Source organism: Limnohabitans sp., from assembly GCF_040401495.1.
In the GTDB taxonomy this organism is placed as follows: domain Bacteria; phylum Pseudomonadota; class Gammaproteobacteria; order Burkholderiales; family Burkholderiaceae_C; genus Limnohabitans.
Window position 1 is genome coordinate 1 of record NZ_JBBAOI010000005.1, and the last position, 55,639, is coordinate 55,639.

Annotated in this window: 57 protein-coding genes and 1 riboswitch (1 of these 58 cut by a window edge); of the genes, 32 read left to right on the forward strand and 25 right to left on the reverse strand. The window is 55.8% G+C overall.

Features of this window, described 5'->3' with window-relative positions; all coding sequences use genetic code 11:
- Positions 1–167 (reverse strand): SET domain-containing protein-lysine N-methyltransferase (locus AC9UEO_RS05050; RefSeq protein ID WP_509530942.1); only part of this gene is annotated, 167 nt, incomplete at its 3' end.
- Positions 168–297: 130 nt separating this feature from the next.
- Between AC9UEO_RS05050 and AC9UEO_RS05055 the strand changes: the two genes are divergently transcribed.
- Positions 298–3,252, forward strand: coding sequence for a DNA topoisomerase III (locus AC9UEO_RS05055; RefSeq protein WP_509530658.1), 2,955 nt, complete (start codon positions 298–300; stop codon positions 3,250–3,252).
- Positions 3,253–3,538: 286 nt separating this feature from the next.
- On the opposite strand, the gene AC9UEO_RS05060 is transcribed toward AC9UEO_RS05055, so the two are convergent.
- A complete protein-coding gene (locus tag AC9UEO_RS05060) occupies positions 3,539–4,105 on the reverse strand; it encodes a PDDEXK nuclease domain-containing protein (RefSeq protein WP_509530660.1) in 567 nt (188 codons plus the stop codon).
- Between the two features lie 109 nt (positions 4,106–4,214).
- Between AC9UEO_RS05060 and yajC the strand changes: the two genes are divergently transcribed.
- The 3 genes from yajC to secF are packed head-to-tail and all read left to right on the forward strand — an operon-like array spanning position 4,215 to position 7,436.
- The gene (gene yajC, locus AC9UEO_RS05065) at positions 4,215–4,547 is read left to right on the forward strand and encodes a preprotein translocase subunit YajC (protein ID WP_509530662.1); all 333 of its coding nucleotides are present in this window, start codon (positions 4,215–4,217) and stop codon (positions 4,545–4,547) included.
- A gap of 21 nt (positions 4,548–4,568) precedes the next feature.
- A complete protein-coding gene (gene secD / locus AC9UEO_RS05070) occupies positions 4,569–6,464 on the forward strand; it encodes a protein translocase subunit SecD (RefSeq protein ID WP_509530664.1) in 1,896 nt (631 codons plus the stop codon).
- A gap of 12 nt (positions 6,465–6,476) precedes the next feature.
- The gene (gene secF / locus AC9UEO_RS05075; protein ID WP_509530666.1) at positions 6,477–7,436 is read left to right on the forward strand and encodes a protein translocase subunit SecF; all 960 of its coding nucleotides are present in this window, start codon (positions 6,477–6,479) and stop codon (positions 7,434–7,436) included.
- A gap of 4 nt (positions 7,437–7,440) precedes the next feature.
- On the opposite strand, the gene AC9UEO_RS05080 is transcribed toward secF, so the two are convergent.
- Both AC9UEO_RS05080 and dprA read right to left on the reverse strand, forming a co-directional pair.
- On the reverse strand, positions 7,441–7,935 hold the full coding sequence (locus AC9UEO_RS05080; protein WP_509530668.1) for a Smg family protein: 495 nt from the start codon (positions 7,933–7,935) through the stop codon (positions 7,441–7,443).
- A 78-nt stretch (positions 7,936–8,013) separates the two neighbouring features.
- Positions 8,014–9,216 carry a DNA-processing protein DprA gene (dprA, locus tag AC9UEO_RS05085; RefSeq protein ID WP_509530670.1) on the reverse strand — a complete coding sequence of 401 codons (1,203 nt, stop codon included), beginning with the start codon at positions 9,214–9,216 and terminating at the stop codon, positions 8,014–8,016.
- Positions 9,217–9,341: 125 nt separating this feature from the next.
- Here dprA and def point away from each other — a divergent pair, with 125 nt between their 5' ends.
- From def to AC9UEO_RS05110, 5 genes are read left to right on the forward strand one after another with little or no spacing between them, the layout of a single operon-like run.
- The gene (gene def, locus AC9UEO_RS05090; RefSeq protein WP_509530672.1) at positions 9,342–9,851 is read left to right on the forward strand and encodes a peptide deformylase; all 510 of its coding nucleotides are present in this window, start codon (positions 9,342–9,344) and stop codon (positions 9,849–9,851) included.
- Positions 9,852–9,854: 3 nt separating this feature from the next.
- Positions 9,855–10,805, forward strand: coding sequence for a methionyl-tRNA formyltransferase (fmt, locus tag AC9UEO_RS05095; RefSeq protein ID WP_509530674.1), 951 nt, complete (start codon positions 9,855–9,857; stop codon positions 10,803–10,805).
- Between the two features lie 10 nt (positions 10,806–10,815).
- Positions 10,816–11,547, forward strand: coding sequence for an AzlC family ABC transporter permease (locus AC9UEO_RS05100; RefSeq protein ID WP_509530944.1), 732 nt, complete (start codon positions 10,816–10,818; stop codon positions 11,545–11,547).
- Complete coding sequence (locus AC9UEO_RS05105; protein ID WP_509530676.1) at positions 11,544–11,885, forward strand: AzlD domain-containing protein; 342 nt, start codon at positions 11,544–11,546, stop codon at positions 11,883–11,885. Before AC9UEO_RS05100 ends, AC9UEO_RS05105 begins: the two co-directional genes overlap by 4 nt.
- A gap of 43 nt (positions 11,886–11,928) precedes the next feature.
- Positions 11,929–13,140 carry a phosphoglycerate kinase gene (locus AC9UEO_RS05110; RefSeq protein ID WP_509530678.1) on the forward strand — a complete coding sequence of 404 codons (1,212 nt, stop codon included), beginning with the start codon at positions 11,929–11,931 and terminating at the stop codon, positions 13,138–13,140.
- Here the strand turns inward: AC9UEO_RS05110 and AC9UEO_RS05115 are convergent.
- Genes AC9UEO_RS05115 through AC9UEO_RS05125 form a run of 3 tightly spaced genes read right to left on the reverse strand, consistent with a single transcriptional unit; the run spans position 13,137 to position 15,368 of the window.
- Positions 13,137–13,577, reverse strand: a complete 441-nt coding sequence (locus AC9UEO_RS05115; protein WP_509530680.1) for a hypothetical protein — start codon at positions 13,575–13,577, stop codon at positions 13,137–13,139. The two genes, AC9UEO_RS05110 and AC9UEO_RS05115, sit on opposite strands and share 4 nt — an antisense overlap.
- A complete protein-coding gene (locus AC9UEO_RS05120; protein WP_509530682.1) occupies positions 13,577–14,662 on the reverse strand; it encodes a fatty acid desaturase in 1,086 nt (361 codons plus the stop codon). The genes AC9UEO_RS05115 and AC9UEO_RS05120 overlap by 1 nt, the downstream gene beginning before the upstream one ends.
- A 43-nt stretch (positions 14,663–14,705) precedes the next feature.
- Entirely contained in the window at positions 14,706–15,368 is a 663-nt protein-coding gene (locus AC9UEO_RS05125; protein ID WP_509530684.1) for a Crp/Fnr family transcriptional regulator, read from the reverse strand.
- Positions 15,369–15,527: 159 nt separating this feature from the next.
- On the opposite strand from AC9UEO_RS05125, the gene pyk reads away from it, so the two are divergent.
- The 7 genes from pyk (at position 15,528) to vapC (AC9UEO_RS05160) (ending at position 20,370) form a co-directional block, all read left to right on the forward strand.
- The gene (gene pyk, locus AC9UEO_RS05130) at positions 15,528–16,961 is read left to right on the forward strand and encodes a pyruvate kinase (RefSeq protein ID WP_509530686.1); all 1,434 of its coding nucleotides are present in this window, start codon (positions 15,528–15,530) and stop codon (positions 16,959–16,961) included.
- 64 nt (positions 16,962–17,025) lie between these two features.
- Entirely contained in the window at positions 17,026–18,090 is a 1,065-nt protein-coding gene (gene fba, locus AC9UEO_RS05135) for a class II fructose-bisphosphate aldolase (protein WP_509530688.1), read from the forward strand.
- A gap of 70 nt (positions 18,091–18,160) precedes the next feature.
- The gene (locus AC9UEO_RS05140) at positions 18,161–18,391 is read left to right on the forward strand and encodes a type II toxin-antitoxin system VapB family antitoxin (protein ID WP_509530690.1); all 231 of its coding nucleotides are present in this window, start codon (positions 18,161–18,163) and stop codon (positions 18,389–18,391) included.
- Complete coding sequence (gene vapC, locus AC9UEO_RS05145) at positions 18,388–18,795, forward strand: type II toxin-antitoxin system VapC family toxin (protein ID WP_509530692.1); 408 nt, start codon at positions 18,388–18,390, stop codon at positions 18,793–18,795. Before AC9UEO_RS05140 ends, vapC (AC9UEO_RS05145) begins: the two co-directional genes overlap by 4 nt.
- A 28-nt stretch (positions 18,796–18,823) precedes the next feature.
- Complete coding sequence (locus AC9UEO_RS05150) at positions 18,824–19,720, forward strand: phosphoribosylaminoimidazolesuccinocarboxamide synthase (RefSeq protein WP_509530693.1); 897 nt, start codon at positions 18,824–18,826, stop codon at positions 19,718–19,720.
- Between the two features lie 45 nt (positions 19,721–19,765).
- Positions 19,766–19,966, forward strand: a complete 201-nt coding sequence (locus tag AC9UEO_RS05155; protein WP_509530695.1) for a type II toxin-antitoxin system VapB family antitoxin — start codon at positions 19,766–19,768, stop codon at positions 19,964–19,966.
- Positions 19,963–20,370, forward strand: coding sequence for a type II toxin-antitoxin system VapC family toxin (gene vapC, locus AC9UEO_RS05160; protein WP_509530697.1), 408 nt, complete (start codon positions 19,963–19,965; stop codon positions 20,368–20,370). Before AC9UEO_RS05155 ends, vapC (AC9UEO_RS05160) begins: the two co-directional genes overlap by 4 nt.
- Before the next feature lie 6 nt (positions 20,371–20,376).
- On the opposite strand, the gene AC9UEO_RS05165 is transcribed toward vapC (AC9UEO_RS05160), so the two are convergent.
- Positions 20,377–21,333 (reverse strand): tetratricopeptide repeat protein, encoded by a 957-nt coding sequence (locus tag AC9UEO_RS05165; RefSeq protein WP_509530699.1) that lies wholly within the window; start codon positions 21,331–21,333, stop codon positions 20,377–20,379.
- Positions 21,334–21,411: 78 nt separating this feature from the next.
- On the opposite strand from AC9UEO_RS05165, the gene purE reads away from it, so the two are divergent.
- Genes purE through AC9UEO_RS05180 form a run of 3 tightly spaced genes read left to right on the forward strand, consistent with a single transcriptional unit; the run spans position 21,412 to position 24,082 of the window.
- On the forward strand, positions 21,412–21,906 hold the full coding sequence (purE, locus tag AC9UEO_RS05170) for a 5-(carboxyamino)imidazole ribonucleotide mutase (RefSeq protein ID WP_509530701.1): 495 nt from the start codon (positions 21,412–21,414) through the stop codon (positions 21,904–21,906).
- Positions 21,903–23,105: a 5-(carboxyamino)imidazole ribonucleotide synthase gene (locus tag AC9UEO_RS05175; protein WP_509530703.1), complete on the forward strand. Its 1,203-nt coding sequence runs from the start codon at positions 21,903–21,905 to the stop codon at positions 23,103–23,105. The genes purE and AC9UEO_RS05175 overlap by 4 nt, the downstream gene beginning before the upstream one ends.
- Positions 23,099–24,082, forward strand: a complete 984-nt coding sequence (locus tag AC9UEO_RS05180) for an L-threonylcarbamoyladenylate synthase (RefSeq protein WP_509530705.1) — start codon at positions 23,099–23,101, stop codon at positions 24,080–24,082. Before AC9UEO_RS05175 ends, AC9UEO_RS05180 begins: the two co-directional genes overlap by 7 nt.
- 10 nt (positions 24,083–24,092) lie before the next feature.
- On the opposite strand, the gene AC9UEO_RS05185 is transcribed toward AC9UEO_RS05180, so the two are convergent.
- Genes AC9UEO_RS05185 through AC9UEO_RS05205 form a run of 5 tightly spaced genes read right to left on the reverse strand, consistent with a single transcriptional unit; the run spans position 24,093 to position 30,289 of the window.
- Entirely contained in the window at positions 24,093–25,049 is a 957-nt protein-coding gene (locus AC9UEO_RS05185; RefSeq protein ID WP_509530707.1) for a DMT family transporter, read from the reverse strand.
- Positions 25,046–26,455, reverse strand: coding sequence for a D-alanyl-D-alanine carboxypeptidase/D-alanyl-D-alanine endopeptidase (gene dacB / locus AC9UEO_RS05190; RefSeq protein WP_509530709.1), 1,410 nt, complete (start codon positions 26,453–26,455; stop codon positions 25,046–25,048). Before dacB ends, AC9UEO_RS05185 begins: the two co-directional genes overlap by 4 nt.
- A complete protein-coding gene (locus tag AC9UEO_RS05195) occupies positions 26,452–27,363 on the reverse strand; it encodes a glycosyltransferase (RefSeq protein WP_509530711.1) in 912 nt (303 codons plus the stop codon). The genes dacB and AC9UEO_RS05195 overlap by 4 nt, the downstream gene beginning before the upstream one ends.
- Before the next feature lie 2 nt (positions 27,364–27,365).
- Positions 27,366–28,454 carry a GtrA family protein gene (locus AC9UEO_RS05200; protein WP_509530713.1) on the reverse strand — a complete coding sequence of 363 codons (1,089 nt, stop codon included), beginning with the start codon at positions 28,452–28,454 and terminating at the stop codon, positions 27,366–27,368.
- Positions 28,451–30,289, reverse strand: coding sequence for a hypothetical protein (locus tag AC9UEO_RS05205; RefSeq protein ID WP_509530715.1), 1,839 nt, complete (start codon positions 30,287–30,289; stop codon positions 28,451–28,453). Before AC9UEO_RS05205 ends, AC9UEO_RS05200 begins: the two co-directional genes overlap by 4 nt.
- A 49-nt stretch (positions 30,290–30,338) precedes the next feature.
- On the opposite strand from AC9UEO_RS05205, the gene AC9UEO_RS05210 reads away from it, so the two are divergent.
- From AC9UEO_RS05210 to AC9UEO_RS05225, 4 genes are read left to right on the forward strand one after another with little or no spacing between them, the layout of a single operon-like run.
- The gene (locus AC9UEO_RS05210; protein WP_509530717.1) at positions 30,339–31,307 is read left to right on the forward strand and encodes a DMT family transporter; all 969 of its coding nucleotides are present in this window, start codon (positions 30,339–30,341) and stop codon (positions 31,305–31,307) included.
- A gap of 4 nt (positions 31,308–31,311) precedes the next feature.
- On the forward strand, positions 31,312–32,019 hold the full coding sequence (tsaB, locus tag AC9UEO_RS05215) for a tRNA (adenosine(37)-N6)-threonylcarbamoyltransferase complex dimerization subunit type 1 TsaB (RefSeq protein ID WP_509530719.1): 708 nt from the start codon (positions 31,312–31,314) through the stop codon (positions 32,017–32,019).
- Positions 32,020–32,045: 26 nt separating this feature from the next.
- Entirely contained in the window at positions 32,046–32,519 is a 474-nt protein-coding gene (gene rimI, locus AC9UEO_RS05220) for a ribosomal protein S18-alanine N-acetyltransferase (RefSeq protein ID WP_509530721.1), read from the forward strand.
- Positions 32,520–32,529: 10 nt separating this feature from the next.
- A complete protein-coding gene (locus AC9UEO_RS05225) occupies positions 32,530–33,321 on the forward strand; it encodes a uracil-DNA glycosylase (protein ID WP_509530723.1) in 792 nt (263 codons plus the stop codon).
- On the opposite strand, the gene AC9UEO_RS05230 is transcribed toward AC9UEO_RS05225, so the two are convergent.
- Complete coding sequence (locus AC9UEO_RS05230) at positions 33,286–34,179, reverse strand: DMT family transporter (RefSeq protein WP_509530725.1); 894 nt, start codon at positions 34,177–34,179, stop codon at positions 33,286–33,288. The two genes, AC9UEO_RS05225 and AC9UEO_RS05230, sit on opposite strands and share 36 nt — an antisense overlap.
- Positions 34,180–34,218: 39 nt before the next feature.
- Here AC9UEO_RS05230 and pyrF point away from each other — a divergent pair, with 39 nt between their 5' ends.
- Together pyrF and AC9UEO_RS05240 are read left to right on the forward strand one after the other, a co-directional pair.
- Positions 34,219–35,055 carry an orotidine-5'-phosphate decarboxylase gene (gene pyrF, locus AC9UEO_RS05235; protein WP_509530727.1) on the forward strand — a complete coding sequence of 279 codons (837 nt, stop codon included), beginning with the start codon at positions 34,219–34,221 and terminating at the stop codon, positions 35,053–35,055.
- A gap of 137 nt (positions 35,056–35,192) precedes the next feature.
- Entirely contained in the window at positions 35,193–35,528 is a 336-nt protein-coding gene (locus tag AC9UEO_RS05240) for a hypothetical protein (protein ID WP_509530728.1), read from the forward strand.
- On the opposite strand, the gene uvrA is transcribed toward AC9UEO_RS05240, so the two are convergent.
- Entirely contained in the window at positions 35,481–38,489 is a 3,009-nt protein-coding gene (gene uvrA, locus AC9UEO_RS05245; protein ID WP_509530730.1) for an excinuclease ABC subunit UvrA, read from the reverse strand. The genes AC9UEO_RS05240 and uvrA overlap by 48 nt on opposite strands.
- A gap of 62 nt (positions 38,490–38,551) precedes the next feature.
- On the opposite strand from uvrA, the gene AC9UEO_RS05250 reads away from it, so the two are divergent.
- Positions 38,552–39,460 carry a DMT family transporter gene (locus AC9UEO_RS05250; RefSeq protein ID WP_509530732.1) on the forward strand — a complete coding sequence of 303 codons (909 nt, stop codon included), beginning with the start codon at positions 38,552–38,554 and terminating at the stop codon, positions 39,458–39,460.
- Here the strand turns inward: AC9UEO_RS05250 and waaF are convergent.
- The 7 genes from waaF to radA all read right to left on the reverse strand — a co-directional run bounded on the left by waaF (position 39,457) and on the right by radA (position 44,605).
- Positions 39,457–40,479, reverse strand: a complete 1,023-nt coding sequence (gene waaF, locus AC9UEO_RS05255; protein ID WP_509530734.1) for a lipopolysaccharide heptosyltransferase II — start codon at positions 40,477–40,479, stop codon at positions 39,457–39,459. The two genes, AC9UEO_RS05250 and waaF, sit on opposite strands and share 4 nt — an antisense overlap.
- A gap of 24 nt (positions 40,480–40,503) precedes the next feature.
- A complete protein-coding gene (locus AC9UEO_RS05260) occupies positions 40,504–40,704 on the reverse strand; it encodes a zinc-finger domain-containing protein (protein WP_509530736.1) in 201 nt (66 codons plus the stop codon).
- Position 40,705: 1 nt separating this feature from the next.
- Complete coding sequence (locus AC9UEO_RS05265) at positions 40,706–41,644, reverse strand: branched-chain amino acid transaminase (RefSeq protein WP_509530738.1); 939 nt, start codon at positions 41,642–41,644, stop codon at positions 40,706–40,708.
- A gap of 43 nt (positions 41,645–41,687) precedes the next feature.
- Complete coding sequence (locus AC9UEO_RS05270; RefSeq protein WP_509530740.1) at positions 41,688–42,104, reverse strand: glycerate kinase; 417 nt, start codon at positions 42,102–42,104, stop codon at positions 41,688–41,690.
- Positions 42,105–42,196: 92 nt separating this feature from the next.
- Positions 42,197–42,670, reverse strand: coding sequence for a cytochrome b/b6 domain-containing protein (locus tag AC9UEO_RS05275; RefSeq protein ID WP_509530742.1), 474 nt, complete (start codon positions 42,668–42,670; stop codon positions 42,197–42,199).
- Complete coding sequence (locus AC9UEO_RS05280; RefSeq protein WP_509530744.1) at positions 42,667–43,140, reverse strand: diheme cytochrome c; 474 nt, start codon at positions 43,138–43,140, stop codon at positions 42,667–42,669. The genes AC9UEO_RS05275 and AC9UEO_RS05280 overlap by 4 nt, the downstream gene beginning before the upstream one ends.
- A 91-nt stretch (positions 43,141–43,231) precedes the next feature.
- Positions 43,232–44,605 carry a DNA repair protein RadA gene (gene radA / locus AC9UEO_RS05285; RefSeq protein ID WP_509530746.1) on the reverse strand — a complete coding sequence of 458 codons (1,374 nt, stop codon included), beginning with the start codon at positions 44,603–44,605 and terminating at the stop codon, positions 43,232–43,234.
- Positions 44,606–44,743: 138 nt separating this feature from the next.
- Between radA and AC9UEO_RS05290 the strand changes: the two genes are divergently transcribed.
- On the forward strand, positions 44,744–45,940 hold the full coding sequence (locus AC9UEO_RS05290) for an MFS transporter (protein WP_509530946.1): 1,197 nt from the start codon (positions 44,744–44,746) through the stop codon (positions 45,938–45,940).
- A gap of 63 nt (positions 45,941–46,003) precedes the next feature.
- A complete protein-coding gene (gene ssb / locus AC9UEO_RS05295) occupies positions 46,004–46,477 on the forward strand; it encodes a single-stranded DNA-binding protein (protein WP_509530748.1) in 474 nt (157 codons plus the stop codon).
- Here ssb and AC9UEO_RS05300 read toward each other — a convergent pair.
- Complete coding sequence (locus AC9UEO_RS05300) at positions 46,474–48,000, reverse strand: YifB family Mg chelatase-like AAA ATPase (RefSeq protein ID WP_509530750.1); 1,527 nt, start codon at positions 47,998–48,000, stop codon at positions 46,474–46,476. The two genes, ssb and AC9UEO_RS05300, sit on opposite strands and share 4 nt — an antisense overlap.
- Positions 48,001–48,192: 192 nt before the next feature.
- Here AC9UEO_RS05300 and AC9UEO_RS05305 point away from each other — a divergent pair, with 192 nt between their 5' ends.
- The gene (locus AC9UEO_RS05305; protein WP_509530752.1) at positions 48,193–48,531 is read left to right on the forward strand and encodes a P-II family nitrogen regulator; all 339 of its coding nucleotides are present in this window, start codon (positions 48,193–48,195) and stop codon (positions 48,529–48,531) included.
- Between the two features lie 23 nt (positions 48,532–48,554).
- Entirely contained in the window at positions 48,555–50,057 is a 1,503-nt protein-coding gene (gene amt, locus AC9UEO_RS05310; RefSeq protein WP_509530754.1) for an ammonium transporter, read from the forward strand.
- A 58-nt stretch (positions 50,058–50,115) separates the two neighbouring features.
- Here the strand turns inward: amt and metH are convergent, their stop codons facing one another.
- Together metH and AC9UEO_RS05320 are read right to left on the reverse strand one after the other, a co-directional pair.
- Complete coding sequence (metH, locus tag AC9UEO_RS05315; RefSeq protein WP_509530948.1) at positions 50,116–52,905, reverse strand: methionine synthase; 2,790 nt, start codon at positions 52,903–52,905, stop codon at positions 50,116–50,118.
- Positions 52,906–52,956: 51 nt separating this feature from the next.
- Positions 52,957–53,028: riboswitch (S-adenosyl-L-homocysteine riboswitch) on the reverse strand.
- Positions 53,029–53,385: 357 nt separating this feature from the next.
- Positions 53,386–54,456, reverse strand: coding sequence for a homocysteine S-methyltransferase family protein (locus AC9UEO_RS05320; RefSeq protein ID WP_509530756.1), 1,071 nt, complete (start codon positions 54,454–54,456; stop codon positions 53,386–53,388).
- Between the two features lie 60 nt (positions 54,457–54,516).
- Here AC9UEO_RS05320 and AC9UEO_RS05325 point away from each other — a divergent pair, with 60 nt between their 5' ends.
- Entirely contained in the window at positions 54,517–54,654 is a 138-nt protein-coding gene (locus tag AC9UEO_RS05325; protein WP_509530758.1) for a hypothetical protein, read from the forward strand.
- 128 nt (positions 54,655–54,782) lie between these two features.
- A protein-coding gene (locus AC9UEO_RS05330; protein WP_509530760.1) for a phosphoenolpyruvate carboxykinase (GTP) crosses the window boundary here: on the forward strand, positions 54,783–55,639 show its beginning. Its footprint extends 1,018 nt past the window's final position; 857 of the gene's 1,875 nt are visible here — the first part of the coding sequence; its start codon is at positions 54,783–54,785; the stop codon falls past the right edge of the window.

Here is a 55,639-nt window from a genome sequence, read left to right on the forward strand (position 1 = left end):
TGGCGCCGATCGGCCTCTTTCCAGGTGATGACCTCGCCCACATATTCGATCACCTTCTCGCCTTGGGCGATGGGCTGCACAGCGAACACGCCCTTGCCATGCACGCCCGAGCGACGGGTTTGAATGCGACGACCCGATGGGGGCAAAAGGGAGGGGTTTTTGGACAAGGTCAAAACTCTGTTAATTTATATACATGCACATGCGTGCGCGCGCGTGCGCGTGCGAGAGGCGCATTGTAGGGTCATGCCATGACCCGCAAAGCCCCAGGCACAAGGCAACACAAGGAAGTAATTTTTCATGAGCAAAACACTGGTCATCGCCGAGAAGCCCTCTGTGGCACAAGACATCGTTCGCGCCTTGACGCCCAGCGCGGGCAAGTTTGAAAAGCACGACGATCATTTCGAGAACGACACCTTTGTGGTCACCAGCGCGGTGGGCCATTTGGTGGAAATCCAAGCGCCCGAAGAGTTTGACGTCAAGCGCGGCAAGTGGAGCTTTGCGCATCTGCCGGTCATCCCGCCTTACTTCGACTTGAAGCCGGTCGACAAAACCAAGTCGCGACTGGCCGCGGTGGTCAAGCAAGCCAAGCGCAAAGATGTTTCCGCCATCATCAACGCCTGTGACGCGGGGCGCGAGGGCGAACTCATCTTCCGTTTGATCGAGCAATACGCTGGCGGCAAAAAGCCCTTGGACAAGCCGGTTCAGCGCCTGTGGCTGCAGTCCATGACGCCGCAAGCCATTCGTGACGGCTTTGGCAGCTTGCGCACCAGCCAACAAATGCAAGGCTTGGCCGACGCGGCCCGCAGCCGCTCCGAGGCCGATTGGCTGGTGGGCATCAATGGCACCCGCGCCTTCACGGCTTTCAATTCGCGCGATGGTGGGTTTTTCTTGACCACCGTGGGTCGGGTGCAAACGCCCACCCTGTCGGTGGTGGTCGAGCGCGAAGAACTGATCAGAAAGTTCATCAGCCGCGACTACTGGGAAATCCACGCCAGCTTTGCCGCCGCCGCTGGGGCTTATGCGGGCAAATGGTTCAACCCCACCCACAAAGCCAACGCCGACGACAAAGAGATCAAAGAAGACCGCGTATGGGCGTTAAGCGAAGCGCAAGCCATTGCCGATGCGGTGCGCCACCAAACCGCCACCGTCACCGAAGAAAGCAAGCCCAGCAGCAAAGGCAGCCCAGGCCTGTTTGACCTGACCACCTTGCAGCGCGAGGCCAATGGCCGCTTTGGCTTCTCGGCCAAAACCACACTGTCGCTCGCGCAAAGCCTGTACGAGCGCCACAAGGCACTGACCTACCCGCGTACCGATTCGCGCCACCTGCCCGAGGACTACCTGCCCACCGTCAAAGACACCATGCAAATGCTGGCGAGCAGCGGCATGGGCCACTTGGCACCGTTTGCCAAAACCGCCATCGCGCAGGGCTACATCAAGCCCAGCAAAAAGGTGTTTGACAACGCCCGTGTCAGCGACCACTTTGCCATCATCCCCACTTTAGAAGCGCCCAGCGGTTTGTCGGATGCCGAGCAAAAGCTCTACGACTTTGTGGTGCGACGCTTCATCGCCGTGTTCTACCCCGCCGCGCAGTTCATGGACACCACCCGCATCAGCCAAGTCGCCGCTGCCGGTAAAACCCACCACTTCAAAACCACTGGCCGCGTGTTGGTCGAGCCGGGCTGGCAAGCCATTTACGGCAAAGAAGTAGACGAGGAAGAAGACAAAGAGTCCGGCAAGATTTTGGTCAAGCTCGCAGCGGGCGAAAAGCCCAAGGTGAATGAGGCCGACCCCAAGGGCTTGAAAACCCGCCCACCCGCACGCTACACCGAGGCAACCTTGTTGGGTGCGATGGAAGGTGCGGGCAAAACCGTGGAAGACGACGAACTGCGCGAAGCCATGCAAGAAAAGGGCTTGGGCACACCTGCCACCCGCTCATCCATCATTGAAGGTTTGCTGAACGAAAAGTACATGCTGCGCGAAGGGCGTGAGCTGATTCCCACCGCCAAAGCGTTTCAGCTGATGACGCTCTTGCGTGGCTTGGGGGTCGAAGAACTCTCACGCGCCGACCTGACGGGTGACTGGGAGTTCAAGCTCTCGCAAATGGAAAAAGGCCAGTTGTCCCGCGAAGACTTCATGAAAGACATCGCCGAGATGACCGGTCGCATGGTGAAGAAGGCCAAGGAATACGACCGCGACACCATCCCCGGCGACTACGCCACCCTCACCACCCCCTGCCCCACCTGTGGCGGCGTGGTGAAAGAAAACTACCGCCGCTACACCTGCGTCGGTAAAGCCGGTGCGGTGGCCAAAACCAACGCCGACGGGGAAATTGAAGGCCCAGGCTGCGGTTTCTCGTTTGGCAAAACACCGGCAGGCCGCACCTTTGAGCCCACCGAGGTGGAGCAGTTTTTGCACGACAAAAAAATCGGCCCCTTGGAAGGTTTCCGCTCCAAAGCGGGTTGGCCTTTTACCGCTGAAATTGCTTTGGTCTTCAACGAGGAAGAAAAAAACTGGAAGCTGGAGTTTGACTTCGGCGACGACAAAAACGCCGAGAGCGGCGAGATTGTCGAGTTTGGCGAGGCCGAGAACCTGGGCGCTTGCCCCAAGTGCGGCTCTGCGGTGCATGAGCATGGCTCTAACTATGTGTGCAGCAAGTCCGTGCCCACCAACGCCCAGCCCACGCCCAGCTGCGACTTCAAAAGCGGGCGCGTCATCTTGCAACAGGTGATCGAGCACGACCAGATCAAAAAGCTGCTCGCCGAGGGCAAAACCGATTTGCTGGAAAAGTTTGTTTCCATGCGCACCCGCAGGGCTTTCAAAGCCTATCTGACCTACGACGCTGAGGCCGGCAAAGTGAGCTTTGCGTTTGAGCCCAGCAAGTACCCGAAAAAAGGCGGCGCACCCACCACCCGCGCCTTGGTCAAAGCCGCGGGCAAAACCATGCCTGGCAAAAAGACCTCTGCGGCGAAGAAAGCTGCAGCTAAGACCGCCAAAGACGCCAAGCCCAAAGCCCCGCGCAAAGCTGCTGCGGGCAAAGCCCCAAGCGCCGCCTTATCCGCAGTGATTGGCCCCGAGGCCGTGGCCCGCACCGAGGTGATGAAAAAGCTATGGGACTACATCAAAGCCAACGGCTTGCAAGACCCCAAAGACAAACGCACCATCCAATGCGACGCGAAACTGAAAACCGTGTTTGGCAAAGATTCAGTGGGGATGTTTGAGTTGGCGGGGTTGATTGGGGTGCACCTGAGTTAAAGCGCGTCATTGCAAGCTGTTGTCATTGCGAGGGGCTTGAGCCCTGAAGCAATCCCCCTCAACGGCGCCTGAGCAGGCTCGGCCTCGCCTCCATGCTTGCACAACGTCGGCTGCGGCCGACCTGCCTCATGCGTCGTTTGTGAGGTTGATGTAGCCGATGCTTCGCCTGAGGCCTCTCGACAGCCCCCAGCTATGAGAATTTCAGACGTATGTTTCCTCCACTGATCAAAGCAGCTACTCGTCCACTTTCAGGGCCAGTTGCTAGATTGAAATTCGGGTCACGCATTTATTCCTTTCTGATTTCCAACAAAGCCCTGTCCCTCTCCAACTCCGCTTGCAACTCTGCCTCGGTGGGCATGACCGCTTGGTATTTGCTGGCAAACAGTTGGGCTTTGTCCGCCAGCAACGAGTACTTGGCGACGGCCGCGTTGCGCTCTGAGCAAAGAATCAGCCCAAGCGTCGGGTTGTCGCCCTCGTTGCGGTGTTGCTCGTCAAACACGCGCAAATGCTTTTGCCGTGCGACAAAGGCAAAGCCTTTGCCCAACTCCAACAAAAAGGTTTGCAACTGGTCCAGCAGGCCTTGCTCCAGGTTCTTTTCGTTCAAGGCTGGCACGGCGGGTGCGCCTAAAAACTCCAACACATAGGGGTCGCGGATGAAGTCGCGCGGGTCGGGGGCTGCGTCTTTAGCCATGTTGTGCGCCGCCTCGTCTTGCAGTTGCGCTTTGACTTTGTCTTGCGAGCTGAGTAAACGCTCGAAATAAAGGGTGGAGATTTGCCGATCCAGCGCCCGCACGCTCCAGCCTTGCTCGTCTTCCACAATCATGCGGCCGATGTGCCAATAGGTCTGCACCATGGCGGCTAGATTGCTTAGGCCTCAGGGCTCGCCATGACATTCACTTGCAACCAAGGGTTAAAACCCAACCGCATACAATCGCCGGTTGCCCGAATCTGGAGAATTTACTGTGTTCATTTCATCTGCCTTCGCCCAATCCGCGCCTGCTGCCACCTCCGGGGGCGACCTCGGCTCATCTCTCATGAGCATGCTGCCTTTGGTTTTGATGTTTGTGGTGCTGTATTTCGTCATGATCCGCCCACAAATGAAACGCCAAAAAGAACTCAAAGCCATGCTCGACGCTTTGGCCAAAGGCGACGAAGTGGTGACATCTGGCGGCATGCTGGGCAAGATCGCCCAACTTGGCGACAACCAAATTAGCTTAGAAGTGGGCAACGGCGTGACCCTGCAACTGCAGCGCTCAGCGGTGGTGCAAGTACTGCCAAAAGGCAGCATCAAATAATTTAACCCTGACGCCTGCGCCATGAACCGTTATGCCCTTTGGAAATACTTGGTCATCCTTGTCGCTTTTTGCGTGGGTGGTTTGTACACCTTGCCCAACTTCTTTGGCGAAGCCCCTGCCGTGCAGGTGTCTCCTGCTCGCGCCAGTGCCAAAGTAGACACAGCCACCTTGGCTAAGGTAGAAGAAGCGCTCAAAGCCGCTTCTCTCACACCTGCCTTGATGAGCCTTGAAAACAACTCGCTCAAAGCGCGGTTCGAAACCACCGAACAGCAACTGCAAGCCAAAGATGCTGTCCAGCAGGCGCTCAACCCTGATGCGGCCAACCCCGCTTATGTGGTGGCGCTGAACTTGATTCCGCGCACCCCAAGTTGGCTCTCCGCTCTGCACGCAGCACCCATGTACTTGGGTCTGGACTTGCGCGGTGGCGTGCACTTTATGCTGCAAGTGGACATGCAAGCGGCTTTGACCAAAAAGCTGGATTCCTTAAGTGGTGATTTGCGCAGCGCTTTGCGCGAAAAAAACCTGCGGCACAACGGCATATCGCGCGAAAAAGCAACAATTCTGATGGGGTTTCGCGAACAAGCCACAGCCGATGCGGCGCAGTCCCTCATGCGCGACCAGTTCCCCGATTTGGTGTCTACCCTCAGCCCGCAAGGCGATGAAATCAAACTCAGCGCCAATTTGAAGCCCGAAGCGGCGCGCAAAGTGCAAGATCAAGCCCTCAAGCAAAACATCACCACCTTGCACAACCGTATCAACGAGTTGGGTGTGGCAGAACCTGTCATTCAGCAACAAGGCTTGGACCGCATCGTGGTGCAGCTGCCAGGCGTGCAAGACACAGCCAAGGCCAAAGACATTTTGGGGCGCACAGCCACACTTGAAATTCGCATGGTCGAAGAAGGCAGCGAGGCTCGACTGGCCGAGGTAGGCAGCGGCCCCGTGCCCTTTGGTGCGGAAAAATACCTGGACCGCAGCGGCCAAGCCGTCATTGTGAAAAAGTTGGTGGTGCTGACGGGCGAAAACCTGACTGACGCCCAACCCGGCTTTGACAACCAAACCCAAGAAGCCGCTGTGCACCTGACTTTGGACGCCAAAGGCGCTCGCATCTTCAAAGAAGTCACGCGCGAAAACGTGGGCAAGCGCATGGCGATTTTGCTGTTTGAAAAGGGCAAGGGCGAAGTCGTCACCTCGCCTGTCATTCGCAGTGAAATTGGTGGTGGTCGGGTACAAATATCAGGGCGCATGACCACCGTGGAAGCCGCTGACACAGCACTGTTGTTGCGGGCAGGCTCGCTGGCCGCACCCATGGAAATCATCGAAGAGCGCACCATTGGTCCAAGCCTTGGTGCAGAAAACATCGCTAAAGGCTTTGACAGCGTGACTTGGGGGTTTGTCGCGGTGACCGCCTTCATGTGCATTTACTACGCCTTGTTTGGCGTGATCTCCAGCGTGGCGTTGGCAGTGAATTTGTTGCTGTTGGTAGCCGTTTTATCCATGTTGCAAGCCACGCTCACCTTGCCAGGCATGGCGGCCATGGCGCTGGTGCTGGGCATGGCGATTGATGCCAACGTGCTGATCAACGAACGTGTGCGTGAAGAGTTGCGCAACGGGGCGGCTCCGCAAACCGCCATTCACACCGGTTACGACCGCGCTTGGTCCACCATCTTGGACTCCAACGTCACCACCTTGATCGCTGGTTTGGCGTTGTTGGCGTTTGGCTCGGGGCCGGTGCGTGGGTTTGCTGTGGTGCATTGCTTAGGCATTCTCACCAGCATGTTCTCGGCGGTGTTTTTCTCACGCGGTTTGGTCAACCTTTGGTATGGCCGCCAAAAGCGTTTGCAAACTGTCTCGATTGGCACCGTGTGGAAGCCTGATGCGGCCACCCAAGACGTGATCGCCAAAGCCAAAGCCGAATAAAGAAAGTCTGACATGGAATTTTTCAAAATCCGCAAAGACATCCCGTTCATGCGCCATGCTTTGGTGTTTAACGCGGTGTCCTTCATCACCTTTTTGGCGGCGGTGTTTTTCCTCTTCAGCCGTGGCCTACATTTGTCGGTGGAGTTCACCGGCGGCACCTTGATGGAGGTGAGTTTTGCGCAGCCTGTGGCCATAGACCCCATGCGCGAGCGCATTGCGGCCTTGGGCATCAACGATGTGCAAGTGCAAAATTTTGGTTCAGCACGGGATGTGCTGATCCGCATGCCTGCCGCCAAAGGCGCCAACTCCGCTGAGCTGAGCAACAAAGTGTTTGGCAGCCTCAAGGAGATGGACGCCAGCGCCGAGTTGCGCCGAACCGAGTTTGTCGGCCCGCAAGTGGGTGACGAGCTGGCCATCGACGGCCTCAAAGCCTTGGCCTGTGTGGTCATTGGCATCATGATTTACTTGGCCATTCGCTTTGAATGGAAATACGCGGTGGCTGGCATCATCGCCAACTTGCACGATGTCATCATCATTTTGGGCTTTTTCGCTTACTTTCAGTGGGAGTTTTCTCTGCCGGTTCTGGCTGCGGTGCTGGCTGTCTTAGGCTATTCAGTGAACGAGTCGGTGGTGATTTTTGACCGGGTACGCGAAAACTTTCGCCGCTACCGCAAGATGAACACGCTCGAAATCATCGACAACGCCATCACCTCCACCATCAGCCGCACCATCATCACCCATGGCTCCACACAACTCATGGTCTTGTCCATGCTGCTGTTTGGCGGCGCCACATTGCACTACTTTGCCTTGGCGCTGACCATTGGCATTTTGTTTGGCATTTATTCTTCGGTGTTTGTGGCCGCTGCGATTGCCATGTGGCTGGGCATACGCCGTGAAGACTTGATCAAAGCGGTGAAAAAAGATGGGCCAGACGAAGACCCTAACGACCCTAACGCGGGTGCGGTGGTTTGACGCGCTAGTGCGCGATTCGCGATTCTTGGTCGTCGCACAACTCATCTAGCACCAAAGCGTCGGGTTCGATGCCAGCACTCCAGTAAACCATCAAGACGATGATTTTCAAGTCGTCTAAGCTAATGGGGTGGGTTGTCACAGCCATTGCGCGGTCCACCACAATCTCGCGCACCTGAGGCGGCAACACACCAGCACCTTCCATGAAGGTGATAAAGCCCAGGCCTGCTGCCCCCAGCTGCTGCTGCTCGGCCATGGAATAAACACGCATGCTGATGGGTGACTGCACATACGCAGTTTCCCAAGCGGCTTTGGGTGCATTGATTTGAATGGTTTCGGCATTGTTGGCAGCGGTGTGTAAACCCGCAAGCCAAGACAGGGCTTGCTCGATTTCGTCGGCGTCAAAGCCGGCGGCACTGAGTTTGCGTCCTAAGAGAGGTAACTCAGGACAGGCCTCGCCGCGCCAGTAGTGTTCGTAAACATAGACAAGAACATCGAACATATGTTCAGAATATACCTTGTTTTTGATGACCCTCCCGAGAGGGTTTTCGGCTGCTTATTTGTATAGCAACTTCAGTCCTTATCTTGGCGGGCTGCTAAGGTGTAAGCGTTGGTAGCTTCCGGCGTTTGTGATGGCCACACAGCCTTGGTCTTGCATCAACTGCAACACTGCAAGTACCTGTGCCACAGGCAGGTTACTGCGCAAGACCAGCACATCCAAACACTGCGCTTCGTCGCCTAAAGCCTGCCACACCGCTTGTGCGTTTTCATCTTGCAAGATGGCTGGTATCGCAGGCTTCAAGGAGTTGACGCTTGGGCTGTCTTGCGCTGGCAACTCTTCATGGATGTCTTGAATACTCTCAACCAATTTGGCACCTTGACGCAACAAGGCATGGCAGCCGCGCGACAAAGCCGAGTGGATGGAGCCAGGAATGGCAAACACCTCTTTGCCTTGGTCTAGCGCAAGTTGCGCAGTGATGAGCGAGCCCGATTGCATCGCCGCTTCCACCACCAACACCCCTTGGCTTAAACCGGCGATCAATCGGTTGCGCAATGGGAAATGGTGCGGCAAAGGCTTGGTGCCTATGGGTTGCTCGCTCAAAACCCATCCACACGCCGCTATGTCTTGCGCCAAGCCAAGGTGTTGACGTGGGTAGACTTGATCTAAACCTGTGCCCACCACTGCGACAGTGGGACAGTGTTTGCCCCCGTCGGCTTGCAAAGCGCCTTGGTGTGCTGCGGCATCTATGCCCATGGCCATGCCTGACACCACAGCGTGCCCACCAACGCAAAGGTTGTAGGCAAAGGCTCTGGCATTCTCTCGCCCTTGGTGTGTGGGATTACGACTGCCCACCACCGCCAATGCAGGCCCCAAGGGCCGGTGCAATTGGCCGCGGGCAAACACCAGCAGCGGCGCATCGTGCAAAGCCAAGAGCCCAGTTGGGTATGCATTGTTGTCCCACGTCCACACCGCATGCGCTATGCCTAGTTCCGCTGAAGCCAGCCAAGCGCTGGTGCGCTGGCAATGCGACTGCCATTCAGGGGGCTCGGTCTGCATGGCCGTGGCAAGCGACACACCCAGCGCTTGTGCCAAAGCCTCAAAGGACTGTGCCCATATGGCGGCCAAGGAGCCGCATTCCCGCCACAACCGGCGTGCGCTTTGAGAGCCCAGGCCTGGTGTGAGCAGCAAGCGCAAAGCCAACGCCCAGTCGCTGGTGGTCAGGTTTTGAGGTGTGTGCGCTTGGGTGTCAATGGCAGGTGGTACGAGATGAGACGAAGACATGGCGATGGCTCCCCTGTGAAAGTCATCAGCATAAAAACCGCCTTCTGTCGTTAGGTGGAGGCGCTGTGCGCTTATTCCTCAGTCGCACTTCACCCCTTGGTCTAAAAAAGCGACAATACAGCCCCATGGCAATACTCACCATTCTTTCCTACCCTGACCCCCGCTTGCACACCGTGGCCAAACCGGTCGCCGTGGTGGACGAGCGCATCCGCACCTTGGCGGCTGACATGATCGAGACCATGTACGAATCCAAAGGCGTGGGACTGGCTGCTACGCAAGTGGATGTGCACGAGCGTGTGGTCGTGATGGATGTCTCCGAAGAGCACAACCAGCCCTTGGTGATGATCAACCCCGAGTTGCTATGGAAAAGCGATGAGCGCATCAAGGGCGAAGAGGGCTGCTTGTCGGTGCCTGGCGTTTTCGACAATGTTGAACGTGCGGCACAAGTCAGGATTCAAGCCTTGGACGCCCAAGGCGAAATGCAAATCTATGAAGCCGATGGTTTGATGGCGGTGTGCATTCAGCACGAGATGGACCACCTCATGGGCAAGGTGTTTGTCGAATACCTGTCATTGCTCAAACGCACCCGCATACGCGGCAAGCTGGTCAAAGCACAACGCGAACTCGAGCGCTAAGCCATGCGCTTGGTCTTTGCCGGCACGCCGGTTTTTGCCCAAACGGCGTTGGCCGCTTTGCATGCTGGCGGACACGACATCGCTTTGGTGCTGACCCAGCCCGACCGCCCAGCCGGACGCGGCATGCAACTGCAAGCCTGCGCCGTCAAACAATATGCGCAGCAACACGGCTTGGCCTTGGCCCAACCCACCAGCTTGCGCTTGGATGGCAAATATCCCGACGAAGCCGCCGCCGCCCAAGCGGCCATCGCTCAGGCCCAAGCCGAGGCCATGGTGGTGGTGGCTTACGGTTTGATCTTGCCAACATGGGCATTGCAAAGCGTGCCCATGGGTTGCTTGAATATCCACGCCTCACTCTTGCCGCGATGGCGCGGGGCTGCGCCCATACAGCGCGCCATTGAAGCGGGTGACAGCGAAAGCGGCGTGTGCATCATGCGCATGGAAGAAGGCTTGGACACTGGCCCCGTGCTGTGGCGCCAAGCCTTGTCCTTGTCAACGGATGAGACCAGCGCCAGCTTGCACGACAAGCTCGCTGCCTTAGGCGCACATGGAATTTTGCAAACCTTGGCGCAACTGCCTAAGTTAAGCGCTGTTGCCCAACCTCATGAGGGCATGACTTACGCCGCCAAGATCGACAAGCAAGAAGCGTTGATCGACTGGTCGCTGCCAGCCACGGTCTTGTCTCGCCGCATCCGTGCTTTCGACCCTTTCCCTGGGGCGCACACCTTGTGCCAAGGGCAATCTTTAAAGATATGGTCTGCCTATGCGCTGGATCTGGCCAGTGGCCAAGCATCTGGCTCGGTGCTGCAAGCCAACGAGCATGGCTTGGATGTAGTCTGCGGCAAGGGCGTGCTGCGGGTGACGCAGCTGCAAAAGCCTGGTGGCAAGCGACTGGTTTTTGCCGAGGTGTTGCGTGGTCAACCCTATTGGCAAGGCGTGGTGCTCGGTCGCTGATGCGTTCACCATGTTTTTAGACCCCGCCAATTTTCGCCACCCCGCCTTTCGCACAGGCATGGCTGACGCATTCAAAGTAGCGCCAGGCATTTGGGCTTGGGGTTTGATGACGGGCGTGTCCATGGTGCAAGCCGGCTTGGGGCCTGCGATGTCTACATGGATGACCTTGCTGGTGTATGGCGGCAGTGCACAGTTGGCGGTGACACCCTTGATGGCTGTTGGTACGCCGGTGTGGGTGCTCTTGGCCACTGCGTTTTGCGTCAACCTGCGTTTTGCCGTATTTAGCTTGCATTTGCGCGGCTACATGATGGCTTGGCCGCGCTGGCAACGCCTCACCATTGGTTACCTGATTGCAGATTTGAACTATGTGCAGTTTGTGCAAAACCACCCCCAACCCGCTACCGATGCGCAAGGCCAACGCGCTGAAATGGCCTACCTGTGCGGCAACTGTTTTTTGACGTGGATGGGCTGGCAAGTCGCCAGCATCTTGGGCATTTTGCTGGCCAGCCAAGTGCCGCTTGCATGGGGTTTAGGCTTTGCCGGCGTGTTGGCCTTGGTGGGCATCCTTTGCTCGCTGGCGAGATCGCGCATGCGCACCGTTTCCTTGGTCATCTCTGGCGCGGCGGCTGTTGCTGCTTATGCACTGCCCTTGCGCTTGAACATCTTGGTGGCCATCGCTGCAGCGGTGGCGATGTGTTTATTGATTGAAAAAACCGCTGGCATGGATAAGGCGAACACATGATCGATGTGTTTGAACTTCTCACCTTGCTGGGCTTGGCCGCCATGACGGTGCTCACGCGCTGCTTTTTCTTTATCTTGAACCGCGAGTTGCCTTTTCCTGCATGGGCGCAACGCGGCTTGCAATATGCCCCCATTGCTGCGCTGGCGGCGGTGGTGGTACCCGAAGTGTTGGTCAGTCAAGGGTTGTTGATCAGCACATGGCTGGATGCGCGGCTCATGGGTGCGGCAGCTGGCGTGGCTTATTACGCTTACCGTCGAGGTCAAGGCCAAGCGGTGCTGGGCACCATTGTGGTGGGTATGGCAGTGTTTTTGCCGCTGCACATTGGGTTGGGGTGGTAAGTCCTAAAATACCGCCCACATAACACACCAAAGAGACAAGCCCATGAACATCATCCGCTTCGCCGACCTGTGCGCCCAAGGAAAAGCCCAAGGGCAACGCGTCTTTATCCGTGCCGACCTCAACGTCCCTTTTGACGACCACGGCCACATCAGCGAAGACACCCGCATCCGCGCGTCTGTCCCTTGCATCCAGATGGCGCTGGCCGCAGGTGCGGCGGTGATGGTCACCTCGCATTTGGGCCGCCCCACCGAGGGCGAGTTCAAGCCCGAAGACTCTTTGGCACCTGTGGCCAAGCGCTTGGGCGAACTGCTGGGCCGTGAGGTGCCGGTGGTGGCCAACTGGGTGGGCGGCGTGCAAGTGGCCGCCGGCCAAGTGGTGATGCTGGAGAACTGCCGCGTCAACAAAGGCGAGAAGAAGAACAGCGAAGAATTGGCGCGCCAAATGGCCGCCCTGTGCGACATCTATGTCAATGACGCGTTTGGCACCGCGCATCGCGCAGAGGGCACCACCTACGGCATCGCGCAGTTCGCGCCCATCGCCTGTGCGGGGCCTTTGTTGTCCGCCGAAATCGACGCGATCACCCAAGCTTTGGCCAACCCCAAGCGGCCACTCGCCGCCATCGTGGCGGGCAGCAAGGTCAGCACCAAGCTGACCATTTTGCAAGCGCTGGCCAACAACGTCGACCAACTGATCGTGGGTGGCGGTATTGCCAACACCTTCATGTTGGCGGCGGGTTTGAAGATTGGCAAATCTTTGGCTGAACCCGATTTGGTGGGCGAGGCCAAGGCGGTGATCGCGGCCATGAAAGCACGGGGCGAAAAATTAGGCGACGCCCGCATCGCGGTGCCCATTCCCACCGATGTGGTCTGCGCCAAAAGCTTTGGCGCGAATGCGCCCGCCACGGTGAAACAAGCCCACGAAGTGGCCGATGACGACTTGATTTTGGACATCGGCCCCGAGACCGCACAACGCTTGGCCACGCAACTCAAAGCGGCGGGTACGATTGTGTGGAACGGCCCCATGGGCGTGTTCGAGTTTGACGCGTTCGAGAACGGCACCAAGGTGGTGGCGCACGCCATTGCAGAATCTGCCGCCTTCAGCATCGCCGGTGGCGGCGACACCTTGGCCGCCATTGCCAAGTACGGCATTGAGTCCAAGATTGGCTACATCTCTACCGGTGGCGGCGCTTTCTTGGAAGTGCTGGAAGGCAAAACCTTGCCCGCGTTTGAGATTTTGATGAAGCGCGCGGCTTAAGGGGCGAACTGCTTTTTGCAGCGGTTAACAATATAAAACTTAAAAAACAATTTGTCTTGACCGAATTTTTCGGTGGCAAAGTCCAACAAATTCTCAATCACCCATGTTTTGATTTGGGTGTCTGACGTTGCATCTTGTGCGCTGAAAGAGCGGCTTTGGCGTCGCTCTTGCTCTTGGGTCAACGCGGTTTGCTTGAAGGCCTCGTGGCGAGGTTTGAGCTTTTCCAAACGCTCGGCTTGCTCCGCTGGGTTGTTGCGGCTCTCGTACATCAGCAGTTTGATAGCGTCGCTGTAGACCTCGGTTTGCTCGGCATAGCTGTTGGCCACCTCGGCGCACACGGTAACCACCGAGCGGGTAGGGGTCTCTTGCGCCCAAATTGGCACGTAAAGGCTGAGCAAACCTGCGCACAACCATGCAAAACGCCTTGCGAAAAACATCAGGCAGGGATCATCAAAGGCTGGCTGGTGGCGCGCCCTTTGTAGTCAGTCCAGCATTGGCGGGTGAAGTCATAGAGCTTGCAATCACGGGCGGTTTGGAAATACCAACGCCATGAGAAAGGCTGCACGATGATGCGTCCTGGCAGCAAAGTTTCCAACTTGGCTTGGGCTTGCTTGAGGTGGTAGAGCGGGATGCTCATGTCCACATGGTGGGCGGTGTGCTCCATGATGTGGTGCATCAAAGCGCCAATTTTCAAGGGGAAGGTCAAGTGCACGGTGGTGGACACAAAAGGCTGTGCCTTGGCCCATGCACTGCGGTCATCGTGCCAAGAAACTTTGACATGGGTGTGGTGCACATAAACCACAAAGCCGATCATGGCGCACCAGAACAAAAACGGCACGACCACGCTGCACAACAAAATGAGCGCCACAGACTGCTGGGTTGCGATGGCCGCCGCTACCAAGCCAGCCACCCAAACCAAGGCGAAGGCGCTGATGAGCAAGCTGTCCTTGACGAATATAGGGCGACGGGTAGGCATTTCTTTGGTGGTGGGGAAAACCATTTTTTTCCACCAAATTTCGATCATGTAGTAAAGACCTGGGGCCCAGCCGCTGCGATAAGCGCGGTCAAGCAAGCGACCCATCCATGAAAGTTTGGCAAACTCTTCTCTGGTCAAAGGCGCCCAAACAAAATCGAATCCTTTAAGGTTGGTATAGCCGTGGTGCACCACATTGTGACCAATATCCCACAAACTAAAGGTGGTGAGCGATGGCAAAAAGGCAATTCGGCCCACCCATTTGTTCAAACCGCGGTGCGGTGTAAGGCTTTGGTGGCAGGCATCGTGACCAATGATGAACAAACGCCCGATAGTGAAACCCATGGCAACGCCACACAGCAACTTGGCCCACAAGGCCTCGAAATACACAGTGCCGGCCAAAAATGTGCCCCAAACCGCAAAATCAAGAAGCAGCAGTAGCAAGGCGCGGGCAGTCACGCGGTTGGACAAGGGAATCAGCCACTCGCGGATTACCTTGCGGTGGGGCATGGGCTCACTGAGAGGAATGGGTTGTTCATGGGTCTTCATAGGGTGCCAATTGTACCGACTCACCCTTAGCGTCAACTTACCCCTACCACCGCATGGGCAAACGCCGACAAACTCTGTAAATCTTGTCGGGTTCACGCACCACATAGCCCCCCTGCACCAGCTCTTTCATGATGCGGCTGACCATTTCCCGACTGCAGCCAATGTGCTGTGCCATTTGCGCATGTGTCATGGGGGCTGGCGCTGGGTCCATGCTTTGCAAAGGTATTTGCTGGCGTTGAAGCAAGGCGCTTAGGCGACTGTAGGCGTCAGAAAACAAGGCCAAACAGGTGGTTTGGGTGGCCAAACGCAAACGCTGCAAAGCCCGCTGCAGCAAAGCGATGGCCAAATGGGGATCGTGCTGCAGCAGCACCCGCACACTTTCGGCGCTGACCACGGCACAGACCGCAGGGCCCAAGGTGATGACGCTTGCGCAATGCTGCCCCCCCTCCAAGGCCTGTAAACCCAGCACATCGCCGCGACCAGCCATGGCTAAGGTGATTTCGCGCGGCTTGCTGTCTTGAGACATGGCAAATTCGCGTAAGTTGCCATGAAGCACCACATACAGCTGTGATCCCACATCCCCTTCTTGGATCAGCAAGGTGTTTTTTCGGTAATGCCGCACCTGCCCTTGCCGGGCCAGCGTACGCAAATAGTCGGGTGCCAGAGCGTCCAAAAGGGCAGTCGGAGGTGTTGAGAAAGAGTTCATGGCGTCAATGTAGGGCTGGGCTTGAGTCTGCGGTTTGCGCCAGACTTTCGATTTTTGTATGCGCCACTTGCCTCAAAGCTTGCGCAGTTGCATGCAGCCAGGCCTTCACAGTTGTCATCTGAGCGTGGGAGAATGCTTTGCGAATCAACCGAGATCTTTATGCCCAAACATGCTACAAAAATTGTCGCCACCCTCGGCCCCGCCTCCAGCGACCCCGCTTTGCTTGAAAACATGATCCGAGCAGGCGTGAATGTGGTGCGCTTGAACTTCAGCCACGGCGTAGCGCAAGACCACATAGACCGCGCAAAGCTGGTGCGCGAGGCAGCGCAGCGTGCAGGCAGGGTGGTGGCCATCATGGCCGATTTGCAAGGCCCCAAGATCCGCGTTGGAAAGTTCGCCCAAGGCAAGGTGATGTTGGAGGCTGGCACCAAGTTTGTGCTTGATGCCTCGCGCACCGAGCTTGGTGACTTACAAGGGGTTGGACTGGACTACAAAGAGCTGCCACGAGATGTCAAAGCAGGCGACTTGCTGCTGCTCAACGATGGCTTGATTGTGCTCACGGTAGACGCGGTCAAGGGCGAGCAAGTGCACACCACGGTGAAGATGGGCGGCGAACTGTCCAACAACAAAGGCATCAACAAACAAGGCGGGGGCTTGACCGCGCCAGCGCTCACCGCCAAGGACATGGAAGACATCAAAACCGCTATGGCTTTTCAAGCCGACTATGTGGCGGTGAGCTTTCCCAAAAGCGCGACAGACATGGAAATGGCGCGCCAGTTGTGCAATGTAGCTGCCGAGCCTTTCAAGCATAAACCTGGGCTGATTGCCAAGATTGAACGCTTTGAAGCCATTCCGCATTTGGAAGAAATTTTGGCCGCCAGCGACGGCATCATGGTTGCTCGCGGCGATTTAGCCGTTGAGGTGGGTAACGCCGCGGTGCCAGCGCTGCAAAAACGCATGATCAAAATGGCGAGGGAAATGGACAAGGTGGCCATCACCGCCACCCAAATGATGGAAAGCATGATCACCAACCCCGTGCCCACCCGTGCCGAGGTGAGCGATGTGGCCAACGCGGTGCTTGACGGTACCGATGCCGTCATGCTGAGTGCCGAAACGGCAGTGGGCAAATACCCGCTTGAAACGGTACAGCAAATGGCGCAAATTTGCTTGGCCGCTGAGGAGGCTGAAGTAACCGTTCTCGACAACGATTTCACTGGCAAAACCTTTGCCTTCATCGACCAGACCATTGCCATGGGTGCGCTTTTTACAGCCCATCACCTCGGCGCCAAAGCCATCGTGGCACTCACCGAGTCGGGCTCCACCCCTCTTTGGATGAGCCGGCACCATATTCGTATTCCCATCTACGCTTTGACCACCAAAGTCACCACCCAAAGGCGCATGGCCCTTTACCGTAATGTGCGGGCTTTGTTGTTGGACACCAGCACCGACCGCGACACCGCGCTGGTGCAAGCCGAAACGCACTTGAAAGAGCGAGGCATTGTGGGTGTGGGTGACGTGTACGCCATCACATGCGGCGAACCGATGGGCTCGCCAGGTGGGACCAATATGCTGAAAATTTGCCGCGTTGCTTAAAGCCCGTTCTGCTGCTGGGCGGTACTTTTAAAATTCTTCTTTTTTATCTTGATAAGGAACAGCCATGGCCTTGGTTTCTATGCGCGAACTGCTCGACCACGCAGCCGAGCATCAATACGGTATCCCCGCTTTCAATGTGAACAACTTAGAGCAGGTGCAAGCCGTGATGTCGGCCGCCGATGAGGTGGGTGCGCCGGTCATCTTGCAAGCCAGTGCTGGAGCGCGTAAATATGCAGGCGAGTCCTTCATCAAACATTTGATTCAAGCAGCGGTGGAAGCTTATCCCCATGTGCCTTTGGTGATGCACCAAGACCATGGCCAAAGCCCTGCGGTGTGCCAAGGCGCTATTGGTTTAGGTTTCAGTTCGGTGATGATGGACGGCAGCTTGGAAGCGGACGGCAAAACCATTGCCAGTTTTGACTACAACGTGAAAGTCACCCGCGAAGTGGTGGACATGGCGCACAAACTGGGCATCACGGTCGAGGGTGAGCTGGGTTGCTTGGGATCTTTGGAGACCATGAAGGGCGACAAAGAAGACGGACACGGCACCGACGCCACCATGACGCGGGAGCAGTTGCTCACCGACCCCGAAGAGGCAGCGCAGTTTGTCCAAGCAACACAATTGGATGCCTTGGCAATTGCCATTGGCACCAGTCACGGTGCTTACAAATTCACCCGCGAACCCACGGGCGACATTCTGGCGATTGAGCGCATCAAGGCCATCAACCAACGCATTCCCAATACGCATTTGGTGATGCATGGTTCCAGCAGCGTGCCGCAAAACCTGCTGGCCACCATCAACCAATTTGGCGGCAAGATGAAACAAACCTTTGGCGTGCCCGTCGCTGAAATTCAAAAAGCTATTCAGTTTGGTGTGCGCAAAATCAATATCGACACCGACATCCGCTTGGCGATGACCGCAGCAGTGCGCAAATTTTTGGCAGAAAACCCCGACAAATTTGATGCCCGCGAATGGCTCAAACCCGCACGTGAAGCTGCCAAACTGATTTGTAAACAGCGCTACATCGAGTTTGGTTGTGAAGGCCAGGGCGCAAAAATCAAAAACACCCCTTTGCAAATGATGGCTGCTAAATATGGCCAAGGTTTGTTGGCACAGGTAGTGAACTGATCACACACCAAAGGTGTTGCATACACAAAAAATGTGTATAAAATTGGGGCTCCTACCTTAGGAGCCGCGCATGGAAACCCGCACCAACATTGTTTTAGACGACGCCTTGGTCAACCAGGTCATGGCGCGTGCTGGCGTGAAAACCAAAAAAGCCGCCATCGAGGCCGCCCTCAAAGCCTATATCCGCAAGCCCGACTACAGCGCCATCATGGCTTTGCGCGGCACGGGTGTGCTGGCCGACACCTACGACGCCAATGAGGCTTTTTCCGCAATACCCAAGCGCAAAGTTGCCAAAGCGTGAGTTCACCTGTGTTGGTCGACACCTCGGCCTGGGTGGAGTTTCTGCGCGCCACCGGCTCCAAGCACGACCAAGCGCTGGGTCGCGCTTTGCAGTCTGAGGACGGCGTGCTGATGCCCGCCGTGGTGCTGCAAGAATTGCTGCAAGGCGCACGATCGCCCCAACACTACCTGGCCTTGCAAAGCGCCTTGGAAACCGTCGAGCTGTATGAGCCCCACGATTGGGGCCATCTGCACGCCCAAGCGGGATTGCTGTATGCCCGCTGCCGCTGGCAAGGACTGACAATGCGAAACCCCATCGATTGCTTGGTGGCCGCGTGTGCCTTGGAGGCCGAACTGCCCCTGTTGGCGCGTGACGCTGACTTTGTGCACTTGCAACGCGTGGCGCCGCAACTCCAATTGATGTGACTGTTTTTACAACCCAAAGTATTTCCCCATGAACCCCACTTTGCACACCCACACCCTTGGCTCACTCCCGTTGCTGGCGCGCGGCAAGGTACGCGACAACTACGCCGTGGGCGACGACCGCATCTTGATGGTGGCGTCCGACCGCATCAGCGCGTTTGACGTGGTGATGGGCGAGCCCATCCCCGGCAAGGGCGCTCTGCTCACGCAAATGGCGCTGTTTTGGTTTGACAAGCTGGGCCATATTTGCCCCAATCATTTGACGGGTGACGCCCCCGAGAGCGTGGTGTCTGACGCAGAAAAACCCTATGTGGTGCAACGCTCGATGCTGGTACGGCGCTTGAAACCCATTCCGGTCGAAGCGGTGGTGCGCGGCTATTTGGCCGGCAGCGGTTGGAAAGAATACCAAGACAGCCAGTCGGTGTGCGGCGTGCCACTGCCAGTGGGTTTGAAAAACGCATCGCGCTTGCCCGAGCCCATCTTCACGCCCGCGGCCAAGGCCGAGGTGGGTGAACACGACGAAAACATTTCTTTCGAGCAAACCGTAGAGATGATTGGCGCGGACTTGGCCGAGCGCATCCGCAGCATCAGCATCGCTTTGTATGAAGCGGCTTACGACATCGCCGCGGCCAAAGGCATCCTCATTGCCGACACCAAGTTCGAGTTTGGCTTGAGCCCCGAGGGCACGCTGGTGCTGATGGACGAGGTGCTGACGCCCGACTCGTCGCGCTACTGGCCGGCAGATGCCTACCGCGAAGGCGCCAACCCACCGAGCTTTGACAAACAGTATTTGCGCGACTGGCTGGACGCTGCGCAACTGAACGGCGCACCTTGGAACAAAACCGCGCCAGCGCCGGTGCTGCCCTCAGAGGTGATTTCGCTCACGGCAGATAAATACCAAGAGGCGTGGGCAAGGTTGAGGGGTTGAACCGACAGCGCCTTCATGTGTAAACTCTTACACAAGGAGACACACATGGCTACAAATCTTGCATTAGACCCAGCACTTCTGGACAAGGTGCTCGCTGTCAGCGGCGAGTCCACCAAAAAGGCAGCCGTCACACTGGCGCTCAAAGAGTTCATCGCGCGGCGTGAGCAAAAAGGTGTTTCAGCCCTGTTTGGCAAGCTGGAATGGGATGCCACTTACGACTACAAAGCGGAGCGTTCCAGGTCATGACACTGTTGGTGGACACCAGCGTTTGGTCGTTGGCGCTTAGGCGCGATGTGGAAATCGGCACCAAAGAGGTCGTTGCATTGCGTGAGGCGATTGAGGGTTCTGACGCTGTCGTGACGACGGGCTTGGTGCTGCAAGAGTTGTTGCAAGGGTTCAACGGCCCCAATGACAGACAAGCCATCATTGATCGCTTCGGCACCTTACCCCTGATTCAACCGGACCGCCAAGACCATGTGGCCGCCGCCGAGGTGCGCAATGTCTGTCGTCGCTCAGGCGTTCAGATCGGCACCATCGACGCATTGCTGATACAACTGTGCGGCCGCCACGATTTAACGCTGCTGTCAGCGGACAAGGATTTTTCAAACGCGGCTGCGTTTGTGCCCTTCAAGCTATGGGCAAGAAAATGAGTCGGACTAGTTCAAAGCCATGCTCAAACGGCGGCGGTATTTGGAGATCAATTCTGCCTGCGGGTCTTCTTGGGCAGCGGCTTTGCCGGTCAGCTCGATGCCGCCAGCGGATTTGCCTGGCACGGCTGCTTCGCCTTTGGCCTTAGGTGGGGTCAACAATTCCAAAATAGCCACGATGTTTTTGCGTGCGGCTTCTTCATTCCAAGCTTTGTCGCGCATGACGATTTCCAACAGCTCGTCCATCGCGGCGGTCCATTCGGCGGCGGCCATCAGCAAGCGCGCTTTGGCCAAGCGGGTGTCGAAGTCGCGTTTGTTTTTCTCGATCAGCGCATCAAACTGTTGCAGCGTCCAGTGCGCTCGCTCGTCGGTATTGGCGAAATGCAGCGCCTCGCCCCAGTGCTTTAAGGCATCAAAGCGCAGTTGCAGCGGAATTTGCGCCAAGGCAGGTGCCAAAGCGGCTTGCGCTTGTTCCAACTCTCCCATGGCCATGAGCAGCTTCACATAGTCAAAACGCGCCTCGTCGTTGGCGGGGTTGATAGCCAAGGCCTCTTGCAACTTCGCCAAAGCTGAACCCGTGTCGCCTTGCGCGAGCAAGGCTTCGGCTTCATTCAAGTCTTCTTCGGCGATCAACTCGTCCTCGCTTGGCAAATGCTTGTCTAAAAATTCACGCACCTTGCCCTCTGGCAATGCGCCCATGAAGCCATCGGCGGGCTTGCCGCCCATCATCAACACGCAGGTGGGAATGCTGCGAATGCCAAAGGCTTGAGAGAGCGGCTGCTCGTCGTCGGAATTGATCTTGACCAGCTTGAAGCGGCCGCCGTAGTCGACCTCCAACTTCTCCAACACAGGGCCCAGTGACTTACAAGGGCCGCACCACGGCGCCCAAAAGTCAACCAACACAGGTATATGGGTGGAAGCCACGATGACTTCCTCTTCAAAATTCGCAACGGTCACATCGATCATGGGGCGGGTTCCAAGGGGAATAAAATCTATTTTCTCTTAACCGCCTAGCTTACCCGCAGTTCACACTGCTAAACCCTTATGAACCCTGTTCTTGTCGGTGTGGTCATGGGCTCCAGCTCAGACTGGGACACCATGCAACACGCCTCGCAGATACTGCAAGACTTTGGCATCGCCTTTGAAGCCAAGGTGGTGTCTGCCCACCGCATGCCTGAAGATATGTTCGCCTACGCCCAAGGGGCTCAAGCACGTGGACTTCGCGTCATCATCGCCGGCGCTGGCGGCGCAGCCCACCTGCCTGGCATGTTGGCCGCTAAAACCACAGTGCCTGTGTTGGGTGTCCCTGTTCCCAGCAAACATTTGCAAGGTGTTGATTCCCTGTACAGCATTGTGCAAATGCCCAAAGGCGTGCCAGTCGCCACCTTTGCGATTGGTGCCGCAGGTGCGGCCAATGCGGCTTTGTTTGCGGTGGCCATGCTGGCCCATGGCAACCCCGCTTTGCAAAACGCTTTGGACGCTTTTCGCTCCCAACAAACCGAGGCTGCACGTGCCATGACCGTGCCCCCCGCCGCGTGAAGCCTTTGTTGCCCGGCGCCACCTTGGGCGTATTGGGCGGCGGTCAATTGGGCCGCATGTGGAGCCATGCCGCGCAAGCGCTGGGCTATCGCACCGCTGTCCTTGACCCCGACTCGCACAGCCCCGCGGGCTTGGTCAGCCATGTGCATGTATGTGCCGACTACCTCAACGCTGCAGGTTTGGCCCAGTTGGCTGCACAGTGCCAAGCCGTCACCACCGAATTCGAAAACGTACCCGCCGAGGCCTTGCGCCAACTGGGTTTAACGCTGCCTTGTGCGCCCAGCGCTGAACCCGTGTCGGTGGCGCAAGACCGCGCACGTGAAAAGAAGCACTTTGTGAGTTGCGGGGTGCCGGTGGCGCCCCACGCCGTTTTGCACAGCATGGACGATGTCAACCGAGTAAACGCCGCCCTTCTACCGGGCATTTTGAAAACCACCCGCATGGGCTACGACGGCAAAGGACAGGTCCGTGTAGCGAGCTTGGCCGAGTTGGCCCCCGCTTGGCTACAACTGCAAACGTCTTCGAACCCCACTGCCTGTATTTTGGAAAAACGCTTAGCCTTAGCCGCTGAATGCTCGGTGGTACTCGCTCGAGGCTTTGAAGGCCAGATGGTGCATTTGCCGCTGCAGATGAATCTACACCGTGATGGCATCTTGGCAGTCACCGAGGTGTTTGAACAGGCAATGCCCGCCGCCACTGAACAACAAGCGCTGAAAGCCGCCTATGAAATCGCCAAAGGTTTGAACTATGTGGGTGTGTTGTGCGTGGAGTTTTTTGTGTTGCAAGATGGCCCCGATCGTGATGCGCTAGGCCCCTTAGTGGTCAATGAAATTGCCCCACGCCCCCACAACAGCGGCCACCACAGCATTGACAGCTGCGACGTGTCGCAGTTCGAATTTCAAGTGCGTTGCATGGCGGGTTTGCCGCTGACCACACCACGTTTGCACAGTCCCTGTGTGATGCTGAATTTGTTGGGCGACTTGTGGTTTGCCAAAGACGCCCAAAATGGCGCTCAAACCAGCGAGCCACCTTGGCCGCAAGTGTTGGCGCTGCCAGGCGTGCATTTGCACCTGTACGGCAAAACCGAGGCACGCAGGGGTCGCAAAATGGGCCACCTCACCATCACCGCTGCCACACCCGCCGCCGCGAAAGCGGTTGCCCTACAGACTGCAGCTTTGCTGGGCATTGCCGCGTGGTGAGCGCTTTCTCCAACGAGGTGATGCACGCCGCGCAAGCCTTGGCGCGGGGTGAGTTGATCGGTCTGCCCACCGAAACCGTGTATGGCTTAGCCGGTGACGCTTTAAACCCCAAAGCAGTCGCTGCCATCTTCAGCGCCAAGGGTCGCCCCGCCGACCATCCGCTCATTGTCCATGTGTCAGATGCGGCTCAAGTTCCTGCTTTTTCAAATCAAGTGCCTGAATTTGCCCACCGCCTAATGGCTGCTTTTTGGCCAGGGCCGCTGACGCTTATCTTGCCCCGCTTGGCAGGTGTCGCTGAAAGCGCTGCAGGTGGTCACCCCACGATTGCGCTTCGCTGCCCCTCGCACCCCTTGGCAATTGCGCTGTTGCAGGCGGCGCACAACGTGGGCGTGAAAGGTGTTGCCGCTCCCAGCGCCAATTTATTTGGCCGTGTCAGCCCCACCACCGCGGCGCATGTGCGTGAGGCCTTTCCTGCCTTGCTGGTGCTTGATGGCGGCGCTTGCGATGTGGGTATTGAGTCCACCATCGTCGACTGCAGCCGCGCGTCTCCCGTGCTGCTGCGCCCCGGTATGCTGAGCCAGTCGCAACTCAGCGTGGCTTGCGGTGTGCAGGTGCTGAGCGCATTGCCACATTTGGCAGACCCCCAAGTTGAGACAAGTCCCGCCTCCCCTGGCAGCTTGGCCTCGCACTATGCGCCCACTGCTCGCTTGCACCTCATGAGTGCGGCGCAAATGGCTGCGCGTTTGCCAACTGCTGGCGAGTCTGTGGCCGTCTGGGCATGCAGTACTTTGGCCATCCCTTCAGGTGTGCGCTGTTTCTCCATGCCCACCGATGCCGCTGCTTGCGCCCACGATTTGTTTGCCCAACTGCGCATGATGGATGCACTGGGTGTGCAAGAAATTTGGGTGGAATCCCCGCCTTTGGGTGAAGCATGGGACGGGGTACGCGACAGGCTACAGCGTGCTTCAACTCGATGACATCGCCAAATTAATTGGGATCTGACCCCAATTGTTCCAATTGTTTTAATTGTTCTGAGCGTGCCAAGACATAAATGGTTAGCACAATGCACAGCGAACCCAACACGTCGAGCCAGCCAAAAGCGACATCCAACCAAAACACCGACACCAAAGCAGCCGACAAAGGCTCGGCGCAAGCAAAAAGACTGGTGCGCTGCGGCCCAATGGTTTTGACGGCCAGCAAATAGCAATAAAACGGCACCAAGGTGCCCAGAACCACGATAAACAACACAGCCAAATATGTGCCACGGTCCCAGCTGCCAGCAATATGCCAAGGCTGGCTCCAGCCGGCAAAGGCCAAGCCGCCGATCAGCATGCCCCAGCCCACCACCACGGCTGAATCCTGGCGTTTAAGCAAAGCCACGGGCTGCAAGGTGTAAAAAGCCAAAGCCAGTGCCGAAGACAAGCCCCACAGCAAGGCCTCGGGGCTGATTTGCAACACACCTATCTCGCCGTGCGTGACCAACAACAGGGTACCCAGCATGGCCAGCCCTATTGCCACGAGTTCTCGGTGCGAAGGCCGTCGTCTATGAACCGCCGCCAGATACACCGCAATGACTGTCGGCCCAAGGTATTGCAGCACCGTACCGACGGCGGCATTGGAATGCTCTATCACAGCAAAATAGGTGTATTGCACGCCCAACATGCCCAGCACGCCAAACGCCAGCAGTTGTCCTGCGCTGTGTGCGGGTCGCCAGACGGCCATCACTTGCGATGGGTGAAGCCACCATGCCCACACCAGAAGCAACACACCAGCAATGAGCAGCCGCACAGTGACCAACCAATCGATGCGGATGCCCTTTTGCTCGAACACATACTGCGCACAAGCGCCAGAAATACCCCACAGGCTGGCAGCAAACACCGCTAAGGCTGCACCCACATCTTGTTTGCTGAATTTAATTGGGGTCAGACCCCGATTAATTTTCACTTGCCTGCAGTCCAATCGATCAATGCATCCATCACGGGTCGGGCTTGGTGGGCGTTGGCATGGTTGACCATGACCACCAAAACATAACGCTGGCCTTGTAGGCCGTCAACATAGCCGGCCACACCCATCACGTCGCGCAAGCTGCCGGTTTTCAAATGGGCTGATGCTGTGCTTTTGCTGCGCTTTAAGGTGCCATCGACGCCTGTGAGCGGCAACGAGGCCATCAATTCAGGCATAAAGGGTTGTGCCCATACCCATTGCAATAACGCGGCCAAGGCTTGCGGCGAGATGCGCGCTTCGCGGCTGAGGCCTGAGCCTTTGTCCATGATTGGCGCCTCTTGACCAAAACGCTCACGCCACCAACCCTCGACCACCGCTTTGCTGTTGGCAGCATTACCAAGGCCACGCTGCTGCAAGCCCAGCGTCAAAAACACTTGCTCAGCCATGACGTTGTTGCTGAACTTGTTGATGTCGCGTACCACCTCGGCCAAGCTGGGCGACTCATGCGACCACAAAGGCTTGAGGTGGGCGGGGATAGCGCCTTCGCGTACCGTACCACTGAGTTGACCGCCCAGTTGCAACCACATGCCGTGAATCGCTCGGGCCGCGAAGTGCGGCGGATCGGCATACGCCACCGGCCACACTTTGTCTGCACAGGCCAAAGGGTAGGCGCCCGCAAAACCAAAGCGTAAAGGGTTTTGAAAATCCGCTTTGAGGCTAGCGCGGTAGTCGCTGCAATCGGCATTGGAGAGCGGCACACTGGCTTGAACCTGCACCCCTGCCAGAGGCGGCTCGACATGCACCCGCGCCACCTTGTTGGCTGCATCGGGCACAAAGTGCAGCAAAAATGATTTGTAGCCCAACAAAAGAGCGTCTGGCGAGGCGTTGTAGGGGCGCAGTGGCTCGCCGTCGAATCCGCCCGGGTCTTGCGGCGGCACTTCAAAAGCGCTGCGGTCCAAAACAATGTCGCCTTGGATTTTTTGAATTCCCATGCCTTGCAAGCGGCGCAGAATAAGCCACACCTGTTCGACCCCGATTTTCGGGTCGCCTTGGCCCCGGACATATACGTTGCCCTGCAAAACGCCTTCACGCACAACGCCATCCAGCGCCAAGGGGGTTCGCCAAGTGAAAGCCGGCCCCAACAGGTCCAGGGCCGCAGTGGTGGTTACCAGCTTCATCAAAGACGCGGGGTTTCGTTGCACATCAGCGTAGTGCAAAAGCCGCGCTGGCTTGGGGTTGCCTGTACCCAAGGGTAAGACCACCACGCTCAATGCATCGCGGGGTATGGCAGCTTGGCGCAATGCTAATTCAACGTTGGGCGGTAACTGAGCAAAACCGCTTATTGAACATGCACAACATATGAAACACGTCAAAACTCTTCGTAGAGTTTTAATTTGTTTACTCATTGTTGCTTTATCGAAAGATAAGCTAGGCGCTTTACTTCTTTTCTAGCCATGGTTAAAGATTCTGTGATCAGCCCAGTCACAAGACATATAAGACTGGCCGTGCCCAATGCGCCAATGAGAATCAAGGTTGGAAATTTGGGGACAAGACCAGTTTCCTGGTAAGCGATGTATATAGGAATAAAGAGAAAAAGCATGGTTGTTGCCAAGGCAAATGAAATAAGTCCAAAAAAAATAAATGGCTTCTCTCGTATAACCAATTGTAAAATAGCATATAAGATTTTAATACCGTCTTGATATGTATTTAATTTACTTTCAGAGCCTTCAAGTCTATTGGTATAATTTGTATTAATTTCTCTTGTGGGCATATTCATTTCTAGAGCATGAATTGTTATTTGTGTTTCAATTTCAAAGCCTTTGGACAAACTTGGAAAAGATTTAACATATTTCTTTGAAAATGCCTTATAACCTGAAAGCATATCGGTAAATTCAGCCGAAAAAATTGATGCCACTATTGCTGTGAGCATCCAATTTCCAAATCGATGGCCTTGTCGATAATTTTTAATATCAGACTCAACTCTTTTCCCATTGACCATATCGCAACGCTCATTTATTAATAAATTGATCATTTGCGGCGCTATGGAGATATCGTACGTGCCATCACCGTCCACCATCAGGTAATAATCTGCATCTATATCCCCAAACATTCTGTAGACAACATGACCTTTACCTTGTTTAGATTCAGAGCGAACAATTGCACCAGCCTTTTTTGCAACTTCAGCAGTTTTATCTGTGGAATTATTATCGTAAACGTAAACTTGTGCATGTGGTAAGTAATTTTTAAAATCCAATACAACCTGACGAATAGACAACTCTTCGTTGTAACAAGGTATAAGAACCGCTATTTCCATTTTTAATCAACCTTTTGTGCAACTATATAAACATTTTTACCGATTAACCTATTCAATAATAAATCAAATAAATTATTCAATGGGAAGAAATATCGGTCATAGATTTTTAATATACGCGGATTAATATAGTTAATATTATAACCTAGGATTTTATACAAAAATGTAGCGCATACTCCAACAGAATCCACATAACTAGACTTCAATAGTAGCAATGATTTACCTTCAAATAGTTTAGTTAATGTTTGAATATTGTAGCTTCGATGGTGCCCGACTCCTCTGCCCATCTGTGAAAAGAGAAAATTGGCTGCGGGTACATAAATGAAGATAATCCCATTCAGTGTTAACCTTTCAACCAGTTCGTTGATGGTGGCTTGATCATCGTCAAAATGTTCAAGCGCATTAAAACTATATATAAAATCTATGCTTTGTTTTTCTACTCTTTGAATATTGGGCTCAGTAGTAAAACCTTTTTCTTTCAGAATTTGGGAAAGATTAAAATCGGGCTCAACGCAAAGAATACTTTCACAATATGCAGATGCATTTTTGGCAAATACACCCAAACCTGCTCCAAAGTCCAATACATTACTTCGATTGTTAAGATATGGTTTAATCAAATTTTGTAAATGTGAATTGTAGTTTGTGGTGTGTTGCATTACTGATAATTTATTCCTTGCATCGTAATTTAAATTGTCTGGTAGGTTAACTCTGTCAGCTGACCTGTTTGTAAATACTATTTTTCGAGAACCGATATAAGTAAATACCATGCTACATAGAGAAGCGAAGGCCAAAGCTAAAATTGGGTTAATTGCCTCAAAGTTTTTATTTGTAATTATTAAATAATATATACATAGGTTTATCAATCCTCCTATTAGTTGTACAAATACATACCGACGCAACTCTTCAATCGCTTTATTTTTACTTGTGAATGTGATTTTCCTGTTGATGAACCAGGTTACAAATACTGCAAGTGGAAACGAGATAAGCCTTGCAGCAATAGATGATGCTGCAAATAAGGAAACAGCAATTTGAATAATTGCTATTTCTGTTAAAAAACCCATGCCGCCCGTAAAAACAAATAAAATAATTTTCATTGTACCCTTGCCAATTTCACTATATTTTCATTTGAAATTTTAAATAATAGTGAATCATTTGGGTTGTATTCAATGTTCAAGTGTTTAAGATAAAAATTTATAAATTCTTCTGAAGGGTTCGCTAAAAATAGGTAATCATAGCTTGAAATCTTATCTTTAAATTGCTCTACCGTTAAAGGACAAGACCAAATATCATCTTCATGTTTTGGTGATTGCGGCGGCTTTATAAAAATACATTCAGAATTATTTTTTCGAGGCATTAAATAATATGAAAAAATCACACTCTCGTCATTAGATCCGTCACTCCAAACTATATATATTTTTGCATTTTCATGCGTTTTTTCTTTAACATATTTTGATAATTTACTGATCTTCCCAGCTGTATTTGTTGGAGAAATATTGACTCCGACTCTTGCCAGGTCTATTAGAATGCGCCCCGTGTTTGGCAAAATAATTAGTACAGCGGTTATTATTAAAAATATTTTATATTTTTTTGTTTTTTTGCCGGAACTTATATTTATTAAACTGCCGCCAATAAAAATCAATATGCCAAGTAAATATGTTAATGTATATCTGTCGATAGACGCTAATCGAGGACCTTCATAATCACTAAAAGAGAAAAAATACAGCAATAAAAGTATGAACATATACACTGGTAAAATTGTATAAATCGTTATATACGGCGTAATGTTTGAATTAAATTTAGATTGTTTTATAGCTATCCTTAGCCCTCCCAACAATATTAAGGATATTAAAAACCAATAGGTTGATAAATGATGAGAGAAAAACAAATAATCTATAAATCGGTTTATTGTTAAGCTTTGCCTCTCTGTGGCGGTGGCCGGATTAATGGCGCTGAATATTTTTGCAATTGTTAAATCGGCTTTAAATCCACTTGAAATATCATGTGCTAAAAGATGATTTTTCCATGTCCATTCAAATAAAAGCAGCGCAATTATTATTAGCATTAAAACTGTTAATTTAATGTGTATTTTTTTATTGCCGTATTTAAGATAGTCTATCCCAATGATTGCTAACGAAAAAATTGCAAATAGGATTCCTATTTGTTTAATCTGAACTGTATACAACAGCAAGGGAATGGCGGCTATTAATGCTGTATTTTTGTCTTTCCATCCGTAATTGAAATATAAATATAATACTATACCAAAAGAAAATCCAAGTAATAAATCGGCCCACAAAGAATGAAGCCCTAAACCAAATATCCAAAATAATGAATATATACTTAAAGAAGTTAATATGAATATTTTTTTCTTTTCTTGGGATATATATTCGGAGACAGGAATTAAAAGTGGCGAAGAAAATATAAGAAGAAGCAGTCCATTTGCAAAAATTGCAATATGGTCTTGATAACCACTAAAGTGAGTAAAGAAATAGTGAAAGAGTGCCGCTATTGGCGGATAATCTTTAACTCCAATCAAATCTGTATTTATTATTAATCTGTTATTTTCTGCTATAAATCGAGACATCCTTCCCCAATGGCTGTAATCATCAATAAATGGGAATATGCTGTAGGGCTCTGTTTGACAAAAAATATAAAATCCGACTACTGATAAAAAGATATATATTTCATCTGGCTTGGGTTGTTTATTTTTAAAGCTTTGATATCCAGCTATTAAGCCTGCCCAACCAATTATTCGAATCGTTATAGCTGTTATTTCAAGGTAATTTGATAAAGCCCCTATGTACAGCAGGATGGATATGAGTATTACCCCATATAATAACGATGTGCTAAATCTTATATTTAATTTTTTTTCAATTGTTAAAGCTATGCCTAGCAACGACAAAAGTGTTAACAAAATCTGTATGTGTTCCAAGGCATTTCCTTCTTAGTCTTATCTTAATGTACTAAGGGAAATTTTTATCATGTATATCTTTTTGCATCGTCTGCGCCAGTTGCCTGCGCGCACCTTGGGCGCACTTGCTGCGGTCATCACGGTCGTCATTTGGACCGCCTTCATAGTGATTGCCCGCGCATCTGCTCAAGGCTATTTGTTACCGCTGGATATCGCCTGTATGCGCATCATGGGTGCCAGCATGGTCTTGCTTCCTTGGGGTTTTGTATGGGTGCGGCTTATGCGTAAGACGCAAGTCGACGCGGGATCTTTTTTTGGTTTTTCCCCTCTACCTTGGTCTATTACTGTGCGCTGCGGTGTTTTTGGTGGCTTACTGTATGCGGTGCTGGCTTACAGCGGTTTCTTTTTCGCGCCAGCAGCGCATGGTTCTGTGCTGATGCCAGGCACTTTGGCTTTGTGGGCCAGCTTGTTGGCGATCCCCTTGTTGGGTGAGAGGCTGCACCGTAACCGCCTGCTGGGCTTGGCCTGTATCACGGGCGGCGGACTGCTGGTGGGCGGCAACAGCTTGCTTCATGCGATGGATGGTGGCGAGGTTTGGAAAGGTGACTTGTTGTTCATGGCGGCGGCGTTTTGCTGGTCTACCTACAGCGTGCTGAGTCGCCGCTATGGTTTGCAAGCCATTCCTGCCATCATTGCCATCACCTGTTTTGCTTTTTTCAGTTTTGTACCGACGTACGCGCTGCTGTGCGCCATCGGTGTGCTGCAAACCCATTTGCTCAGTGCGCCAATCAGCGAGGTCTTGTTTCAAGCTGCATTTCAAGGCGGCGGCTCGGTGGTGATTTCAGGCATCACCTTCACCCAAATGATTCGCTATTACGGGCCAGTGCGCTCGACCATGATCACCTCCTTGGTGCCAGGCCTGTCGGCCTTGGGTGCAGTGTGGTGGTTGGGTGAGCCGCTGGACTGGCCTTTGATCGCTGGTTTGCTGTTGGTGACTTGTGGCATTTTGTTTGGCGTTCAAAAAGCCGCTCAAAGGTGATTGCTTGATACTCCTCGCCATTGATTGCAGCACCGATCGCATGTCTTTGGCGCTGTGTCATGGTGAGCGGCGCTGGCAGCATGAGGGGGCGGGTGGTGCGCAAGCGTCTGCGGCATTGATACCCGCCATCATGGGCTTGCTGGAAGATGCGCAATTGAGCTTGAAAGACTTGGATGCGATTGCTTTTGGCCGAGGCCCAGGCGCCTTCACCGGCTTGCGAACCGCGTGTGCGGTAGCGCAGGGCTTAGCTTTGGGCGCCGCTTTGCCCGTGCTGCCCATCGACACGCTGCTTCTGCTGGCTCAAGCCGTGCGGCTGCACTCGCCAAGGGCTTTGTGCGTGCTAGACGCCCGAATGGGGCAGGTTTATGTGGCTGCTTATGAACACGGCCCAGACGGTTGGCGCTGCCTGCAAGCGCCTTCTTTAAGCCAACCCGAGGCCTTGGTCTTGCCCACAGAATGGCAGGGACAGGGTTTCGTACTGGCCAGCAATGCCCAAGCGCTTTATTCAAACACCTTTTCCCAATGTGTAGCCCAAGGGGGCGAGGCGATTGAAGCTTGGCCGCAAGCCTTGGCCATGTTGGACTTGGCCGCATTGGCCTACATACGCGGTGAAGCGCTAAGCCCTGGCGAGGCCCTGCCACTGTATGTGCGCGACAAGGTAGCGCTCACCAGCGCTGAACGCTTGGCTGCAAATGTTTCTCGCAGCGCCTAAACTGTGTCTCCACCATGCGCTTGACCATGCCTTTTTCTTCCCCGACCCCGTTGGACGCCATCGCGCCTGTGCAAATGACGGCGCAGCACCTGAACCAAGTGCTGAATGTGGAGCAAAGCGCCTACTCACACCCTTGGACGCAAGGCAATTTTGGCGACTCCATCGCCTCGGGTTACCACATGCCGGTATGGTTTCAAGACCAACACCTGCTTGGCTATTTGGTGGCCATGCGTGGTGCCGATGAATTGCATTTGCTCAATATCACCGTGGCCCCAGGTTTTCAGCGCAGGGGTTGGGGCAGCCATATGTTGCGCACATTGATCGACTGGTCACGCGAGCGTGGTGTTCATGCCATTTGGCTTGAGGTGCGGGCAAGCAACCATGCCGGCATTGCTTTGTACCAAGCCCATGGCTTTGAACTGCAGGGTGAGCGCAAAAATTACTACCCCCTGTCTGCCAACCAGCGAGAAGACGCGGTGGTGATGGGCTTGCAGTGGTGAGTGCTTTCGCATGATGCTGTCTCTTGATGCCCGACAACGCGCCATGTTGGCCGCCATGGGGGTCCGTGTCTGGCAACCCACATCGGCGCCTGCTACACGACCCTTGACAAGGACATCCCAAACCGCTTCCTCGCCCCTTGTGCCTACCTCGACAGCCGCTTCAAACATTGCCCACAAAGCGTTGCCAGCAGGTCTGGCCGAGATGGACTGGGCAGCACTGCAAACCGCCGCCAGCGAGTGCCAAGCTTGTGGCCTGTGCGAATCACGACAACGCAGCGTGTTCAGCAACAGCGTTTCCTTGCCCCCATCTCCCTCCATCGATTGGCTGATCATCACCGACCCGCCCAGTGAAGAAGAAGAGCGCAGGGGCGAACTGTTTGTCAGCGCCGAGGGCGAATTATTTGACGCCATGCTGCTGGCCTTGGGCATGTCCCGCCAAGCCACTGCAGGCCAACAGGTCGCCGTGGTGGTGCCAGTGCTCAAATGCCGGGTACCTGAGCAACGCAACCCCCACTCCAAGGAGTTGGCGCAATGCCGCACTTACCTTGAGCGCCAAGTCGCGCTGCTGCAACCGCAAGTCATTGTTGCCATGGGCCGTTGGGCGGTGCAAAGTGTGTTGTCTGCCACATCGGCTGAGGTCGCCTTGCTGCCGCTTGGCAAACTGCGCGGTCAGGTACATCGCTTTGCCAACACGCCGGTGGTGGTGACTTACCACCCACAGTCTTTGCTGCGCACACCGATTGACAAGGCAAAGGCGTGGGCCGATTTATGCTTGGCGCACAGCCTCACGCGAAGGCCATAGCACCGAGGCAATCGCCACAACGATCAGCAAAACCGCCACCAGGTCTTGCCAGTGCAGTTGCTCACCCAACCACCAAGCGCCGCTGAAAGCGCCCAGCACGGGGATGAACATCACGCTCAAGGTAGAAGCCAGCGGTGGCAAGTTACGCGCCAAAATTAACCACGCAGGTTGCGCAAAACCAAACACGCCAATCGCGTTGTAGGCAATCGCCCACCACACCCGCTCGCTGGGCATGACCCAAGGGTAGGGCTCAAACAGCCAAGACAAGACACACATCACCAAGGTGGTCAAGCCCGTCATCCAAAACGCCAAGGTCAGGGTTGCCACCGAGGCTGTGGTGTGGCGCATGCGCTGTGTGCCATAACCCCAGGACGCGGCCGCCACCAATATCAGCAACACACCCAACGGATGGCCGCTGAGCACGCTGACCTCGTGCCACAGCAGCAACAGAGCCGCCAGCGCTGCGCTGGCCACACCGAGCCAACCGCGCAATCGCAATGACGTATGGAAAAAAAGCACGCCCCATAAGGCCGAAAAAATCGGCATGGTGTAGCCCAAGATGGCGGCGCGGCCACTTGAAAGCGAGGCCAAGGCGACAATGACCAAGCCGTACCACATGAACATATTGAAGAATGCCAAGGTGAACAGCTCGCGCCATTGCGCACGTGGCACATAAAAAGGCACTTTCATGCGCCACAGCACCACACCAATGACGGGCCATCCAAACAGCAAGCTCCAGGTTCGAAAAGTCAGGGGCGGGTAGCCGCTCACGCCCATTTTCATGACCGGCCAGTTGCTGCCCCATACCAAGGTGAGAAAAATCAGCATGAGCAGGTGTTGGCGTGAGAGTTTAGGCATGGGGCAATGCTACTGGCAGCGCCCTTTCTACAATAGGCCATGACTTTTTTGGAACATCTCGCCGCTGCCCAAGCCTCGCAACAGTCTTTGCTGTGCGTGGGATTGGACCCCGAACCTCGCAAATTCCCCGCCCATTTGGGGCAAGATGCCTCGCATATTTTTGATTTTTGCGCCCATATCGTCGACGCCACCCACGATGTGGTGTGCGCCTTCAAACCGCAAATCGCCTACTTTGCGGCGCACCGCGCTGAAGCGCAATTGGAGCAACTCATCGCCCACATGCGCCGTACCGCGCCCCATGTGCCCATCATCTTGGACGCCAAGCGTGGCGACATCGGCAGCACCGCTGAGCAGTACGCCTTGGAGGCTTTCGAGCGCTATGGCGCAGACGCGGTGACGCTGTCACCCTTCATGGGATGGGATTCAGTGGCGCCGTATTTGAAGTACCACGGCAAGGGCGCTTTTTTGCTGTGCCGCACCTCCAACCCAGGAGGCGACGACCTGCAAAACCAGCGCTTGGCCAGCGTAGCGGGACAACCTTTGCTTTACGAGCATATTGCGCATTTGGCCCAAGGTTCTTGGAACCTCAATGGTCAACTCGGTTTGGTGGTGGGTGCCACCTACCCTGAAGAAATTGCCCGTGTTCGCCACATTGCGCCTACGCTGCCCTTGTTGATACCGGGTGTGGGCACCCAAGGCGGCGACGCACAGGCCACGGTTAAGGCTGGATTAACCCCAACAGGCACCATCATTGTTAACGCCTCCCGTGCGGTGCTGTACGCCTCTCAAGGAGAAGATTTTGTCCAAGCCGCCCGAACAGCTGCCTTAGATTTAAAACATGCACTAAAGTACCCAATTCAACAGATTGGGATGTAATCGATAAATATAATTTTTTAGAACATATTTGTCGGAAAAATTGTATGTCTACGACAGGTTAATACCTTAAGCCCTGATTTGCAGTATGGTTATGAGTTCAGAAAAAGTGATGAGCCATGAAAAACAGGAAGTGTCTTGTGCGTTTTTTAGCAAGCGCGAACAATATTGAGGAAGCTCAATTTAATATTTTGCCCGACAACGATGCTAAATCGCTATTGATAGCATTAACAGTAGCCCATGAAAACGGGGCGCCGCTCAATGTGTCGCAGGCTATGCAAATGCGGCGCATCGGTTCGCCTGCAAAAAATCATCGAAAGATCAATGATTTGCTTGAGGCTGGCATGATCGATTTAACCCACGACGCTGGCAACCGGCGCACCAAGTTTTTGGTTCCCACGCCCGTAGCGATGAAGATTTTTGATGACCTAGCGCTTGCCTTGGAGCAAGCCGTCAATATCAACCAGTCGCTTTAAATAGCGTCCCGTCATGCTGTGTGGGTTGGCGGCCACCTCTTCGGGGGTGCCAACCGCCACCACTTGGCCGCCGCCACTGCCGCCCTCAGGTCCCATGTCGATCACCCAGTCAGCGGTTTTAATCACATCCAAATTGTGTTCAATCACCACCATGGTATTGCCTGCTTCCACCAGTTGTTGCAAGACCTTGAGCAGCAAATTAATATCTGCGAAATGCAAACCGGTGGTGGGTTCGTCCAAGATGTACAAGGTGCGGCCCGTGTCTCGGCGTGACAACTCCAGCGCCAATTTCACCCGCTGAGCCTCGCCACCACTGAGCGTGGTGGCAGCTTGGCCCAAACGGATATAACCCAAACCCACGTCCATCAAGGTTTGCAGCTTGCGAGCGAGGGCTGGCACCGCGCCCAAAAATGCCAAGGCGTCTTCCACCGTCATATTCAAAATTTGCGCGATGTTGTGGCCTTTGTACAGCACCTCTAAGGTCTCGCGGTTGTAGCGCTGACCCAAACAAACATCGCAGGGCACATACACATCAGGCAAAAAGTGCATTTCAACCTTGACCATGCCGTCGCCTTGGCAGGCCTCACAGCGGCCCCCCGCCACATTGAAGGAAAAACGTCCCGCGCCATAACCACGTTCACGAGCCATGGGAACCTCGGCCAACAATTCACGCAGTGGTGTGAACAAGCCGGTGTAGGTGGCGGGGTTGGAGCGCGGTGTGCGACCAATCGGCGACTGGTCCACATTAATGACTTTGTCAAAGTTGTACAAACCGAGGATGTCCTCGTGGGCCGCCGGCTCTTCATGGGCGCGGTGGATTTGCTTGGCTGCAGCCGCATACAAGGTGTCATTGACCAAGGTGGATTTGCCCGAACCGGACACGCCCGTGACGCAGGTGAGCAAGCCCACGGGGAACTCCACCGTGACGTTTTGCAGGTTGTGGCCGCTCGCGCCCACCACGCTCAAAGATTGCTTGGCTGCAGTGTGTACAAAGCTGGCAGGCCGGCTGCCAAACACATTGGTCGCAGGTGCTGCAGCCGTCACGCTGCGGCTGTGCTGTATTTGCCAAGGGCGGCGTTGAGCGGGCACTTCAATGCTCAAAGCGCCCGACATATAGCGGCCCGTCAACGACGCGGGGTTGGCCTCAATTTCCGCGGCTTTGCCCTGCGCCATCACCCGTCCGCCGTGCACACCCGCGCCGGGTCCCATGTCAATGCAATGGTCGGCCGCACGGATCATGTCCTCGTCGTGCTCGACCACCAACACGCTGTTGCCGATGTCGCGCAGGTGTTTCAAGGTATCAATCAGGCGGTCGTTGTCGCGTTGATGTAAACCAATGCTGGGCTCGTCGAGCACATACATCACGCCCGTCAGGCCCGAGCCAATTTGCGAGGCCAAACGGATGCGCTGCGCCTCGCCACCCGACAGCGTATCGGCACTGCGTGAAAGGCTTAGGTAGGTCAGGCCCACATCGTTCAAAAATTTCAGCCGATTGGCAATTTCACGGATTACCTTTTCGCCAATGTCGGCCTTGTTACCTTGCAGTTTCAAGGTTTGAAAATACGCTTGGCATTCGGCCAAAGTGATGTGGCTGACATCATGCAAAGTACGCGCTTCTAAGCCTTCCCCCAAACGCACATGACGAGCCTCCGTGCGCAGCCTTGTACCTTCGCATTCAAGACATGGGCGGTGGCCGCGGTAGCGCGACAACTCGTCGCGCACCAGCGCCGAGTCGGTGTCGTGGTAGCGGCGCGTCATATTGGGCACGATGCCTTCGAAAGCGTGCAGCTTGGTGGTTTTGCGCCCCGCCTTGGCACCCGACTCCAGCACATAGCTGAACTTGATTTCTTCCTCGCCCGAGCCAAACAACACCACTTGTTGCACGGCTTGGGGCAAGTTTTCAAACGGGGTTTCAAGATCAAAGCCGTAATGCTTGGCCAAGCTTTGCAGCATGGCGAAGTAATAGGCGTTTCGTTTGTCCCAGCCTTTGATGGCGCCGCTCTCCAAACTCAGGCTTGGGAATGCCACGATGCGGGCGGGATCAAAAAACGTTTGCTCGCCCAAACCCTCGCAAGCGGGGCAAGCGCCCATTGGCGAGTTAAAGGAGAACAAGCGTGGTTCGAGTTCGCCAATCGCGTAGTTGCAATGTGGGCAGGCAAAGCGAGCATTGAAAGCGTGCTCGGTGCCGCTGTCCATGTCCAACACCACCGCGCGGCCATCGGCCAAGCGCAATGCGGTCTCAAAACTTTCTGCCAAACGGGTGGCCATATCGGCCCGCACTTTCAAGCGGTCGACCACCACATCGATGTCGTGTTTTTCTTTTTTCTCTAAGGTGGGTAAGTCGGCCAGTTCTACCACTTGGCCGTCGATGCGAAAGCGCACAAAGCCCTGCGCCTGCATTTGGGTGAACACCTCGGCAAATTCTCCCTTGCGCTCACGGGCCACTGGCGCCATGAGCATGATGCGGCGCTCCTCTGGCATGGCCAAAACAGCGTCGACCATTTGCGCCACGCTCGAAGACTGCAGCGGCACACCATGTTCTGGGCAATGCGGTGTGCCCGCTCTTGCAAACAACAAACGCAGGTAGTCGTGGATTTCGGTGACGGTGCCGACAGTCGAGCGCGGGTTATGGCTGGTGGCTTTTTGCTCGATGGCAATGGCGGGTGAAAGACCCTCGATCAGGTCGACATCGGGCTTGTCCATGCGCTGCAAAAACTGCCGGGCATAGGCCGACAAACTTTCCACATAGCGACGCTGTCCCTCGGCATATAAGGTGTCAAAAGCCAAGCTGGATTTACCTGAACCCGACAAGCCGGTGATGACCACCAGCTGGTTACGCGGTATATCGACGTCGATATTTTTCAGGTTATGGGTGCGGGCACCACGAACGCTGATGCGGCCAAAAGCACTGGGGCCACCTAAGTGGTGACCTAAATAATGCGCTTCAGAGGGGGAATTCACGGCAGGTTTGGCTTTCAGCAGGGCAACCCGCCATCATAGCCAACCCGCTTATGCTCTAGCCCATGACCACCTCCCGCGCCCTGAGCCTGCAGGCTTTTTTCACCCTGCTTTTGATCGCCTTGATGATGGCGTCCAACCACATCGCCGCCCGAGTCGCCTTCAACAGCGGCTTGGATGTGGCCACAGCGGTGGCCACGCGCAGCCTGGTCACCGCCGCGGTCGTGGCTTTTTTGCTGGTAGTCGCCCATGTTTCTTGGCGCTTTAACCGCCAACAAGGGCGCGGCTTGCTGTTTGTGGGTTTGATGATTGGCCTGCAAAGCCAATGCCTGTATGCCGCCGTGGCGCGCTTGCCGGTGGCTTTGGCCTTGCTGGCGTTCAACACCTACCCGCTGTGGACGGCGCTGTGGGACAAGCTCATTTACAAACGCACACCACAGCGCAGCGTCTTGCTGTCCATGCCTTTGATCTTGCTCGGCTTGGCCATTGCGCTGGACGTGCTGGGTGCGGCTTCAGGCTTGGGGGCGCAAGCCCAATGGGCACAAATTGGTGAGGGTGTGGGTTTTGCTTTGGCAGCGGCCTGCAGTTTTGGCTTGGCGTTGGTGGGCACCCAACATGAAACTGCGGGCATGGACGGGCGACTGCGCACATTCTTCAGCTTGCTGTTGGCCGGCAGCGTGGCCTTGGCTGTGATTGGTCTGCGGGGGGGCCCGCACTGGCCACAAACCACGCTTGGCTGGCAAGGCTTAGGGCTGCTGACGTTTCTTTACGGCACGGCCTTCACCATCATGTTCACCGTTTTGCCCAAACTCGGCGTGGCGGCCAACTCGGCCATCATGAATGTGGAACCGGTGTTTGCTTTGGGGCTGGGTTGGGCAGTGTTAGACCAACAGGTGGCTTGGGTGCAAGTGGGCGGTGCCTTGCTGGTGGTGAGTGTGGTGGTGGGCTTGGGGCTTCGAAAACAGTCGGCTTAACCGCTGACCACTTCTCGCCAAGCCTGTTCGACCCGCTCGGGCGTCAAATCATTCAAGCAGCGAAGATGACCCAAGGGGCAGTTGCGCTCAAAGCAGGGCGCACAGTCCAAAGGAGGTTGGTAACTGGCCTCGTTTTTCAACCACAAAGCCACCGCTTTGTCGCTCAATGGCGGCGTGTGCAAAGGGCTGGATGAGCCATACACCGCCACCTGCGGCACACCCAGGGCAGCTGCCACATGCATCAGCCCCGAGTCGTTGCTGAGCATGGCCTGTGAAGACGCAATCAAGGCCATGGCTTGACTCAGGTCCGTCAGGCCCGCCAAGTTACGCGCACTTTTGGGTCGCTCTTGGTTGATAAGCTTGGCAATGTCATCACACAAAGCCTCCTCTTTGGCTGAGCCCAGCAGCACCACCGGCAAGCCCGTGCGCAAGCCCAGCTCGGCGAAATTGGCTGCTGGCCAGCGCTTGGCGGGGCCGTATTCCGCGCCGGGGGCAAACACGGCATAAGCACCCAATTTGAGGTCGAAGTTCAACAAGGTGGTTTTGAGCAGATCCAAAGACAAATCCAGCTTGGGCTGCAAGCTGCTGTCTGACTCCTCAATTTGTGACAGGGCCAAGTAATGCGCCACCATCACGCCACGCTGGTCTTTATCGGGGTTGGGAATACGTTGATTAAGCAAGCCAAAGCGAGTTTCGCCGTGGTAACCCACACGCACAGGAATGCCTGCCATCCAAGGCAGCAAAGCGCTTTTCCAAGAATTGGGGCCGACATAAGCTCGATCAAACCGCCCACGCCACTGCTGGGCCAAGTTGCGCCGCGCCGACCAGTGCAAGCCGCCACGCGGAAAGGGCAGCTCTATCACCTCGCCCACTTGTGGCATGGCGCGGTAAATGGGCGCAACCCATGGCATGGCAGCCACACTCAAACTTTCGCCTCGCTTAGCCAGCACGCGCAACAAAGGTTCTGTCATCACTGCGTCGCCTATCCACTGCGGCGCAATCACCAAGCTGGCTGTCATAAGTTAATAGGGGTCAGATCCCAATTAATGGGCAGCGAAGTGCTCGCCCGCTTTGAGGCGGTACTCGGTGCTGCAATAAGGGCATTTGGCATGGCCGGTACGTGCAACGTCCAAAAACACTTTGGGGTGGCTGTTCCATAGCTTCATGTCGGCCAAGGGGCTGGGGCAAAAAACACCGCCGTGCCCGTTGAGGTCTTTGGCAAGCAATTCAATGGGGGTTTGCATCTCAGACCTTGGTCAGCCAATGCGCGTACTTGGGGTTACGGCCATTGACGATATCGAAGAACGCACTTTGGATTTTTTCGGTGATCGGTCCACGGCTGCCGGCGCCAATTTCGATGCGGTCCAACTCTCGGATGGGCGTGACCTCGGCGGCAGTGCCGGTGAAAAACGCTTCGTCGGCGATGTAGACCTCGTCGCGGGTGATGCGTTTTTGAACAATCTCTAGACCCAAATCTTTGGCGATGTGAAACACCGTGTTGCGGGTGATGCCGTTCAAAGCGCCTGCCGACAAATCGGGGGTGTAAATCACGCCCCCTTTGACGATGAACAGGTTCTCACCCGCGCCCTCGGACACAAAGCCGCTGGCGTCAAGCAACAAGGCTTCGTCGTAGCCGTCGTCAAGCGCTTCCATATTGGCCAAAATGGAGTTGGTGTAGTTGCTCACTGCCTTGGCCTGCGTCATGGTGATGTTGACATGGTGGCGGGTGTAGCTGCTGGTTTTCACGCGGATGCCGCGCTTCATGCCGTCTTCGCCGAGGTAAGCGCCCCAGGTCCAAGCTGCGACCATCAGGTGAATTTGGTTGCCCTTGGGGGACACGCCAAGTTTTTGCGAACCGATCCATGTCAGGGGACGTATATAGCCGCTTTTGAGCTTGTTTTCGCGCACCACGGTGCGCTGAACTTCATTGACCTCTTCTTGGCTGAAAGGAATTTTCATGCGCAAAATTTTGGCGCTGTTGAACAAGCGCTCGGTGTGCTCTTGCAAGCGAAAAATGGCTGTGCCCTGTTCGGTGTCATAGGCCCGCACACCTTCGAATGCGCCGCAACCGTAGTGCAAGGTATGGCTCAAGACGTGGATTTTGGCGTCTCGCCAATCGACCAGCTCGCCATCCATCCAAATCTTGCCGTCACGGTCATGCATCGGGGGGGGCAGGGCGCTCATGGGTTTCCTTTAATCGGGGTCTGCTGGTGTCAGGGGATAGATTTTACGTTGCATCCTGCGCTGCGGAATCAGCGTTTGCACGCAACAAGGACCAGTGCTGCAAGCGGCCCTCGTCAAAGCGGCACTGCACGCTGTCACCACCCGTGTCTCGCCACTCAAAAACATCGGTGTTTTTGTCTTCGTTTGAGATGCGCTGACCAAGGCTGGCCGCCAGCCCAATGACATTGAGCAAACGCAGTCCATCGTGCAGCTGGGCGTGGAACATGACCGCATTGGCAACTGTGCCAACGGGCTGGTCAGCAGCTCGCTCCATGGTTTGCATCAAGCGGGTAGACAGTTGCAGCAACCAAAACACAATGCCGCTAGAGACCAGCGAAAACCCCCACCAACCAAAAGCGCGAAACGAGCCAAACAGCAAGACTGCCAAGCCCAAGACCACCGCAATGTTTCGCCAATTCATGGCGGGGATTTTGACCTAAATCTCAGCCCCAGAGTTCGCGAAACATAAACCAAGCCACCGCCAGCAACATAACCAAGCCCAGCAGACCCCAGTTAAGCTGTATCCCCGCCTCGCTTGGCGCGGTCTTGCGCCCTGTCAGCCGCATCATCTGCCAAGGCCAGCCAGCCGGTGTAGACGCTCAGCGCGGTCAAGCCCATGAGCACAATGACTGCCACAGCACCCACTGGGTTGTGGCCTACGAAATGCTGCGGCTGGTCGCTGCGCAAGCTCTTTACATAAGCCCAAACTGCTTTTGGTGGGCGTACAAATTCGGTAAACCGCGCATAGCGTGTGCCGACCAAGCCCCAAACCACCCGAAACACGATCAAACCCACCGCCACCCAACCCAAGGTCTGGTGCAAGCGCTCAAAATCTTCGCTCTCGCCGGTGACAAATGCGCCTATGACGCTGGCCGCCAAAGTCCAATGGAATACCCGAACTGGCCAATCCCAGACCTTGACGGTGGCTGTGTTTGTGGTGAGGTCTGTGTCTGTGTCTGTGTCTGTGTCTGTGTCTGTGGGGTTCATGAGGGTATCAACACGGTTTTGGCGCTGTATTGGCCATTGGGTGCGCCACGGTGGCAAGCAGCGCAGTTGGAGGCGCTTTTGATGTAAGGATTTTTCCAAACTTTAGCGGTGAGTTTTTTGCTGGGCTTGTGAATTTGTTGCCACCAGTCAGCGCGGGTGATGCGGTTGTCAGGCGGGATTTGCGTGCCGACCCACTCGGGATTGACCGCGTTGGTTTGCAGCCAATCGGCAATCAAGTTTTGGGTGTCGCTGTTGAGCAGGACTTGGGTAGAAAAGTGTTTGGGCAGGCTGTCTGTGATGCTCTTCCACGACTGGGCTGGCAAAAGGCCAGGCGGGTAGGCAAAGTGACAGACCGAGCACTCTTGCTGGTAGGCGGTGAGGGCAGGCACCGGCACCGCACGCTGGGCGTGGCTGAAAGTGGCCCACAGCAGGCAGCTACTTAAAAGCATCAACTTAGACCATGTTTTCATCGCTACTTCTCCTTGAACACAGGGAGGTTGTAGCCGTGGCTGCCCCAAAAGACCTTGCGTTAACGCAAGAAAGCTGTGTTTTGAGCAGTATTCAAGCCAAACCACGCACCACCGCCATGGCCTCTTCCACCCGCTCGACCGCGTGCACCGTCATACCCTCGATGGGTTTTTTAGGCGCATTGGCCTTGGGGATCACCGCCACGCTAAAGCCCAGTTTGGCGGCCTCTTTCAAGCGTTCTTGACCACGCGGGGCGGGGCGCACTTCGCCGGCCAAACCCACCTCACCAAAAGCGATGAAGCCCTTGGGCAGGGGCTTGCCGCGCAAGCTCGAAGTGATGGACAGCAGCACCGCCAAATCAGCGGCAGGCTCGCTGATGCGCACCCCGCCCACCGCGTTGACGAACACGTCTTGGTCCATGCAGGCCACGCCGGCGTGGCGGTGCAGCACCGCCAACAGCATGGCCAAGCGGTCGCGGTCCAAGCCCACACTCAAGCGGCGGGGGCTTGGGCCACCACTGTCGACCAGCGCTTGGATTTCCACCAACAAAGGGCGCGTGCCCTCCAAAGTGACCATGACGCAACTTCCCGGCACCGGCTCGGCGTGTTGGCTTAAAAAGATGGCGCTGGGGTTGCTGACCCCCTTCAAGCCTTTTTCGGTCATGGCGAAAACGCCAATTTCGTTGACCGCGCCAAAACGGTTTTTGATGGCCCGCACCAAGCGAAAACTGCTGTGGGTGTCGCCCTCAAAGTACAGCACCGTGTCGACCATGTGCTCCAGCACCCGTGGGCCTGCCAACGCGCCTTCTTTGGTGACATGGCCGACCAACACAATGGCAATGCCACTGGCCTTGGCCAAGCGGGTGAGGTGGGCAGCGCATTCACGCACCTGTGCCACAGAACCTGGCGCACTGGTGAGTTGGTCGGAGTACACGGTTTGGATGGAGTCGATGACGGCAATGTGCGGCGACTGCGCTTGCAGCGTGGAGATGATTTTTTCGAGCTGGGTTTCGGCCAGCACTTGCACGCGGCTGTTGTCCAGCCCCAAACGACGCGCCCGCAATGCGACTTGCGCGCCCGACTCTTCGCCGGTGACGTACAAGGTGTTTTGGCCGCTGCGCTGTAAACCGTCCAAGGCTTGCAACAACAAGGTGGATTTGCCAATGCCCGGGTCGCCGCCGATCAGCACCACGCCGCCCTCGACCATGCCCCCGCCGAGCACCCTGTCCAACTCGTCTTGGCCCGTGGGGGTGCGGTCCACGTCTTGCGCCTCGATGTCTGAGAGTGCGGTCACAGCGGAGGCGGGCGCCAAACCGGCACGCGGAGCAAAGCGGTTTTTCACTGCGCCATCAACGGACACCGCCTCGACCAAGGTATTCCAAGCCTCGCAATGCGGGCATTTGCCCAGCCACTTGGGGCTGGTGCCGCCGCACTCGGTGCAGCTGTAATGGATTTTGTCTTTGGCCATGGCGCATGATAACTGTATGAATACACAGTGTCCATAGGGCTTTGTCTGCAGGGCTGTTGATGTCCGCATGACCGACAATCGCGGCATTGAGCTTTGATTGTGCCTACCGTGACCCTGACGCCCCCTGACGAATCCCGCATGACGCCCGACGAGCGGCGCTCGGCGTTTTCTTTGGCCAGCATTTACGCCCTGCGCATGCTTGGCCTGTTCATGGTGATGCCGGTCTTCATGCTGGAGGCCCGCCATTACGAAGGCGGCAACGACCTGTCCACGGTTGGCATGGCCATGGGCGTGTACGGCTTGGTGCAAGCGGTGTTGCAAATTCCTTTTGGCATGGCCGCCGACCGTTTTGGTCGCAAACGGGTGATTTACCTTGGGCTGGCACTGCTTGCGTTGGGCAGCATCATTGGTGCCATGGCCACCAGTGTGAACGGCTTGGCATGGGGCCGCGCCTTGCAAGGTGGTGGCGCCATCTCGGCGGCGGTCACAGCTTTGCTGGCCGACCAAACCCGTGACGCGGTGCGCACCAAAGGCACGGCCTTGGTGGGTGCGAGCATTGGTTTGATGTTTGCGCTGTCTTTGGTGCTGGGCCCCTTGCTGTCAGGGTGGGGCGGCTTGAGCGCCATTTTTGGCGTCACCTTGTTGTTGGCCTTGAGCGGCGTAGGCATTGTGCGGTTTTGGACACCCCCAGAACCTGGCCTGCCCATCGCAGGGCAGACCAAGCACAGTCTGTGGGGGTTGTTAGTGCATCCCGACTTGATTCGCCTGAACTTTGGCGTGTTTGCCTTGTATGCCGTGCAACTGGCCTCTTGGGTGGCCATTCCTGCTTTGCTGATCCAAGCCGGTGTGGCCAGCGCCGACCACGGATGGGTTTACCTTCCCGCGGTACTGCTGTCCTTTGTGGTCATGGGCGTGACTCTTTTCCCCATGGAACGACGCGGCCTGCTGCGGCCCTTGTTTTTGGGCTGCATTGTGTTGGTGATGGTGGTGCAAGCGGCTTGGGCTTGGTTGGCTTTGTCGTCTCCCCCCTTGTGGATGCTGGCCATCTTGTTGTTTTTGTTTTTCTGCGGCTTCAATGTTTTAGAAGCCAGCCAGCCCAGCTTGGCCTCGCGCTTGGCGCCCACAGGCTCACGCGGTGCGGCATTGGGCGTTTACAACACCTTGCAATCGTTGGGCATTTTTGCGGGCGGCGCGATCGGTGGCTTGTTGCTCAAAAACATGGACGCATCAGGCGTTTTCCTGGCCAGCGCGGCGCTGATGCTGGCATGGCTGGGGGTGGCATGGGGCGCTCGCTTTGTACACGCGTCACCCTCTGTGACAGGCACAGCGCACTGAATTTGGCCAGGTCGGGCCGCATAATCAACCCATTCCATTTCACAGCACTCAAGAGGTAAACCCATGGCAAGCGTAAACAAAGTGATTTTGATGGGCAACTGCGGCCGCGACCCCGAGGTGCGCTACCTCCCCAGCGGCCAAGCCGTGGCCAATGTGTCCATCGCTACCAGCACCAAACGCAAAGACAAGAACAGCGGCGAGACCATTGAAGATACCCAGTGGCATCGCATCACCTTCTATGACCGTTTGGCTGAAATCGCGGGTGAGTACGTCAAGAAAGGCCGACCCATTTACGTCGAAGGTCGCCTGAAGTACGGCACTTACACCGATAAAACCACAGGTGTGGAAAAAAACACAGTGGACATCATTGCCACCGAGCTGCAATTATTGGGTGGCCGTGAAGGCATGGGCAGCCCCTCGGAAGATGGCGGCACCCGTGCCCCTGTCCGCAGCGCCGCCCCAGCAGCGAGTGCGCCCCGCGCCCCGTCGCCTGCCAAGTCCGGCTTTGACGACATGGACGACGATATTCCTTTTTAAGACGGCAAAGCCAAAAATGCGCGGTATTGCACGGCTTCGGCCATGTGCATTTGGCTGATCTCCTGCGATTGCGCCAAATCGGCAATCGTTTGCGCCACGCGCAACGCCCTGTGCGTGGCCCTTGCCGACCATGCGCGCTGCTCAGCCGTCTGTGCCAACAAACGTGACGCCTCAGGGCTAAGCAACAAGGCTTGCAACTGCGCTTGCGCCAGATCTTTATTTCGACACCCCTGACGCGACCACGCACGTTCATGGGCTGCAACACACCGCGCTTTCACCACGCTTGTGCGCTCTCCCATTGGCGCGTTTAATAAAACGTCTGAGGACAAAGCGTTGACCGAAACCTGCATATCGATGCGGTCCCACAAGGGGCCGCTGATGCGGCCTTGGTAACGAGCGACCTGCACAGGACTGCAGCGGCAACTGGGTTTTTGCATGCCCAAATAGCCACAGGGGCAAGGGTTCATGGCTGCCACCAACTGAAACGCGGCGGGATACTCCACATGGTGCTTGGCTCGTGCCAAGTTGATGAAACCGGTCTCCAAAGGCTGGCGCAATGCCTCGAGTGCGGCTCGTGAAAATTCGGGGAGTTCATCTAAAAAAAGAATCCCATGATGGGCCAATGATATTTCCCCTGGGCGAGGCGGCGCACCTCCCCCCACCAAGGCCGCCAAGCTGGCGCTGTGGTGCGGATGGCGATAAGGACGTTGGCCCCAATGCGCCAAACCGACTGGGCCATAGATGCTGTGAATCGCAGCCATTTGCAAAGCTTGCTCCAGACGCAAAGGGGGTAACAGTCCTGCTAAACGCTGCGCCATCATGGACTTGCCCACGCCAGGGGGCCCCACCAACAACAAACTATGCCCACCTGCAGCGGCAACTTCCAAGGCACGTTTCACACCGGCATGGCCTTTGATGTCTTGTAAGTCCCCTGTCGTTAAAAGACTTTCCTGTGGCAAATGGGTTTGCACCTGCAAGGGCTGCCAGCTTGGCGCGTCTTGAGTGCTTGGGACCAATGCTTGCAAAACGTCTTGGAGTTGCTTGACGCTGTACACCCGCGTACCCGGCACCAACGCGGCTTCTTGGGCACAGCCAAAGGGCAAAACCAAGGCCACCGTTGATCCCTCTTGATGCAAGGCTTGCGCCATCGCTAAGGCGCCGCGCACAGGCCTTAGTTCGCCAGACAAGGACAACTCACCCGCAAATTCATAACCCGTCAGCGCCTCTAGGGGCAAGGCGCCACTGGCCGCCAAAATGCCGACCGCAATGGGCAAGTCAAACCGCCCCGATTCTTTGGGTAAGTCGGCAGGCGCCAAGTTGACGGTGATGCGCTGGTTGCTTGGGAACGCCAAACCGCTGTTGAGAATAGCCGAGCGCACCCGCTCACGCGCTTCTCGCACCTCGGTTTCCGCCAAGCCCACCAAGCCAAAGCTAGGCAAGCCATTGGCCAAATGCACCTCCACAGTGACACGGGGTGCCTCGAGCCCCCAAACCGCGCGGCTGTGCACCGCTGCAAACCCCATGCTGATCTCCTTGTTTTGGTGCGCGCCCCATAAATGTGCACACACAAGCGTACAACTGCACCAATGAGGTGCTTTTTGCGTGTTTTATGGGTCGTCCCCAAGCGCAAACAGCTTCAAGTGTGCTTGGCATAAAGACTGCTAAGTACAAGTTCCACTGCGAATATTTTGCAGTTCCACTGAACAGGAGAAACCATGAAGTTGATTACGGCCATCATCAAACCGTTCAAACTAGACGAGGTTCGCGAAGCCTTGTCGGCTATCGGCGTGCAGGGCATCACCGTCACCGAGGTCAAAGGCTTTGGTCGCCAAAAAGGCCATACCGAGCTCTACCGCGGCGCTGAGTACGTGGTGGACTTTTTACCCAAGGTCAAGATCGAAGCCGCTGTAGGCGCTGAGTTGGTTGACCGCGCCATTGAAGCGATTGAAACCTCAGCGCGTACCGGCAAGATCGGTGACGGCAAGATTTTCGTCACACCGCTTGAACAAGTCGTGCGTATCCGCACCGGCGAGACCGGCAAAGCCGCCATCTAATACTAACGATTAGGACAACCATCATGAAAAAATTCATTGCTACCTTAGCCTTGGGGCTGGGTTTGGTCTTTGCCCACGGCGTTGCCATGGCCGAAGATGCCCCCGCCAAGCCCGCCGCTCAAGCCGCTGCACCTGTTGCAGACAAAACCGATGCAGCTGCCCCAGCTCCTGCTGCAGCTGCTGCAGCCGAAGCTCCAGCGGCAGCACCCGCCTTGGTTCCTAACAAAGGCGACACCGCGTGGATGACCGTCGCCACTGTGCTCGTGATTCTCATGACCATCCCTGGCTTGGCACTGTTCTACGGCGGCTTGGTTCGCTCTAAAAACATGTTGTCAGTGCTGATGCAAGTGTTTGTTGTCACCTCGCTCATTTATGTGCTGTGGGTGTTGTACGGCTACACGCTGGCTTTCACCGCAGGCAACCCGTTTTTTGGATCGTTCGACAAATTGTTCTTCAAAGGCATCACGGTTGACTCGGTCGCCGCCACTTTCAGCAAAGGTGTGGTTATTCCTGAGTTCACTTTCGCAGCTTTTCAAGCCACGTTCGCTGCCATCACTTGTGCTTTGATCGTCGGCGCCTTTGCTGAACGCATCAAATTCTCAGCCGTGCTGTTGTTCTGTGCACTGTGGTTCACCTTCAGCTACCTGCCTGTGGCTCACATGGTCTGGTACTGGGACGGCCCCGACGCCATCAGCGATGCCGCTTCGCTTGAGAAAGTCACCGCTGCTGCAGGCTGGTTGTGGGCCAAAGGCGCACTCGACTTCGCAGGAGGCACCGTGGTGCACATCAACGCCGCTGTGGCAGGCTTGGTCGGCGCCTTCATGGTCGGCAAACGCATCGGTTACGGCAAAGAGTCCATGGCGCCTCACAGCCTGACATTGACCATGGTCGGTGCCGCGCTGTTGTGGGTGGGCTGGTTTGGTTTCAATGCAGGTTCGAACTTGGAAGCCAATGGTTTGACTGCGCTGGCTTTTGTCAACACCTTGGTAGCTACTGCGGCAGCCACTTTGGCCTGGATCGCGGGTGAAGCGATTGCCAAAGGCAAAGCCTCAATGTTGGGTGCGGCCTCAGGTGCTGTGGCTGGCTTGGTGGCCATCACACCGGCTTGCGGATTTGTTGGCCCCATGGGTGCCATCGTCATAGGCTTGGTTGCGGGTCTGTTGTGTCTGTGGGGTGTCAACGGCTTGAAACGCCTGTTGGGTGCAGATGACACCTTGGACGTGTTCGGCGTGCACGGCGTGGGCGGTATCGTCGGCGCCTTGTTGACCGGCGTGTTCGCAGCCCCCTCCTTGGGCGGCACTGGCGTCTACGACTATGTGGCCAATGCCGTCAACCCTGACTACAGCATCGGTGGCCAAGTGTGGATTCAATTACAAGCCGTCATCACCACCATTGTGTGGTCGGGTGTGGTGTCTGTGATTGCCTACAAATTGGTGGACATCGTGGTGGGTCTGCGTGTCACGGAAGAAGAAGAGCGCGAAGGCTTGGACATCTCTAGCCACGGCGAGACCGCTTACCACCGTTAAGCTTTCGCTTCAGGGTGAAACGAGAAGCCCGCTTAGGCGGGCTTTTTTTCATTTGTACTTAAAGGTTAGGCGCCAGCAGTCGCTGCAAGTCCTTCTCTGCCACGCCTTGGCGCAGCGCCAAGTCTTGCACCTGATCGTCCCCGATGCGGCCCACATTGAAATACTGCGATTGCGGATGCGCCAGATAAAAACCGCTGACACTGGCCGCGGGTGTCATGGCCATGCTCTCGGTGAGCGTCATGCCAATGTCTTGGCATTGCAGCAAATCGAACATCTGCTTTTTAACGCTGTGGTCGGGGCAAGCCGGGTAACCAGGCGCGGGGCGAATGCCTTGGTATTTTTCTTTGATCAGCTCGTCGTTGCTTAACTGTTCTGCGGCGGCATAGCCCCACAGGTCGCGGCGCACCCGCGCATGCATGCATTCGGCAAAGGCCTCGGCCAAGCGGTCGGCCAAGGCTTTGAGCATGATGGCGCTGTAGTCGTCGTGGTCGTCCATGAAGTATTTTTCTTTGGTGTCCACGCCCACGCCCGCAGTGACGGCGAACAGGCCCAAGTGGTCGTGCAGCCCGCTAGTCTTGCCTTGTGCATCATTCAAGGGCGCGACAAAGTCCGACAAGCAACGGTTGGGGTTTTGAACACCGTCACGCAGCGGCTTTTCGGTTTGTTGGCGCAAGCCGTACCAAGTCAGGGCGCGTTGCGTGCGGCTCTCGTCGGTCCACAACACGATGTCGTCACCCACGCTGTTGGCGGGGTACAAACCAACCACCGCATGGGCTTGCAACCAGCGGCCTTCAATCAGGCGCTTCAACATGCGCTTGCCGTCGCTGAACACACGCTGGGCTTCCGCGCCCACCACCTCGTCTTTCAAGATGGCGGGGAAGGGGCCGGCCAAGTCCCAGGTTTGAAAAAACGGACCCCAGTCGATGAAGGGCTCTAGCTCGGCCAAGTCGAAGTTTTTGAACAAGCGCTTGCCAATGAACTTCGGGGCGGTGGGCTGAAACGCCGCCCAATCGATGTGTGCGGCATTGGCACGGGCCTTGGCCAGCGGCAACAAGGGGGCAAGCTTTTTGTTGGCGTGTTGTTCGCGCACTTTGGCGTAGTCGGCGTTGAGCTCATCAATGTAGTGCGCGGCTTGGTCGCTGAGCAAGCCTTGCGCCACGCCCACGCTGCGTGAGGCGTCGGGCACGTAGACCACTGGCCCTTCATAGTGCGGTGCAATTTTCACGGCGGTGTGCACGCGGCTGCAGGTGGCGCCACCAATGAGCAGCGGGATTTTGCGCATGCGAAAGTAATCGTCCTTTTGCATTTCGCCCGCCACGTATTGCATCTCTTCCAAGGACGGTGTGATGAGGCCCGACAAACCGATGATGTCCGCGCCTTCCACCTTGGCGCGGGCCAAGATTTCATGGCAAGGCACCATCACGCCCATGTTCACGACGTCAAAGTTATTGCATTGCAAGACCACGGTGACGATGTTTTTGCCAATGTCGTGCACATCGCCTTTGACCGTGGCAATCACGATCTTGCCCTTGGTTTTCACATCCTCGCCGGCCGCTTCTTGCAGGCGTTTTTCTTCCTCGATGTAGGGAATCAGGTGCGCCACGGCCTGCTTCATCACACGGGCACTTTTCACCACCTGCGGCAAAAACATCTTGCCTTGGCCGAACAAATCGCCCACCACGTTCATGCCGTCCATGAGCGGCCCTTCGATCACATGCAGCGGCCTGCCGCCTTTGGCCAACACCTCTTGGTAGGCGGCTTCGGTGTCTTCGTTGATGAAGTCGGTGATGCCATGCACCAGCGCGTGGCTGAGTTTGTGCGACACGCTCACCGGCGCGTCAATCGTGCCACGCCAAGCGAGCTTGGCGCTGTCGTCTTTGGCCGCGCCGCGGGCAGCATCGGCCACTTCGATCAAACGCTCACCTGGTGTCAAGTGCGGCTCGCCCGGCTTATAGACGGGCGTTCTGTTCAACACCACATCTTCCACGCGCTCTCGCAGCGTGGGCTCGAGGTCGTCGTACACCCCCACCATGCCGGCGTTAACAATACCCATGTCCATACCCGCTTGGATGGCGTGGTACAAAAACACAGTGTGTATGGCTTCACGCACCGGATCATTGCCGCGGAAACTGAACGAGACGTTGGATACGCCGCCACTCACCTTGGCCCCGGGGAGGTTCTGTTTGATCCAGCGCGTGGCGTTGATGAAGTCCACCGCGTAGTTGTCGTGCTCTTCAATGCCGGTGGCAATGGCAAAAATATTCGGGTCGAAGATGATGTCTTCGGGCGCAAAGCCCACCTCGTCGACCAACACGCGGTAAGCGCGTTCGCAAATTTCCACCTTGCGTTGGTAGGTATCGGCTTGGCCTTTCTCGTCAAAGGCCATGACCACAGCGGCGGCGCCATAGCGTTTGATCAGCTTGGCTTGGCGTTTGAATTCGTCCAAGCCCTCTTTCATGCTGATGGAGTTCACAATCCCCTTGCCTTGGATGCAACGCAGGCCGGCCTCGATGACCGACCACTTGCTGCTGTCGATCATGATGGGCACACGGGCGATGTCGGGCTCAGACGCAATCAGGTTCAAAAAACGCACCATGGCCGCCTGGCTGTCGAGCATGGCCTCGTCCATGTTGATGTCGATGATTTGCGCGCCGTTTTCCACCTGCTGACGAGCCACGGCCAAGGCCTGCTCGTACTCGCCATTCAACACCATGCGGGCAAAGGCTTTGGAGCCAGTGACGTTGGTGCGCTCGCCAATGTTGACAAACGTGGCTTGCGGCTGCGAGCCTGTGCCGTCATCAGAGGCGGTCACGCCAATGCGAACTGGCTCGAGGCCAGATAGCTTCATGGGGGGAACAGCGGTATGTGGGGTCGTCATGGGCTCACCTGAAGGATGCAAAACAGGCGAGCGTCGTTGCGGGCAATCATCTCAAGCCTGGCTTCGTGCGAAGCTGCAACGCTCCTTGAGATGATCAGATTTTAGCGGGTGTTCAAACCCGCTTGTGTTGCTCTCTTGTTAATGCAGCTGCGCCCAAGACGGCAAGGCCACGGTATGTGGCGCCCATTTGGTATGGTGTTGCGGCCCAGAGCTGCTGGCTGGCGTTTGCTGTTGAGCAAAAGACTTTTTATTAAACAAACTGAATGACTCTTCATAAAGGTGGCTATTGCCAGCGGATTGCCCCCAAAAAGCCTGCCAAGATGAACGATCAGAAAGCGCAAAGAAACCCATGATCCAACTCCTATGCATAAATAAGTATGCTATTTTGAGCTTATTTTTGACAATGTCAATAAAAAAAAGAATCTACAGATAAATTTATATTGCTTTTGGTTAATCTGCCACTAAGTCAAATAAAGCTGAATGTCTGGGTGCCAATGGTCTAACGGCTTCACCAATGGCGGCGATGTGCTCGGGCGTGGTGCCGCAGCAGCCGCCCACGATGTTGACCAAGCCCTCGGCAGCGAACTCGTGCAGCAAGCGGCTGGTGACCTCGGGCGTTTCGTCAAAGCCGGTCTCGCTCATGGGGTTGGGCAGGCCGGCGTTGGGGTAGCAGCTGATGAAAGTGTCGCCCGCCACCCGTGCCAGCTCTTGGATATAGGGGCGCATGAGGGCTGCGCCCAAGGCGCAGTTCAGCCCCACCGCCAAGGGCTGGGCGTGGCGCACGCTGTGCCAAAACGCGGTGACGGTTTGGCCGCTCAGAATGCGCCCCGATGCGTCGGTGACGGTGCCGCTGATGATGAGGGGCAGGCGCTCGCCGCTGGCGTCAAAGTATTCGTCAATGGCAAACAGCGCGGCTTTGGCGTTCAAGGTGTCGAAGATGGTCTCGACCAGCAGCACGTCCACGCCGCCTTCGACCAAGGCTTGCACCTGCTCGTAATAGGCCGCTCGCAGCTCTTCAAAGTTGACGTTGCGCGCGCCGGGGTCGTTCACATCGGGGCTGATGCTGGCGGTTTTGGGGGTGGGGCCCAAGGCGCCCACCGCATAGCGGGGCTTATCGGGCGTAGAGAACTTGTCGCAAGCGGCGCGGGCGATGCGGGCCGAGGCGCGGTTCATCTCCACCGCCAAGTCGGCCATGTCGTAGTCGGCTTGGGCAATGGTGGTGGCACCAAAGGTGTTGGTCTCGATCAGGTCGGCGCCTGCAGCCAAATACCCTTCGTGAATATCGCGGATGATGTCGGGGCGGGTGAGGCTGAGTAACTCATTGTTGCCTTTGACGTCGCGGTGAAAGTCGGCGAAACGCTCTCTTTGGCCGCCCTCGCCGGTAAAGCCCGCGCCGCGGTACTGTGCCTCTGAGAGCTTGAAACGCTGGATCATGGTGCCCATGGCGCCGTCCAAAATGGCGATGCGCTTGGCGAGGATGTCGGGCAGGTCTTGGGCGCGGGTGTAATTGGGGTGACGCATGGTCAGGATTCTAAAAGCTTCCCGTGGTTAGAATCCACATCCCTTTAATGGAGTTACTCTATGTCTGATACGCACAACCAAGCTGGCGAAGAACAAGATGTTGTGGAAGCCATTGTGCCCCTCATGCCCATCGTGTTGCCTATTGGCGGCGGCATTTTGATTTTCTTGTTGGCCTTTATCGCTGTCTTCATGGCCTGATTCGGCCGCTTACCCGCCAACTGACAGCGCCTATTCCACGGCGCTTTTTTTATTGGTTTGAGGTGAATCCCTTGTCTTGACTTTCGGGCAGGGCATTGACCTTAACCAATTGAAGCTAGGAGCTCTCCATGAATGCACCCGCCCCACAGGGTATAGGGTTGACCCCCCCGTCGTTTGTCAAACACCCCAAGCTTGTCGCTTGGGTCGCCGAGATGGTGGCCTTGTGCAAACCTGCCGCTGTGCACTGGTGTGACGGCAGCGAAGCTGAATACCAGCAACTCTGCCAAACTTTGGTGGCAGCAGGCACGTTCAAACAACTCAACCCCGCCAAACGCCCCAACTCCTTCTTGGCCTGCTCCGACCCCTCGGACGTGGCCCGCGTCGAAGACCGCACCTTCATCTGTTCAGCGCACAAAGAAAACGCCGGCCCCACCAACAACTGGATGGCGCCTGACGAGATGCGCCAAACTTTGCAGCCGCTGTTTGATGGATGCATGGCCGGTCGAACCCTGTACGTGGTGCCTTTCAGCATGGGCCCCTTGGGCAGCCCCATCGCCCACATCGGCATCGAGCTCTCCGACAGCCCGTATGTGGCGGTCAACATGAAGATCATGACCCGCATGGGGCAAGCTGTGTATGACGTGCTGGGGGTGGACGGCGAGTTTGTGCCTTGTGTACACACCGTGGGCGCACCTTTAAAGACTGGGGACAAGGATGTGAGCTGGCCTTGCAACACGACCAAATACATTGTTCACTACCCTGAAACTCGGGAAATTTGGTCCTATGGCTCGGGCTACGGCGGCAATGCCTTGCTGGGCAAAAAGTGCTTTGCGCTGCGCATCGCCTCCAACATGGGCAAAGCCGCTGCGGATGGCGCATCTGGCAACCCTGGCTGGTTGGCCGAGCACATGCTGATTTTGGGCGTGACCAACCCCCAAGGCAAAAAATACCACGTGGCCGCCGCCTTCCCCAGCGCCTGTGGCAA

Bases quoted from the DNA above. Each gene is read 5' to 3' on its own strand.
- radA (WP_509530746.1), bottom strand. From the start codon at position 44,605: ATGGCCAAAGACAAAATCCATTACAGCTGCACCGAGTGCGGCGGCACC.
- AC9UEO_RS05300 (WP_509530750.1), bottom strand. From the start codon at position 48,000: ATGGGGTTTGCAGCGGTGCACAGCCGCGCGGTTTGGGGGCTCGAGGCA.
- AC9UEO_RS05120 (WP_509530682.1), bottom strand. From the start codon at position 14,662: ATGAAGACCCATGAACAACCCATTCCTCTCAGTGAGCCCATGCCCCAC.
- pyrF (WP_509530727.1), top strand. From the start codon at position 34,219: ATGACTTTTTTGGAACATCTCGCCGCTGCCCAAGCCTCGCAACAGTCT.
- def (WP_509530672.1), top strand. From the start codon at position 9,342: ATGGCAATACTCACCATTCTTTCCTACCCTGACCCCCGCTTGCACACC.
- AC9UEO_RS05200 (WP_509530713.1), bottom strand. From the start codon at position 28,454: ATGAAAATTATTTTATTTGTTTTTACGGGCGGCATGGGTTTTTTAACA.
- AC9UEO_RS05080 (WP_509530668.1), bottom strand. From the start codon at position 7,935: ATGTTCGATGTTCTTGTCTATGTTTACGAACACTACTGGCGCGGCGAG.
- AC9UEO_RS05230 (WP_509530725.1), bottom strand. From the start codon at position 34,179: ATGCCTAAACTCTCACGCCAACACCTGCTCATGCTGATTTTTCTCACC.
- AC9UEO_RS05155 (WP_509530695.1), top strand. From the start codon at position 19,766: ATGGCTACAAATCTTGCATTAGACCCAGCACTTCTGGACAAGGTGCTC.
- AC9UEO_RS05280 (WP_509530744.1), bottom strand. From the start codon at position 43,140: ATGAAAACATGGTCTAAGTTGATGCTTTTAAGTAGCTGCCTGCTGTGG.
- dprA (WP_509530670.1), bottom strand. From the start codon at position 9,216: ATGTCTTCGTCTCATCTCGTACCACCTGCCATTGACACCCAAGCGCAC.
- AC9UEO_RS05100 (WP_509530944.1), top strand. From the start codon at position 10,816: ATGTTTTTAGACCCCGCCAATTTTCGCCACCCCGCCTTTCGCACAGGC.
- AC9UEO_RS05110 (WP_509530678.1), top strand. From the start codon at position 11,929: ATGAACATCATCCGCTTCGCCGACCTGTGCGCCCAAGGAAAAGCCCAA.
- AC9UEO_RS05265 (WP_509530738.1), bottom strand. From the start codon at position 41,644: ATGAGCGCCCTGCCCCCCCCGATGCATGACCGTGACGGCAAGATTTGG.
- AC9UEO_RS05150 (WP_509530693.1), top strand. From the start codon at position 18,824: ATGAACCCCACTTTGCACACCCACACCCTTGGCTCACTCCCGTTGCTG.
- ssb (WP_509530748.1), top strand. From the start codon at position 46,004: ATGGCAAGCGTAAACAAAGTGATTTTGATGGGCAACTGCGGCCGCGAC.
- AC9UEO_RS05060 (WP_509530660.1), bottom strand. From the start codon at position 4,105: ATGGTGCAGACCTATTGGCACATCGGCCGCATGATTGTGGAAGACGAG.
- rimI (WP_509530721.1), top strand. From the start codon at position 32,046: ATGCCTTTTTCTTCCCCGACCCCGTTGGACGCCATCGCGCCTGTGCAA.
- AC9UEO_RS05140 (WP_509530690.1), top strand. From the start codon at position 18,161: ATGGAAACCCGCACCAACATTGTTTTAGACGACGCCTTGGTCAACCAG.
- AC9UEO_RS05305 (WP_509530752.1), top strand. From the start codon at position 48,193: ATGAAGTTGATTACGGCCATCATCAAACCGTTCAAACTAGACGAGGTT.
- metH (WP_509530948.1), bottom strand. From the start codon at position 52,905: ATGAAGCTATCTGGCCTCGAGCCAGTTCGCATTGGCGTGACCGCCTCT.
- AC9UEO_RS05225 (WP_509530723.1), top strand. From the start codon at position 32,530: ATGATGCTGTCTCTTGATGCCCGACAACGCGCCATGTTGGCCGCCATG.
- AC9UEO_RS05325 (WP_509530758.1), top strand. From the start codon at position 54,517: ATGTCTGATACGCACAACCAAGCTGGCGAAGAACAAGATGTTGTGGAA.
- vapC (WP_509530697.1), top strand. From the start codon at position 19,963: ATGACACTGTTGGTGGACACCAGCGTTTGGTCGTTGGCGCTTAGGCGC.
- AC9UEO_RS05260 (WP_509530736.1), bottom strand. From the start codon at position 40,704: ATGCAAACCCCCATTGAATTGCTTGCCAAAGACCTCAACGGGCACGGC.
- pyk (WP_509530686.1), top strand. From the start codon at position 15,528: ATGCCCAAACATGCTACAAAAATTGTCGCCACCCTCGGCCCCGCCTCC.
- purE (WP_509530701.1), top strand. From the start codon at position 21,412: ATGAACCCTGTTCTTGTCGGTGTGGTCATGGGCTCCAGCTCAGACTGG.
- fba (WP_509530688.1), top strand. From the start codon at position 17,026: ATGGCCTTGGTTTCTATGCGCGAACTGCTCGACCACGCAGCCGAGCAT.
- fmt (WP_509530674.1), top strand. From the start codon at position 9,855: ATGCGCTTGGTCTTTGCCGGCACGCCGGTTTTTGCCCAAACGGCGTTG.
- AC9UEO_RS05165 (WP_509530699.1), bottom strand. From the start codon at position 21,333: ATGATCGATGTGACCGTTGCGAATTTTGAAGAGGAAGTCATCGTGGCT.
- AC9UEO_RS05250 (WP_509530732.1), top strand. From the start codon at position 38,552: ATGACCACCTCCCGCGCCCTGAGCCTGCAGGCTTTTTTCACCCTGCTT.
- AC9UEO_RS05115 (WP_509530680.1), bottom strand. From the start codon at position 13,577: ATGTTTTTCGCAAGGCGTTTTGCATGGTTGTGCGCAGGTTTGCTCAGC.
- AC9UEO_RS05210 (WP_509530717.1), top strand. From the start codon at position 30,339: ATGTATATCTTTTTGCATCGTCTGCGCCAGTTGCCTGCGCGCACCTTG.
- waaF (WP_509530734.1), bottom strand. From the start codon at position 40,479: ATGACAGCCAGCTTGGTGATTGCGCCGCAGTGGATAGGCGACGCAGTG.
- amt (WP_509530754.1), top strand. From the start codon at position 48,555: ATGAAAAAATTCATTGCTACCTTAGCCTTGGGGCTGGGTTTGGTCTTT.
- AC9UEO_RS05290 (WP_509530946.1), top strand. From the start codon at position 44,744: ATGACGCCCGACGAGCGGCGCTCGGCGTTTTCTTTGGCCAGCATTTAC.
- AC9UEO_RS05195 (WP_509530711.1), bottom strand. From the start codon at position 27,363: ATGGAAATAGCGGTTCTTATACCTTGTTACAACGAAGAGTTGTCTATT.
- AC9UEO_RS05270 (WP_509530740.1), bottom strand. From the start codon at position 42,104: ATGAATTGGCGAAACATTGCGGTGGTCTTGGGCTTGGCAGTCTTGCTG.
- AC9UEO_RS05055 (WP_509530658.1), top strand. From the start codon at position 298: ATGAGCAAAACACTGGTCATCGCCGAGAAGCCCTCTGTGGCACAAGAC.
- AC9UEO_RS05275 (WP_509530742.1), bottom strand. From the start codon at position 42,670: ATGAACCCCACAGACACAGACACAGACACAGACACAGACACAGACCTC.
- secF (WP_509530666.1), top strand. From the start codon at position 6,477: ATGGAATTTTTCAAAATCCGCAAAGACATCCCGTTCATGCGCCATGCT.
- AC9UEO_RS05320 (WP_509530756.1), bottom strand. From the start codon at position 54,456: ATGCGTCACCCCAATTACACCCGCGCCCAAGACCTGCCCGACATCCTC.
- dacB (WP_509530709.1), bottom strand. From the start codon at position 26,455: ATGAGTAAACAAATTAAAACTCTACGAAGAGTTTTGACGTGTTTCATA.
- AC9UEO_RS05125 (WP_509530684.1), bottom strand. From the start codon at position 15,368: ATGAACTCTTTCTCAACACCTCCGACTGCCCTTTTGGACGCTCTGGCA.
- secD (WP_509530664.1), top strand. From the start codon at position 4,569: ATGAACCGTTATGCCCTTTGGAAATACTTGGTCATCCTTGTCGCTTTT.
- AC9UEO_RS05105 (WP_509530676.1), top strand. From the start codon at position 11,544: ATGATCGATGTGTTTGAACTTCTCACCTTGCTGGGCTTGGCCGCCATG.